The organism is Herbaspirillum sp. GW822-FHT03A08 (genome assembly GCF_058801885.1).
Genome location: NZ_JBXANR010000006.1, coordinates 281873 through 339543 on the forward strand (window position 1 = coordinate 281873; position 57671 = coordinate 339543).

53 protein-coding genes (2 of these 53 running past the window's edge) are annotated in these 57671 nt (G+C 59.5%); 25 read left to right on the forward strand and 28 right to left on the reverse strand.

What is annotated here, in order from left to right; all coding sequences use genetic code 11:
• The 5 genes from AC1RN6_RS19890 to AC1RN6_RS19910 all read right to left on the reverse strand — a co-directional run.
• Positions 1-92 carry the 5' portion of a hypothetical protein gene (locus tag AC1RN6_RS19890; RefSeq protein WP_493007155.1) on the reverse strand. The gene continues 574 nt to the left of window position 1, outside the view, so only the first 92 of its 666 coding nucleotides appear in the window; the start codon lies at positions 90-92; its stop codon lies off the left edge, out of view.
• 53 nt (positions 93-145) lie between these two features.
• Positions 146-1516: an MFS transporter gene (locus AC1RN6_RS19895; protein WP_493007156.1), complete on the reverse strand. Its 1371-nt coding sequence runs from the start codon at positions 1514-1516 to the stop codon at positions 146-148.
• A 174-nt stretch (positions 1517-1690) separates the two neighbouring features.
• Positions 1691-2509 (reverse strand): IclR family transcriptional regulator, encoded by an 819-nt coding sequence (locus AC1RN6_RS19900; protein WP_493007158.1) that lies wholly within the window; start codon positions 2507-2509, stop codon positions 1691-1693.
• A gap of 241 nt (positions 2510-2750) precedes the next feature.
• A complete protein-coding gene (locus AC1RN6_RS19905) occupies positions 2751-3059 on the reverse strand; it encodes a putative quinol monooxygenase (protein ID WP_493007159.1) in 309 nt (102 codons plus the stop codon).
• Positions 3056-3736 carry a type 1 glutamine amidotransferase domain-containing protein gene (locus AC1RN6_RS19910; RefSeq protein ID WP_493007160.1) on the reverse strand — a complete coding sequence of 227 codons (681 nt, stop codon included), beginning with the start codon at positions 3734-3736 and terminating at the stop codon, positions 3056-3058. The genes AC1RN6_RS19905 and AC1RN6_RS19910 overlap by 4 nt, the downstream gene beginning before the upstream one ends.
• A 124-nt stretch (positions 3737-3860) precedes the next feature.
• Here AC1RN6_RS19910 and AC1RN6_RS19915 point away from each other — a divergent pair, with 124 nt between their 5' ends.
• Positions 3861-4760, forward strand: a complete 900-nt coding sequence (locus AC1RN6_RS19915) for a LysR family transcriptional regulator (protein ID WP_493007161.1) — start codon at positions 3861-3863, stop codon at positions 4758-4760.
• A gap of 101 nt (positions 4761-4861) precedes the next feature.
• Here the strand turns inward: AC1RN6_RS19915 and AC1RN6_RS19920 are convergent, their stop codons facing one another.
• Complete coding sequence (locus tag AC1RN6_RS19920; RefSeq protein ID WP_493007162.1) at positions 4862-5032, reverse strand: hypothetical protein; 171 nt, start codon at positions 5030-5032, stop codon at positions 4862-4864.
• Between the two features lie 282 nt (positions 5033-5314).
• Between AC1RN6_RS19920 and AC1RN6_RS19925 the strand changes: the two genes are divergently transcribed.
• Complete coding sequence (locus AC1RN6_RS19925; RefSeq protein WP_493007164.1) at positions 5315-6388, forward strand: MBL fold metallo-hydrolase; 1074 nt, start codon at positions 5315-5317, stop codon at positions 6386-6388.
• A 206-nt stretch (positions 6389-6594) separates the two neighbouring features.
• Positions 6595-7617 carry a D-cysteine desulfhydrase family protein gene (locus tag AC1RN6_RS19930; RefSeq protein ID WP_493007165.1) on the forward strand — a complete coding sequence of 341 codons (1023 nt, stop codon included), beginning with the start codon at positions 6595-6597 and terminating at the stop codon, positions 7615-7617.
• A 47-nt stretch (positions 7618-7664) separates the two neighbouring features.
• On the opposite strand, the gene AC1RN6_RS19935 is transcribed toward AC1RN6_RS19930, so the two are convergent.
• Complete coding sequence (locus AC1RN6_RS19935; RefSeq protein WP_493007166.1) at positions 7665-9656, reverse strand: putative bifunctional diguanylate cyclase/phosphodiesterase; 1992 nt, start codon at positions 9654-9656, stop codon at positions 7665-7667.
• 364 nt (positions 9657-10020) lie between these two features.
• On the opposite strand from AC1RN6_RS19935, the gene AC1RN6_RS19940 reads away from it, so the two are divergent.
• The 3 genes from AC1RN6_RS19940 to AC1RN6_RS19950 all read left to right on the forward strand — a co-directional run bounded on the left by AC1RN6_RS19940 (position 10021) and on the right by AC1RN6_RS19950 (position 11760).
• Entirely contained in the window at positions 10021-10722 is a 702-nt protein-coding gene (locus AC1RN6_RS19940) for a hypothetical protein (protein ID WP_493007167.1), read from the forward strand.
• 138 nt (positions 10723-10860) lie between these two features.
• Complete coding sequence (locus AC1RN6_RS19945; protein WP_493007168.1) at positions 10861-11349, forward strand: helix-turn-helix domain-containing protein; 489 nt, start codon at positions 10861-10863, stop codon at positions 11347-11349.
• 3 nt (positions 11350-11352) lie between these two features.
• Positions 11353-11760, forward strand: a complete 408-nt coding sequence (locus tag AC1RN6_RS19950) for a VOC family protein (protein WP_493007169.1) — start codon at positions 11353-11355, stop codon at positions 11758-11760.
• 353 nt (positions 11761-12113) lie between these two features.
• Here the strand turns inward: AC1RN6_RS19950 and AC1RN6_RS19955 are convergent, their stop codons facing one another.
• Positions 12114-12905: an SDR family NAD(P)-dependent oxidoreductase gene (locus AC1RN6_RS19955; RefSeq protein ID WP_493007170.1), complete on the reverse strand. Its 792-nt coding sequence runs from the start codon at positions 12903-12905 to the stop codon at positions 12114-12116.
• 398 nt (positions 12906-13303) lie between these two features.
• On the opposite strand from AC1RN6_RS19955, the gene AC1RN6_RS19960 reads away from it, so the two are divergent.
• From AC1RN6_RS19960 to AC1RN6_RS19970, 3 genes are all read left to right on the forward strand, one after another.
• Positions 13304-13963, forward strand: coding sequence for a dihydrofolate reductase family protein (locus AC1RN6_RS19960; protein WP_493007370.1), 660 nt, complete (start codon positions 13304-13306; stop codon positions 13961-13963).
• Positions 13964-14050: 87 nt separating this feature from the next.
• Positions 14051-14407 (forward strand): hypothetical protein, encoded by a 357-nt coding sequence (locus tag AC1RN6_RS19965; protein WP_493007171.1) that lies wholly within the window; start codon positions 14051-14053, stop codon positions 14405-14407.
• A gap of 837 nt (positions 14408-15244) precedes the next feature.
• A complete protein-coding gene (locus tag AC1RN6_RS19970) occupies positions 15245-15616 on the forward strand; it encodes a lamin tail domain-containing protein (RefSeq protein ID WP_493007173.1) in 372 nt (123 codons plus the stop codon).
• 289 nt (positions 15617-15905) lie between these two features.
• Here AC1RN6_RS19970 and kdgK read toward each other — a convergent pair whose 3' ends face one another.
• The 5 genes from kdgK to AC1RN6_RS19995 form a co-directional block, all read right to left on the reverse strand.
• Positions 15906-16829 (reverse strand): 2-dehydro-3-deoxygluconokinase, encoded by a 924-nt coding sequence (gene kdgK / locus AC1RN6_RS19975; protein WP_493007174.1) that lies wholly within the window; start codon positions 16827-16829, stop codon positions 15906-15908.
• 163 nt (positions 16830-16992) lie between these two features.
• On the reverse strand, positions 16993-18252 hold the full coding sequence (locus tag AC1RN6_RS19980; protein WP_493007175.1) for a CaiB/BaiF CoA transferase family protein: 1260 nt from the start codon (positions 18250-18252) through the stop codon (positions 16993-16995).
• Positions 18249-19073, reverse strand: a complete 825-nt coding sequence (locus AC1RN6_RS19985; RefSeq protein WP_493007176.1) for an enoyl-CoA hydratase/isomerase family protein — start codon at positions 19071-19073, stop codon at positions 18249-18251. The genes AC1RN6_RS19980 and AC1RN6_RS19985 overlap by 4 nt, the downstream gene beginning before the upstream one ends.
• Complete coding sequence (locus tag AC1RN6_RS19990) at positions 19070-20443, reverse strand: MFS transporter (protein ID WP_493007177.1); 1374 nt, start codon at positions 20441-20443, stop codon at positions 19070-19072. The genes AC1RN6_RS19985 and AC1RN6_RS19990 overlap by 4 nt, the downstream gene beginning before the upstream one ends.
• Before the next feature lie 33 nt (positions 20444-20476).
• A complete protein-coding gene (locus AC1RN6_RS19995; RefSeq protein WP_493007179.1) occupies positions 20477-21562 on the reverse strand; it encodes a glycoside hydrolase family 88 protein in 1086 nt (361 codons plus the stop codon).
• Positions 21563-22025: 463 nt separating this feature from the next.
• Between AC1RN6_RS19995 and AC1RN6_RS20000 the strand changes: the two genes are divergently transcribed.
• On the forward strand, positions 22026-23042 hold the full coding sequence (locus tag AC1RN6_RS20000) for a LacI family DNA-binding transcriptional regulator (RefSeq protein ID WP_493007180.1): 1017 nt from the start codon (positions 22026-22028) through the stop codon (positions 23040-23042).
• 401 nt (positions 23043-23443) lie between these two features.
• Complete coding sequence (locus tag AC1RN6_RS20005; RefSeq protein ID WP_493007181.1) at positions 23444-23677, forward strand: hypothetical protein; 234 nt, start codon at positions 23444-23446, stop codon at positions 23675-23677.
• 96 nt (positions 23678-23773) lie between these two features.
• Here the strand turns inward: AC1RN6_RS20005 and AC1RN6_RS20010 are convergent, their stop codons facing one another.
• The 3 genes from AC1RN6_RS20010 to AC1RN6_RS20020 form a co-directional block, all read right to left on the reverse strand.
• Positions 23774-26155, reverse strand: a complete 2382-nt coding sequence (locus AC1RN6_RS20010) for a TonB-dependent siderophore receptor (RefSeq protein WP_493007182.1) — start codon at positions 26153-26155, stop codon at positions 23774-23776.
• Positions 26156-26258: 103 nt separating this feature from the next.
• Complete coding sequence (locus tag AC1RN6_RS20015) at positions 26259-27242, reverse strand: FecR domain-containing protein (protein ID WP_493007183.1); 984 nt, start codon at positions 27240-27242, stop codon at positions 26259-26261.
• A complete protein-coding gene (locus AC1RN6_RS20020) occupies positions 27232-27744 on the reverse strand; it encodes a sigma-70 family RNA polymerase sigma factor (protein ID WP_493007184.1) in 513 nt (170 codons plus the stop codon). The genes AC1RN6_RS20015 and AC1RN6_RS20020 overlap by 11 nt, the downstream gene beginning before the upstream one ends.
• A 577-nt stretch (positions 27745-28321) precedes the next feature.
• Between AC1RN6_RS20020 and AC1RN6_RS20025 the strand changes: the two genes are divergently transcribed.
• The 4 genes from AC1RN6_RS20025 (at position 28322) to AC1RN6_RS20040 (ending at position 32001) form a co-directional block, all read left to right on the forward strand.
• On the forward strand, positions 28322-29491 hold the full coding sequence (locus AC1RN6_RS20025) for a branched-chain amino acid ABC transporter substrate-binding protein (RefSeq protein WP_493007185.1): 1170 nt from the start codon (positions 28322-28324) through the stop codon (positions 29489-29491).
• A gap of 125 nt (positions 29492-29616) precedes the next feature.
• On the forward strand, positions 29617-30147 hold the full coding sequence (locus tag AC1RN6_RS20030) for a YgjP-like metallopeptidase domain-containing protein (RefSeq protein ID WP_493007371.1): 531 nt from the start codon (positions 29617-29619) through the stop codon (positions 30145-30147).
• A 335-nt stretch (positions 30148-30482) separates the two neighbouring features.
• Positions 30483-31616 carry an ATP-binding protein gene (locus tag AC1RN6_RS20035; protein ID WP_493007186.1) on the forward strand — a complete coding sequence of 378 codons (1134 nt, stop codon included), beginning with the start codon at positions 30483-30485 and terminating at the stop codon, positions 31614-31616.
• Between the two features lie 145 nt (positions 31617-31761).
• On the forward strand, positions 31762-32001 hold the full coding sequence (locus tag AC1RN6_RS20040) for a hypothetical protein (protein ID WP_493007187.1): 240 nt from the start codon (positions 31762-31764) through the stop codon (positions 31999-32001).
• Positions 32002-32047: 46 nt separating this feature from the next.
• Here the strand turns inward: AC1RN6_RS20040 and AC1RN6_RS20045 are convergent, their stop codons facing one another.
• Both AC1RN6_RS20045 and AC1RN6_RS20050 read right to left on the reverse strand, forming a co-directional pair.
• The gene (locus AC1RN6_RS20045) at positions 32048-32389 is read right to left on the reverse strand and encodes a carboxymuconolactone decarboxylase family protein (RefSeq protein WP_493007372.1); all 342 of its coding nucleotides are present in this window, start codon (positions 32387-32389) and stop codon (positions 32048-32050) included.
• 20 nt (positions 32390-32409) lie between these two features.
• Complete coding sequence (locus AC1RN6_RS20050; protein WP_493007188.1) at positions 32410-33183, reverse strand: SDR family NAD(P)-dependent oxidoreductase; 774 nt, start codon at positions 33181-33183, stop codon at positions 32410-32412.
• A 159-nt stretch (positions 33184-33342) separates the two neighbouring features.
• On the opposite strand from AC1RN6_RS20050, the gene gcvA reads away from it, so the two are divergent.
• From gcvA to AC1RN6_RS20075, 5 genes are all read left to right on the forward strand, one after another.
• On the forward strand, positions 33343-34269 hold the full coding sequence (gene gcvA / locus AC1RN6_RS20055; RefSeq protein ID WP_493007189.1) for a transcriptional regulator GcvA: 927 nt from the start codon (positions 33343-33345) through the stop codon (positions 34267-34269).
• A 45-nt stretch (positions 34270-34314) separates the two neighbouring features.
• Positions 34315-35535 carry a helix-turn-helix domain-containing protein gene (locus tag AC1RN6_RS20060; protein WP_493007190.1) on the forward strand — a complete coding sequence of 407 codons (1221 nt, stop codon included), beginning with the start codon at positions 34315-34317 and terminating at the stop codon, positions 35533-35535.
• A 78-nt stretch (positions 35536-35613) separates the two neighbouring features.
• A complete protein-coding gene (locus AC1RN6_RS20065; protein ID WP_493007191.1) occupies positions 35614-36294 on the forward strand; it encodes a Vgb family protein in 681 nt (226 codons plus the stop codon).
• 150 nt (positions 36295-36444) lie between these two features.
• Positions 36445-37230: a DUF899 domain-containing protein gene (locus tag AC1RN6_RS20070; protein ID WP_493007193.1), complete on the forward strand. Its 786-nt coding sequence runs from the start codon at positions 36445-36447 to the stop codon at positions 37228-37230.
• A gap of 25 nt (positions 37231-37255) precedes the next feature.
• The gene (locus tag AC1RN6_RS20075; protein WP_493007194.1) at positions 37256-38062 is read left to right on the forward strand and encodes a hypothetical protein; all 807 of its coding nucleotides are present in this window, start codon (positions 37256-37258) and stop codon (positions 38060-38062) included.
• Positions 38063-38122: 60 nt separating this feature from the next.
• On the opposite strand, the gene AC1RN6_RS20080 is transcribed toward AC1RN6_RS20075, so the two are convergent.
• Together AC1RN6_RS20080 and AC1RN6_RS20085 are read right to left on the reverse strand one after the other, a co-directional pair.
• A complete protein-coding gene (locus AC1RN6_RS20080; protein ID WP_493007195.1) occupies positions 38123-39019 on the reverse strand; it encodes an SDR family oxidoreductase in 897 nt (298 codons plus the stop codon).
• A 39-nt stretch (positions 39020-39058) separates the two neighbouring features.
• A complete protein-coding gene (locus AC1RN6_RS20085; RefSeq protein WP_493007196.1) occupies positions 39059-39811 on the reverse strand; it encodes an SDR family oxidoreductase in 753 nt (250 codons plus the stop codon).
• 169 nt (positions 39812-39980) lie between these two features.
• Here AC1RN6_RS20085 and AC1RN6_RS20090 point away from each other — a divergent pair, with 169 nt between their 5' ends.
• From AC1RN6_RS20090 to AC1RN6_RS20105, 4 genes are all read left to right on the forward strand, one after another.
• A complete protein-coding gene (locus tag AC1RN6_RS20090) occupies positions 39981-40886 on the forward strand; it encodes a LysR family transcriptional regulator (protein ID WP_493007198.1) in 906 nt (301 codons plus the stop codon).
• Between the two features lie 306 nt (positions 40887-41192).
• Positions 41193-42263, forward strand: coding sequence for an SMP-30/gluconolactonase/LRE family protein (locus tag AC1RN6_RS20095; RefSeq protein WP_493007199.1), 1071 nt, complete (start codon positions 41193-41195; stop codon positions 42261-42263).
• 320 nt (positions 42264-42583) lie between these two features.
• Positions 42584-43762 carry a DUF3142 domain-containing protein gene (locus tag AC1RN6_RS20100; protein WP_493007200.1) on the forward strand — a complete coding sequence of 393 codons (1179 nt, stop codon included), beginning with the start codon at positions 42584-42586 and terminating at the stop codon, positions 43760-43762.
• A 1-nt stretch (position 43763) separates the two neighbouring features.
• On the forward strand, positions 43764-46283 hold the full coding sequence (locus AC1RN6_RS20105; protein WP_493007201.1) for a hypothetical protein: 2520 nt from the start codon (positions 43764-43766) through the stop codon (positions 46281-46283).
• 87 nt (positions 46284-46370) lie between these two features.
• Here the strand turns inward: AC1RN6_RS20105 and AC1RN6_RS20110 are convergent, their stop codons facing one another.
• The 7 genes from AC1RN6_RS20110 to AC1RN6_RS20140 all read right to left on the reverse strand — a co-directional run bounded on the left by AC1RN6_RS20110 (position 46371) and on the right by AC1RN6_RS20140 (position 55687).
• Positions 46371-47123, reverse strand: a complete 753-nt coding sequence (locus tag AC1RN6_RS20110; RefSeq protein ID WP_493007202.1) for a YoaK family protein — start codon at positions 47121-47123, stop codon at positions 46371-46373.
• A gap of 162 nt (positions 47124-47285) precedes the next feature.
• The gene (locus AC1RN6_RS20115) at positions 47286-48218 is read right to left on the reverse strand and encodes a VOC family protein (protein ID WP_493007203.1); all 933 of its coding nucleotides are present in this window, start codon (positions 48216-48218) and stop codon (positions 47286-47288) included.
• A gap of 211 nt (positions 48219-48429) precedes the next feature.
• The gene (locus tag AC1RN6_RS20120; protein WP_493007204.1) at positions 48430-49272 is read right to left on the reverse strand and encodes a fumarylacetoacetate hydrolase family protein; all 843 of its coding nucleotides are present in this window, start codon (positions 49270-49272) and stop codon (positions 48430-48432) included.
• Between the two features lie 72 nt (positions 49273-49344).
• Positions 49345-50502 carry a porin gene (locus AC1RN6_RS20125; protein WP_493007205.1) on the reverse strand — a complete coding sequence of 386 codons (1158 nt, stop codon included), beginning with the start codon at positions 50500-50502 and terminating at the stop codon, positions 49345-49347.
• Positions 50503-50553: 51 nt separating this feature from the next.
• Complete coding sequence (locus AC1RN6_RS20130; protein WP_493007206.1) at positions 50554-51903, reverse strand: MFS transporter; 1350 nt, start codon at positions 51901-51903, stop codon at positions 50554-50556.
• Between the two features lie 106 nt (positions 51904-52009).
• Positions 52010-53740: an FAD-dependent oxidoreductase gene (locus tag AC1RN6_RS20135; RefSeq protein WP_493007207.1), complete on the reverse strand. Its 1731-nt coding sequence runs from the start codon at positions 53738-53740 to the stop codon at positions 52010-52012.
• A gap of 474 nt (positions 53741-54214) precedes the next feature.
• Positions 54215-55687 carry a methyl-accepting chemotaxis protein gene (locus AC1RN6_RS20140; RefSeq protein ID WP_493007208.1) on the reverse strand — a complete coding sequence of 491 codons (1473 nt, stop codon included), beginning with the start codon at positions 55685-55687 and terminating at the stop codon, positions 54215-54217.
• 344 nt (positions 55688-56031) lie between these two features.
• Here AC1RN6_RS20140 and AC1RN6_RS20145 point away from each other — a divergent pair, with 344 nt between their 5' ends.
• On the forward strand, positions 56032-56970 hold the full coding sequence (locus tag AC1RN6_RS20145) for a LysR family transcriptional regulator (protein WP_493007209.1): 939 nt from the start codon (positions 56032-56034) through the stop codon (positions 56968-56970).
• A 29-nt stretch (positions 56971-56999) separates the two neighbouring features.
• On the opposite strand, the gene AC1RN6_RS20150 is transcribed toward AC1RN6_RS20145, so the two are convergent.
• Positions 57000-57671, reverse strand: partial view of a LysR family transcriptional regulator gene (locus AC1RN6_RS20150; RefSeq protein ID WP_493007210.1) — the 3' portion only. The gene runs 216 nt beyond the window's last position; the window shows 672 of its 888 coding nt (coding positions 217-888); the start codon falls outside the window, past its right edge — the gene reads right to left on this strand; the stop codon is at positions 57000-57002.

Consider the following 57671-nt stretch of genomic DNA (forward strand, 5'->3'; position numbering starts at 1 on the left):
TGCTCTCTCGTCAGCCAGTGCAGATAATCGGTCTCGACTTCCGCTGCCACGGTGCTCCAGATGGCTAGCAGACCGGTTTCATTTGCGGTCATATTTGTTCCTTGTTTCAAATCCTGATTTTCAATTCTGTTTCCAGTTCCGGCGTTCAGACCGAGGCGCGTTTTTCCTGCGTCAGACCGGCGTATTGATTGTCGCCGCCGAAATCCGTGTCCACTCTGTTCATGTCGTTGCCCCTGGTTTCCGGTCCGATGGCGATCATCACGAAAGACAGGACGTTCAGCGCAGCAACCAGTGTCACCAGACCCCACGGCGATCCGTTACCCAGTTTGACCAGCCAGGTGGCCACCACCGGAATCGGGCCGCCGGCGAACAGGCTGGCGCCGGTAAAGGCCAAGGCGGAGCCGGTGTAGCGGACATTGGTAGGAAATACTTCGGCGAAGGCGACCGGCTGGATGCCGGTCTGCACTTGGGTAAAGGCCATGAACAAACCCATCGCAACGGCCATCACGGCGAAGTTGCGAGTTTCCAGCGCGGGGAAATAGCACAGCGCAATGACGAAGGTCGCAGCGGATGCAATCAACAGCGCACGTTTGCGGCCGATCTTGTCGCTCATGATGCCGCCGGCGATGGAACCCACGATGGCACAGGCGTTGGCGATCATCAGCAATTTGAATCCCGTTTGCTTCGGCACGCCAAGCGTATTGGTCAGGTAGCTCAGGGTAAACACCACCGCCAGATAGAACAGCGCTGTCGGACCGCAGAAGAACAGCATCATGCGGATGATGGTCTTGTAGTGCAGGCGGAAAGCATCTCGCAACGGCCGGCCGGCTTTGGAGGCCGTTGTCTTTTTCATCTCGACGAATGCCGGGGTTTCGCTGACCTTGACGCGAATATAAATGCCCACAAGCACCAGAATGAAACTGGCGACAAACGGAATGCGCCAGCCGTAGCTCTCGAACGACTCTTGCGTCATGAAGGCGGATAGCGAGAGAAGCACGGCGTTGGCCAGAATCTGGCTCAGCGGCGCGCACATGCCGATGATCCCGGAATAGCGTCCGCGGCGATTGGCAGGCGCATGTTCCAGCGCCATGAGCTGGCCGCCGGTCGACTCGCCGCCCAGTGCAAAGCCCTGCAGAATGCGCAGGATCACCAGCAGGATCGGCGCGTAGACGCCGATCTGCGCATAAGTAGGCAGCAATCCCATCAGCACCGAGGTAATGCCCATGACGGAAACGGTGCCGAGCATGAGATTGCGGCGGCCGATCTTGTCGCCGAAGTAGCCGCAGATAATGGCTCCCAACGGCCGCGCTGCCAGCCCCACGCTGAACGTCGCCAGCGACGCCAGCAGCGCCGAGGTCGGTTCCATCGCGGGAAAGAACAGCTTGGGCAAGATCGTGGCGGCGACTGCGCCGTACAAGGTAAAGTCAAACCATTCCAAAGCCGTGCCCAGCGTCGCCGCGCTGACCGCCCGGTTTGCCATTGCCCTGTCGTCCGTGTGATTCGATGAACTGCTCATCTTTGTCTCCTTATAAAATTTTTCTGATGGCCTTGTTGGTCGCTTTCGGGCGCCAGGCTTTTTTTGCGCGCAAAACTTCCCCCTCAGCGCACATGCGTGCGCTGACCGGAATGGAACTTGGTATGGCTTGCCGACTGCGGATGATTGAGCGGGTCTGCGTCGGCCGTTAGTTTGTTATGAGGTGACGGCGCCCTGCTTGCCGTGTTGCGTGCCGAGCGACCGCCTGAACATCGGCGAGACGCTGCTGGCTGAAGAAAGCTCCAGCGCCGTTGATTGCATGACCGGCGCCAGTTCCTTCATCCGCTCTTCTCCCAATCTGGACATCGGTCCTGCGATGATCAGAATGGCCCGGACTTCTCCTGCCGCGCCCAGAACAGGCGTGGCCATCGAACTCATCGCCGGCAGGAACATGTCCTGCGTGGTGGCGTACTTGTTGCTGCGGGCGAGCGCAATCATCGGCAGCAGCGCCTTGAAAGTCGTCGGTGCGCGGGGTCCGAATTCGGCCGGCGTGCCGAAACCCTGCTTCGATACCAGGGCCATGGCCTCTTCATCCGACCTGGTCGACATCCAGACGATGCCTGCCGCGCTGCAGGACAGGGTCACCGGACGGCCCATTTCCGGGTCATACACGATGCCTTGGCGGGCGCCTTGCGCCTTGGCGACGTATATCAGCTGATCGTCTTCGACAATCGCCAGCCGCACCAGCTCGCCGCAATGCGCCGCCAGTTTCTCAAGAATCGGCTGGGCGATATCGGCGATCCCCGCAGCGCTCAGGAAGCGCAGGCCCAGCGACGGCATCTTCATGGTCAGCAGGAATTCGCCGCGGCGCTCGTCTTTGCGAACGTAGCCCTGCTCGATCAGGTCGGCCAAGAGACGATGCGTGGCGCTCAGGGGAAGGCCCAGCTCGCTCACCAGCTCCGTGAGCGTTCTGCCCTCCGGCGCCACGGCCAGCTCTTCAAGTATTCGAAAACTGCGCTGCAGTACTGCGGTCATGTTGTTCCTTGCATGTTCGATCAGACAATCCGGCAAACGTATCGTCACCCTCTTTCTTAACTGGAATCGATTTTATGGAAACTTCTTCCATTTTGCAAACTCTTTCCATTTTTTGAAAAGAATCGTGATTTTTCGCCTTTCCTATTTCCCCGACGAATCGTGTACGTCGAAGACAACAGGCCGACAGATAAGAAAAAAGCCCGCTTGCGCGGGCTTTCGTCTTTCGGACTTTCTTTTGTCATCATGCTGCATCGCGGTCCCGCAGCAACTCAACCCGACGGTCGGTCAGCAGCGGCAGGACACGCCTCACCACCAGCTCCTGGTAGTGCGCTGACTCCTTGTGGGCGTCGAGCGCCGCCTGGTCGCGATAGCGTTCGACCAGCAGCAGGCTGCGCGGCAAGTCGACACTCTGATACACCTCGTAGCCGAGGCAACCTGGCTCCGCCAGCGACTTGGGGCGCAGTTCGGTGACGATGGACAACACCTCGCCGAAGGCGCCGCCGGCAGGATGCCAGCGCGCGACTACCGTGATCGGTCCGGGCGCGCTCATGCCGATTCTCCACGCAGCGCTTGGACCATGGCTTCTGCCAGCGGACCGCCCGATGCCGGATTCTGGCCCGTGAACAGGCGGCCGTCGACGACTACCTTGGATTGCCAGACGTCGGTTGCCGAATATTCGGCGCCTTCGGCGCGCAGTGCATCTTCCAGCAGGAAGGGCACGTCGGCCTGTGCGTAACCGGCTTCTTCAGCGTTCGAGAAGGAGGTCAGCTTGCGGCCATGCAGCAGCGGCGTACCGTCTGCGAGCTTGACGCCAAGGAAGGCGGCAGGGCCGTGGCAGACGGCGGCGACGATCTTGCCGGCATCCCAGGCACGGGCGATGACGCGCTTGACTTCGGGATCGGTCGCGATGTCAGCCATCGGGCCGAGGCCGCCGGGGAAAAAGATCGCGTCGTAGTCGAGGACGTCGACTTCCGACAGCTTGCGGCTGCGCGACATGCGGCGGATCGCCTTGCTGTTGCGGAAGGCCAGTTGCACCGGGTCGTTGGCGTCGTAGCCGTCTTCCGGCGGAGTGCCGCCCAGCGGGGAGGCGTATTCGACGGCGATGCCGGCGTGATCGAAAACTTCATAGGGATGAGCGACCTCGGAGAAGAAGTATCCGGTAGGACGCTTGTTCGGGCCGATTTCAGCTGCGTTTGTCAAAATAAACAGTACATGCTTGGTAGTCATGGCAATCTCCTTGTCGAAAGAACCGGACGGGATGTCGGTTGAGAAGAAAGATACCAATCAGGCATGAGGCGCGGTAGAGCCGCAAATACAGACTCAATGTCAAACAATATAATACAATCCAGACATGGACGATCCTTCTCCCATCCTCGATGAGCTGCGCGCCATGGCGATCTTTGCGACCGTGGTCCGCAGCGGCAACTTCTCCTCCGGCGCGCGTGCACTGGGGCTCACGCGTGCGGTGGTGAGTCATCACATCCGCGCGCTGGAGCTTAAGCTGGGTGTGCCGCTGGCCCAGCGCAGCACCCGCAGCTTCAGCCTGACTCCCGCCGGGGAAGCCTTCCGTGTGCATTGCGAACGCCTGCTCGACGAGGCGCACGACGGCATCCGAGGCATGGAACTGTTGCGCGCCGAGCCGCGCGGCGAAGTCCGCATCACCTGCTCGCATCACTTCGGCAACAAGCGCATCCTGCCGGCCCTGCTGGAGTTCCGCCGGCGCTATCCCGCCATCCGCCTGCATGTGGCAATGAACGATGCCAACGTGGATCTGGTGCATCACGGAATTGAACTGGCGGTGCGCGCCGGGCCGCTGGCCGACTCTGCACTGGTTGCCCGGCGGCTGGTGCGCGAGCCGACCATGCTGTGCGCTTCGCCGGCCTATCTGCGCCGCTATCGCACGCCGGTCTCGGTGGCGGAACTGGAACAGCATCGCTGGGTGGTCTATCCCCCGAGCCAGAAGACGGTCACCGTCCGCACCGACGGGCAGAACCGGGAAGTGGCTGTCCAGGGCGACGTGGTCACTGACAGCGCCGCGTCACGCTTGGCGTTCGTGCTGGCGGGAGAAGGCATCGCTCGCTTGCCGGCATACGACGCGGCCGCCCTGCTCGCCTCGGGTGAACTGGTGCATGTGCTGCCGGAGGTGGAAACCGCGCCGTTGGAAATTTATCTGGTCCACTCGCAACGCGTCGGTCCGAGTGCGCGGCTGTTACGGGATTTTTTGCTGGAAGCGGCGCGCGAGAGCGCGTAGTACAACGTACTGCGGGCGCAGGACGCTGCGCGGTTTGCTGGTGATTTCTTCAGTTATTTGCCGCGGCGGAAGCGGCAGCGGATATTGACCGGAAGGTGCGCTTAGCGCCCTTCCGCCTCGCGGCGTGCACACTTCTTGGCTTCGTATTGCGCGCGCACCTGCTGCAGTCGTCGTTTGGCGACAATTTGACGCACAACCGCGCCCAGTGCGACGACCAGCATGCAAAGCGCAGCCAGCGCCACCCCCAGCAATGGCATTCCCATTTGATCCATGATTCCCCCGCGGCCCGTTATCGGGTCCGACGTCAATGCTTGTTTTGGAAACATTATACCCATCAGTTTGTGAAATTCGAGCAAGAAGATGTTGTTTAGCCGCCAATAAAACCACAAACGCTGAAAGTCTGAGCCTGGGATGACTGGCAGAGGTTCCGCTTGCCGTTAGCCGATGAAATATCGGTGCAACATGAAACCGGCGGCGCGCCCGGACGCCTTTGATATGATGTAATGACTGCGGCGCCACATCCGCCTGTCCCGCCCTATCTTTCAGAGTGCTTCATGATTTTCCGCCAGCTGTTCGACCCCGGTTCCTGCACCTACACCTACCTGTTGGGTGACGGCGGCGAGGCATTACTGATCGATCCCGTGTATGAACAGGTGCCGCGCGACCTGGCATTGCTGGAAGAACTCGGCCTGCGGCTGGCGGCAACGCTCGACACGCACGTGCACGCCGACCATGTGACCGGCGCGTGGCGTCTGCATGAACGTTGCGGCAGCCGCATCGCCCTGGCGCAAGCTGCAGCGGCCGATGCAGCGCTGGTAAGCCTGCCGCTGCATCACGATGACCGCATCAGCTTCGGCAGCCGCCATCTGACGGTGCGCGCCACGCCCGGCCACACCGGCGGTTGCCTGACCTACGTACTCGACGATGAACGCATGGCCTTCACCGGCGACAGCCTGCTCATCCGCGGCTGTGGCCGCACCGACTTCCAGCAAGGCAGCCCGCAGCAGTTGTTCTCGTCCGTGCGCGAACAAATCCTGAGCCTGCCTGCCGAATGCCTGCTCTACCCCGCGCACGACTATCGCGGCATCACCGTCAGCAGCGTCGCCGAAGAGCGCCGCTTTAACCCGCGCCTGGGCGGCGATGCGGACGTCGGCGATTTTGCGGGCTACATGAACAACCTGAATCTGCCACATCCCAAACTGATGGACGTAGCGGTGCCCGCCAACCTGCGCTGCGGCAAACCCGAGGGCGATCTGCCGACACCCGAGGCGCCGGCATGGGCGCCGCTGACGCTGCGCTTCAGCGGCATCTGGGAAATCGAACCGATGACCTTGCTGGAACACGCCGCTGAGGTACAAATCGTCGACGTGCGCGAGGCGGCCGAATTCATCGACGGCATCGGTCACCTCGCCGGCGCGCGCCTGGTGCCCTTGTCCCAGTTGAAGAACCGCTTGAACGAAATCGATCCGGCGCGGCCTGTCGTGGCGGTATGCCGCTCGGGCGTGCGCTCGGCGCAGGCCAGCGCCTTGCTGGCAAGATCGGGTTTTGGACAGGTCGCCAATCTGGCCGGCGGCATGCTGAGGTGGCGCAGCGAATCGCTGCCGGTAGTGCAGGACGGCGAGGCTTAAAAGGATATACACGAGCGCGACGCCAGATATGCGGCCTGTATATCAGACGGCAATGATGCCTGCCAACGCCGCAGCCTGAGACTGCCGACCAGGAATCAGAGGGTGCAAAACCCGTCTTTCAAAGAGCATCTACAATCACCATTCGCAAGCGATAAAACATCCATCGCTCTTTGATAAGTTGAGCAACCCGTCACTCCGAGAAAACCATGTCCTCTACAAGCGATCTCCTCGCGCCATTTCCACGAATTCGCCTTATTGATGGCACGACGCCGATCTATCAGCTCAAGGAATTGGCGCGACAGGTCCCCTACCTTGGCGACGTCAACGTGTTCGTCAAACGCGATGACCTGATGGCGCTCGGCGGCGGCGGCAACAAACTGCGCAAGCTGGAATTCCTGCTCGGCGCGGCCATTGCCGAAGGCGCCGACACCATCGTCACCATCGGCGGACTGCAATCGAATCACGCCCGCCTCACCGCTGCCGCCGCCGCCAAGGCCGGACTGCAGTGCGAGATCATCCTCGGACGCCAGGTGCCCAAGACTAATGAAGAATACGAACTTGGCGGAAACGTTTTCCTGAACAAGATATTCGGTGCGCGCGTCGACGTAGCGGAAGCAGGCACGACGCCGCTGGACCGTGCGCATGCGCGCGTGGAAGAACTGATTCAAGCGGGTCGCAAACCGTATCTGATCCCGACCGGCGGATCCACGGAGATCGGCGCCCTCGGTTACGCCAGCTGCCTCTACGAAATCCTTGAGCAACAGAAACAACTATCGCTTGAATTCGATCACATTGTGGTCGCCAACGGCAGTTCCGGCACCCACGCCGGCCTGGCGGCGGGATTGCACAGCGCCGGCAAGCCTGCGCGCATCGTTCAGGCATTCTCCACCTTGCACGACGACGGCACTGCCCGCCAGAAGACCGTGCCGCTGGCCGACGCAACACTGGCGCTGCTTGGCCACAAGGGTGCAATAGCTGCAGAGGATATTCTGGTCGACGGCAGCCAGCGCGGCGCCGGCTACGGCATTCCTACCGAAGAAATGAAAAGCGCCTTGCTGGCGCTTGCACGATCTGAGGGGATCCTGCTGGACCCGGTTTATTCGGGCAAAGCATTCGCCGGCATGCTGGCATATATCCGCGAAGGAAAATTCAAGCCCGGATCAAACGTGCTGTTCATCATGACAGGCGGTACGCCTTCCATTTATGCGTATCGCGATGCGTTTGAATGAGCGCAGGTTCAGGGCCAATCATTGAGACGGCTGTGAACAGGAACAAATCACGCCGCGCTCAAGTCGGCCCCCGATGCAGTCTGCAGGAATGATTGCCGGACGATGAATTCGCCGGCGCGGCTCGCAATCAACGGCTTGCTGTAGAAATATCCCTGAATCTGATCACAACGCCATGTGCTGAGCAGATTCAGATGTTCCTGCTCCTCCACGCCTTCGGCAATCACTGCGACGTTGAGCTTGTGTCCGAGCGTAATCACCGCCTGAACAATGGCGGCGTCACTTGATCCTGCCTGCAATCCACGAATGAAAGACTGATCGATTTTCAATTTGGTAATCGGGAAATGCTTCAGGTACGAGAGGCTGGAATAACCCGTACCGAAATCGTCGATAGCCAGCTGGATGCCGAGGTGGCGCAAGTGCTTCATCAACAGCGCGGTCCTCTCGGGCCGCTGAACCATGATTCCTTCGGTGATCTCCAGCTCGATCCAGCTCGGATCGACGCCGGACTGCGTCAGGCTTTCATGCACCATCAGCATGAAGCCGGGATGATTGAACTGGCGCGGCGAGATGTTGATCGCCATCAGCAGTTTTTCGTCGGCGCCGTCGTTCCAGATCTTGATCTGGCGGCAAGCTTCTTGCAGTATCCAGCTGCCGATCTGCACGATGAGGCCGGAGCTTTCCGCCACGGGAATAAAGTCCGCCGGCGACACCAGCTGCCCGTCCCGCCGCCACCGGACCAGCGCTTCAAAACCGATCAGGCGGGAGTTTGCCACGTCGTATTGCGGCTGATAGTGGAGCTCCAGCTCGCCATGTTCGACGGCATGCCCGAGTGCAGCTTCGAGCGCCAGCTTTTCCTGGGAGCGTTCGTTCAGCGATTGCGAATACAAGACATAGGTATCGCCGCCCGCTTCTCTTGCGGCAGTGAGCGCAGCATCGGCATTCTTCAACAAGTCGGCCGGATCGGCGCTATGCAGCGGATACTCGGAAGCGCCCAGACTCAGCGTGACATGCATTTCCTGGTTTTCCAGCTGAAACGGCGACATCCCCAGCGCCTTCAGCGCATCAAGCGCGGCGTAAAAATCAGGATGGCCGTTCGACAAGCGATAGAGGATGGCAATGTTTGCGCCATCCATGCGAAACACCTCGCCCGCGTGCCGGCGCGCGACTTCCTGCACGCGTCGGGTAATCTCCAGAATGAGCCGGTCGGCACGCTGATGTCCGATCCCGCCAACGATCTGATCGAAGCGATCGGGAGCGCACAAGACCACCGTGTAAGACTGGTCGTCGAGACGCGTCAACCGCTGTTCGAAAGAGAGCCGATGCGGCAACTGCGTCAGCGGGTCATGCCAGGCCTGAAACGCCAGTTTTCTTTCCGAAGCGAGTCTGGCTCTGAACTGATAGATCAGAAACAGCGCGATCAGCAAAGACGCTGCGGTATAGATATGGACCAGAAAGGAGGAGTCGTTCACCTCTTTCACCACATCGCTGGCGCCGTCGACGGACGTGCTTTCCAGCCGGCCCTGCAGACGGTCAAGCTGGGTCCGGATATTGTTCGTGTTGGTGTTGAGATCGAGCAGAATCGTGCGCGCCGTCTCCACATTGACGACCCGGCGCGTCATTTCAGCATCGAACTTCGGCCCCAGGGCAAGCACGGAAGAGTAGCTTTGTTCAATCGTCTTCATGTCGTCCGGCGTCTGCAATCTGTTCAGCAGATAGCCGAAACGCATGTCCATCTCCATGCGGGCATCACGCTCGATGAGCAGAAAACGGTCTCTGGATATCGACCTGGCGAAATACTTGTTCAGCGCGAGCTGGTAACGAAGCAAGGCGCTCTCAAAGTCCGCAAGGCCGTTCAGCGATGGAATTTTTTCTTTGAGCAAAGGCGTCACTTTTGCCCTTACCGAATTGGAGGTACGGTTGACCGCAACCGACAGACAGACGCTTGCTACAATCAGCAGCGCCAGCAGGCCGTACATTCCCCATCGGTATGGTTTGCCCTTGATGGCGGAACCTGGCGCTGCGCTGCTTGCGGATGTCATGACGGCTTTCATAATTCGATTTTTCATGACAAAAGACTAACGGATCGCTTCCCTTAAGGAAAATTGTTTGTCTTCATCGGATCGATAGCGAAAATAAAACCTGCCGGCCAGCGGCGGATATCTCACCGCGCGGAAAACAATCCAATCCACGCCATGTTGTACTTATAGTCTTAGTCACCTGCAAAAATATGCTGGGTTACTTAGCATAACGTGGAGCGTGGTCATCAGCCCGAAGCCGGGGATTGTTGAAAAAAATGACTCTCCGGATATGGACCTGAAGAGAAAACCGTGTGAAATTACTGCAAAAGCATGTCAATCAACCCGGATAATCATCCAACCAACTACCCCTGCATAAAGGTAACGAATGGCAAATCGCGTTTATCTCTGCTGTACCGATTTTCAGGATTTCCCCACCGAATCCCAGTTTGATGATTTTTTCAAGGTGTCGGGAACGGAGTACGAAGCAAAGTGGGCCATTCCACTATTTTGGCTATGCTTATTCTCCAGCGCCGACATCCGGATTCTTCCCGCGAATCCCAATCGCTCCGGAATTGACGACGGCGACGATGAGGAAGAGCCCGATGACGATGAGTCTGATGATGATTCGCGCCCCTATGCCTACCTCTTTTGTCCAAGATCTGCCGGAATCGAGCGCCTCAGGCACAGGGCCGAGATGCTGGAGAAAGCGCTGGGCGCCGAACGTTTCGCCTTGTACGGCGAATGGATAGCCCGCCTGGAGGCGGAGGATTTTCAGAATATTCTGGTCCGGACAGAAGAGCTTGATGCAATGGGACTGGACGGTGAACTTGAAGAACAATTGCGCGAAACTTTTGAGTATCTCGACGGCGATCACCGGCAAGAAGGCTTCCGCGTATCCGGTGCGATGAGCAACATTGCGGGGTTGCAGGAAGACGCAAACCTGGCCGGATGTGCAGCTCACGCTCTGGTTGGATCAGCCAATGGCCCGCAACGCTGGCCTCCGGCGCTGGCCGCTGAGCCAGCTGTTCCATCGCCTGAGAGTCCGCTGCCGCCTCAAAAGAAATCGAAGTGGCTATTTTGGAAGTGACACTTATGGATGCCGTCAATCAGCGAGCCGTGACCATTTATATTGTCAGAAACCGACATTCCAGGCACACATCCAGCGGCGAGGTGAGGCATTCGAGCATGCAATACAAAAACCGTACTGACTGGCCCTGATAGCAAAATGAGCAAGCTCCCCCTCATCCAGAGCCCGGAAATATTGCGCCGCCTGCTTCGCGCAAAAGATCGGATGGATGCCACGCCGCACGAAGACTGGCCTGTCGAGCGACTGGCGAGTGTGAGTCATGTATCCGAAGCGCATTTCGCGCGATCGTTCAAAGAGGCGTTTGGCATCCCGCCACATCGCTATTTGCTCACCCGGCGTATCGAACGGGCAGCAGCACTGCTAAGGGACAGCGAACTCCCGATTACCGAAATCGCCTTCCAGACCGGCTGGCGGAGCCTGGGTACGTTCGGACGAATTTTCCGGGAAATCACCGGCGAGAAACCCAGCACCATACGCCTGCAAGCACGCGCTGCCGCGCAGGGATTACAACATGTTCCCGCTTGCGTCGTCAGTGCCGCTCAGCGTCCGGATCTCAAGACATCAGTTTTGGAGAAGCGGCGTCTTTCGGGCGACGGTATAAAGGAGACCCAGGCAAAGGAGACCTAAAAAATGAGTGATTGTGTTCAGGTAGTCGGCGTGTATGTACGAGATCAGGATGAAGCGCTTGCGTTTTACGTAGGCAAGCTCAGCTTTCGTGTTCATACCGATGTAAAAAATGGCAGCTATCGATGGCTGACGGTGCAACATTCGGAGCAATCGGATTTTCAGTTAGGCCTGTTCACACCAGGACCGCCGATGCATGACGCCGCCACCGAACAAGCGCTGAAAGCGATGGTGGCCAAAGGTGCGATGCCTCCGCTTGTGTTGAACGTGCGGGATTGCCGGGACAGCTATGAAAAGATGAAAGCGCAGGGCGTGGAGATGACCCAGGAGCCGATAGAGCGTTACGGCACCGTTGACGCAGGCTTTCGCGATCCCTCGGGAAACGGTTGGAAGATGATTCAGGAACGGGGCTGAGCAAGATGCATGCGATGAACCGATCTTCTCGCAGCTGGATTCGACAAACCCACCGCTGGCTGTCTGTCGCCTTTACCCTGACCGTCGTTGCCAACTTCATCATGCGGGCCCAAGGAGAGCCGGCAGCGTGGATTACCTACTCGCCACTGCCGCCGCTGGCTTTACTCCTGTTCACAGGACTGTACTTATTTGCGCTTCCCTATACCGTTAAATCGCGTGGCAGGATGCAATCCGATTGAGACAGTGACTTCTTCAGATGCCGTAGGCAATGCTCGACAAAAAACCCGATTCGGCTTATGCCAAATCGGGCTTTCGGATTCAGTCGCCCGGCGTATCTGAGCGCTCTGGTTTGGTCAGAAGGCACTCTTGACGACACCACCATCGACACGCAGCGCCGCGCCGGTGGTGGCCGATGCAAGCGGGCTGGCGACGTAGGCCACAAGTGACGCGACTTCCTGCGGCGTCCCGAAACGCTTGATCAGTGAAGTCGGACGGACGTGCTCGAAGAATTCCGCCTCGACTTGCTGGAAGGTTTTGTCACTTGATCGCGCCATCCCTTCAACGAAGTCGCCAACGCCACGCGATTTGGTCGGGCCGGGCAGCACGCTGTTGACCGTGATGCCTGTTCCGGCGACCGATTCCGCCAGTCCGCGCGACACTGCCAGCTGAGCAGTCTTGGTCATGCCGTAGTGAATCATCTCCGTGGGAATCTGTACCGCGCTTTCGCTGGAGATGAAGATGATCCGACCCCAATTCGCGCGCTTCATTTCCGGCAGCACCAGGCGCGCAAGGCGCACGCCGCTCAGCACGTTGACGTCAAAGAAGCGCAGCCAGTCTTCGTCGGGAATATCCTCAAAGGCCTTTGGCTCAAAGATGCCGAGGTTATTCACAAGGATGTTGATGCCGGCATGGCGTCGCACCACCTCATGCGCGGCGTCGGCCTGGCTCAGATCTGCGGCATAGCCCTGGACGTTGCCATTCGTCTCCGAGCGTATGCGGTCCACCGCCTCGTCGACCCCGGCCTGTGTCCTGCCGTTGACGATAACGTTCGCGCCCTCCCGGGCAAGGGTCTGAGCGATCGCATAGCCGATGCCCGCGGTGCTGCCGCTTACCAGGGCAATCTTGCCCTCAAGTTGCAAATCCATGTCACTTCTCCTTGATTGACTGCGGAAGGTGCTACCAGAATCGGCCATCAGTTTCTGCTTGCCATTACGGCTGCCGCATCACTCTATCAGGAAGTCGCCAGATGCACCTGCTCGTTTCTGATCCGCCCGCCGTTTTCGGCACTTCAGACGTCGAGACGACACTCGCTTATCCATCTGGCAATTTTTAGAGCGATTGTTCATCCTTGGTATGACTAAAATGTGTAGGTGAACATCCGGCCGATTGCCGCTGGCCGGCAATGCAACTTAACCGCTATTGCATTGGTAACATGTCGCGTTACGATAGCGATATCAAGCTACAAACAGGCTTCTCCACGGATGTCGGATTTCACGGGCTTTTCTCGTCCGATCAGACTTCAATTCATATGAAGGGAATCAGAATGACGCGCGTCAGAGTTGAAAGCTTCACAATCTCCATAGACGGCTATGCAGCGGGGCCGGATCAAGACATTGACAATCCTCTCGGTGTAGGTGGAGAAAGCTTGCACAAGTGGTTCATCCCGACACACACGTTCCAGCGAATCCATGGTGCAGGAAATGGCACGACCGGTGTCGATGACGATTTTGCCGCGCGGGGATTCAGGAATGTCGGAGCGTGGATTCTGGGGCGGAACATGTTCGGACCGATTCGGGGTCCCTGGCCCGATATGGATTGGAAAGGCTGGTGGGGAGACAACCCACCGTATCACGTGCCAGTTTTCGTATTGACCCATCATCCACGTCCATCTGTCCAAATGGAAGGCGGCACGACATTTCACTTCGTCACGGGCGGCATTCACGAAGCGCTCGACCGGGCCCGCGAAGCCGCGAACGGTATGGACGTGCGTATTGGAGGCGGAGCCGGCGTCATTCGACAGTATCTTCAAGAAGCGCTCATTGATGAACTGCATATCGCGATTTCGCCCGTACTGCTAGGCCGGGGCGAGCGATTGTTCGAGGGAGTGGACCTGCGCGCTGCAGGATATGACTGCGTCGAGTTCGCGGGGTCGGAGAAAGCAACCCATGTTGTACTCCGGCGCCACGAGACAAAAGACGCCTGACACATCAATTCGCTTTGCGGCTTCGACCATTGGGCTTCATGGCATGGGCTATCAGTCGGCGATTGGCTTCGGTTAATTGCTTTCGCGATGGCTGCAACCGGCCAGAAGCGGCCACATGCAGATGCCGTTCATCATGCTTATGAACCTACGATTTTTGAAAGATTTAATCACATGCAGGAAATTGCACGCCAACCCGGGGGCTGGATTCTCTACGAGATTGCTGGGGGCCGCTTGGTCTTATCAGTGAATTGCGGAACCGTTGCGTCCTATGAGATTTCTCTTGAGTTGTCGAGTACGGAGGCAAGCAGCTATGGAGAAAACGGAGTGCAATCGGTCGATGCATTGGCCAACCAAGTGATGTCATATCCTCGTCAGTTTGGTGCTCGAAACGTCACGTTGCAAGAAGAGGACGTTGTTCCGGCACCGCTCTCTTGGCACCAATGATGTAGAAAATGTGGAACCGATTACGCTTATAAGGTCCGCAATCGGCCAGGAACAGACATTCGCATGGAACAATAAAGCCCGCTCAATGCGGGCTTTGATTCGAATTAACGCTATGTCCAGTAATTGCACAGCCTCCTTGGAAATGCTGGAAAAATGCTGTCATTTGACTCGAGCGACAGCGGATTTCTACTTTGTCGGCATCACTTTCGCTCCGCATCGCCTCCTCAAAAAATGCGTCACCGGCAAAAGTAAGCCGGGCGTGGCATAGGAGCCAGGTCGGGCGGCATCGAATTTGACGCCCCCGAGAGACGTTCTTAATGCCTCTCCAAAAAAATCAAAAGGTGAGACGGCCGGTCAAGTACTCGTGGAATTGTGTGGCACGCTTGCCAAACAATCCCGAAAACTAGAATCGTTCAGGCGGCCTCTTCGGGCCGCTTCTTAAATAGGAGCAGCCATGAGCTACGTTGTGGTGTCCAGAACTAACCGGCAGACACCAAATATCCGACCGGTACCATCAGAAGAAGTATTGCGGAAGGCAATGCAAAAATTTAGTAGGAAAGATGTCGTTGTCTCATCATGTAGCGGAAATGAGGATCAAAAAATTTTGCATTTCACAGGGACGGTTCTTACCCACTTACTTGAACGCGATCTCTGGGCGCTTGAGCATCCAGCGTCCTACAAGGCCACTTGGAGCTTCGAATGGCACCTCGACGATAGGTGAATAACCAAAAGTGTAGAAATTTCGTGTTGCAAGACTTAAAACCAAAATTTACAACCCAAATCGCATCGCTGTGAGGAAATTTTCGTTTCCAGATCACAACCAACTGAGGAGAGACCGTGGCACTGCCAATAGGAACTGTAGACATCTACAACAATGGGAGTCTGACGCACGAGTCGGTCACTTTTAAAGTCACGGAAGACTTCAATGTCGGCCATATCATCGTTGCGGACAGCACGTACGATAGCAAAGGCAAGCTGTCAAATAAGTTGCGCCACATGTATGCGTTTCCAAGCGTTGAGCTCAAAAAGGGGGACTTCGTTGTGTTGTGGACAAAGGGCGGTACCAATAACAACCAGCAGGAGCCCTGGGGCCGCCAATATAATTTCTTCTGGAATCTGAGGGAAACTGTCTGGAATGTTGGGGGCGATGCTGCTCATTTCATTGATGTTAGAGACGTCAAGACCTATACGGTTGGGCCGAAACGATGACAACCTAATGTCAACCATAGGATGGGGCCCTCCACTCGTATGGCCCTCCTTCTAGCTATTTGTTGCTATCAGTTCATGAGGTCTGTTTCATCAAACTCGCAGATCGTGGAGAAAGTACCAACCCTAGTGAATTGGTTATTTTTGGTTTTCGACTTTTCTCTCGTTGCAATTTTTTGAGAATCTAGCCGACCGGCCGCAATCGGCCAGAAGCTGCCGTTGAACTATGCAAAGTTCTGCGAAAAATACGCGATTGCTGACTATCGATAATGGTGCGTTTTCACTAGTTGACTTACAAATTCATTTCTTCGCGAGAGATTATCGCTCCAGAATATTGAATCACAGTAGCCGCTAGGCGATGTCCAGCGCGAGCGGCATCAACAATAGCGGCCCCGGATAGCCGCGCTGCCAGGTATGCGGCGCCGAATGAATCTCCTGCCGCTGTCGTGTCTACGATGTACTTCACCTTGATAGCATCAACCTCTTCAATGCGTCCCTCGAATGAAACCAAACAAGATCGATGCCCTCGCTTGATTACAACTTCACGCACTCCAGAATTGTGCAATCGAAGAAGTATTGCATCCGCGCCTTTGTCTTCGTACAAGGCCGCGTCGTCCTCCACCGTAACGAGAGCGATATCGGCAAGAGAATAAGCCTCGTCGTAAGTAACGCGCGCCTCTTCTTTGTCTTTCCAAAGTCGTGGTCGATAATTGTTATCAAATACAATGTTCACACCTCGAGATTTTGCGCTACGCAGGATAGCCAAAAGATGACTTCTATCTTCCGCGTCCAAGATTGCCAGCGTTATTCCTGAGAGATAAATGTAGTTTGCATCCGCCAAATAGGAGTCTACTTCCTGGCGTCCCTCCCCTTTTAGCAAATGGCGTGCGGCAGAGTCATTACGCCAGTACCGAAAACTTCGTTCGCCTTTGTCATCGGTCTCGATGAGATAGAGACCAGGCAGCTTGTCTTCCAGTCGCCGAACACCAGTCGTCGCAAGGCCTTCATCTATCCATTTTTCGGCCATTTCGTTGGAAAGTGTATCCGTTCCCAACGCCGTTACATAATGAACTGAAAACTGAGAGCTTGGCAGAATGCGGGACAGATAAATCGCCGTATTCAGTGTATCGCCGCCAAAAGAATACGTAAGCGCTTTGCCTTTGCGTTTCATTTCCACCATACACTCGCCGACCACGGCGATCTTGCAGTCACCCATTGCTACGACTTTCTTCTATTCAAATCATCATGTGTTACACCGAAACCACGAGCGCCATTTTTCTACTTCGCCTCAGGCGTGACATGCTTTACGCATGGTCAGTTACCTAGGCCGCAACGAGAGGATGGAAGAAATTTCCATCCTCAATGACGAGGCTTGACCTTCAACTACTGGATTTTTTGCTGTAAGCAGAAGCCGGTGCCGACGCTTTTCGATCGTACTTGGTCACGGCTCTGTCCGGTCCGATAGCTGCTGAAGTACGCAAGGCGGCAATTTCCTCTGCTTCGTAGCCAAGCTCTCCAAGCACCTCATCTGTATGCTGCCCTGCCCCTGGCGGATGCCGGCGGAGTGGTGGAACATTTCCATCGTAACGGATGGGATGCGCCAAGAGTCGAACGTGTCCTGCCTCCTGGTCATCAAATTCAAGGACCGACTGATTTGCAGAAATTTGTGGATCGGCAAGAACTTCGTCATAGTCACGAACGCGTGCGCACCACAGTCCAAGAGCTGCAAAATGCGATTCCCACGCCTCGGTAGTCTTCGTTGTCATGTACCCGGCAACGAGTTCATTGACGACTTCACGCTCGTCAAACTGATCTTCTTTAGACCATGTTGCAAATTGTGCGTCTCCAAACGCCTTTGCCAAAGTTTCGCCATCAGCAAGCGACAACGTCAACCAACTGTCCTCAGTCTTGAATACACCGTAGGGAGCTTGGTGGAAACGCGACGAAATTCCTGACTTGCTGCGATCGTACAGCTTCGCCCCATTCAGATGATAGTTGAGCGGCTCCAGTTGGAGATCCAGCGCCGCAGAGAGTAAATTGCTGTCAACCTTCGTTCCTTGTCCCGTGCGCTGCCGTCCAAATAGTCCGGCCAAAATCCCCATTGCTCCAAGTGTTGCGGCATGCTGATCAACCAGCGCGGTGCCAGCCATAGAGGGCGGATCGCCTGCCCGGCCGCCGAGAGTCGCCAGACCACTTAGCGATTGGAGAAGCAAATCCTGGCCAGGCTTGTCTTTTGACGGGCCATCCGTGCCGAAACCAGTCAATGAGCAATAGACGATTTTAGGATTTCGCTTGCGCACTTCTTCATACGAGAAACCGCGCTTGTCGAGTGTCCCGGGCCGAAAGTTTTCAACAAGAACATCTGCTTCCTCGATAAGCCGCCAGAGTACTGCCTGCCCTTCTTCTGACTGAATATTGAGTTCCACACTGCGCTGGTTGCGTCCTGCCAGAAGAAAGAACACCGACGAATCTTCGTTGAGAAAGGCTTTCGCGCCCGACCAGTGGCGCTCATACGCCCCACCGATTCGTTCGATCTTGACAACGTCTGCCCCAAGATCGGCGAGAAACTGCACGCAAGAAGGCCCTTGCAGATAGTGCGTGAGACTCACGACTTTAATACCCGATAGAAAATTGCTCATTGCTCCGATTCCTTTTTTTCTGCAAGCGGCTGATTGCGACTTGCTGTAAAGACGGGCGCTCTCTTTCCGAAGAAAGCAGCAATTCCTTCCTCAATATCAGGCCCGTTAAAGACTGCATGACTATCGGTAAGCGTGCGCGCGGTGGCCTCCTCCGTCGTCTGATTGAGTGCAGCGCGTACCCCGGATCGCACTAAACTAAGCGCGAGCGCCGGCCCAGCAGCCAGAGTCTTTGCAAAAGCCAGGGCATGTGAAAGTGCCTCTCCCGCTGGTGCAAGCCGGTTGACTAGGCCAATTCGATGCGCTTCGCTGGCAGTGATGATGTCGCCTGTATAGAGAAGCTCATAGGCTTTGGCCGGCCCAACAAGATGCGGCAATCGGAAAACGCCTCCACTACCCGGAAAGACTCCAAGCTTTACCTCTGGAAAGCCAATCCTACTTGTCTCGTCCATAAAACGAATGTCACATGCCAGGGCGATTTCGCCGCCACCTCCAAGTGTGATGCCATTCAGCGCCGCGATGACAGGCATCGGGAGCTGTTCGATCATCGTAAACACGCGATTTTCTTGTGCCAGTTTGCGCGGCACAACGTCCTCGCGCACGTGAGCGAATTCACTGATATCGGAGCCGGCGCAAAATGCCTTCTGACCGGCACCGGTAATAACGAGTGCCCGTATTTGATCGTCCAGAGCAATTTCCTTGCATAGGGACTCTAGTCTCTCAAGCGTCGTCAATGTCGTGAGATTGAGCGGCGGATTGTCGAGCGTGAGGAGCCCCACGCCTCCGTCAAGAAGCTGATACTGTACGAACGAAGCTGTTGTCATGAATTCTTCCTGGAAATGGTATCGCGGCTGCCACTTTCATCACCGATCAGTTTTTTCGGCAAGAGCAGAACGCAAACAGCGGAAATCGCACCGAGGCAAGTCACGTAGATCGCCACTAGCCAGGCGCTCCCGCCGCCAGCGGCAAGCAGTGCGGCCGCAATCAACGGTGCAAGTCCCCCTGCAACAGGCGCAGAGAATTCACGCGCCAACGAAATTCCGCTAAAACGGTTTTGAGGTTTAAATAATGAGATAAATAAGGATGGTTGCGATCCTACCAAAGCACAATAACTAAACAATACGCTGATTACCACCGCAGCGATGATGAGCGACGTGTTCCCCGTATTCAGCATTGCGAAATAAGGAAACGGCAAAATGGCAAAGGACGCCGCTCCGATAAAATAAACCCAACGCGCGCCAATTTTATCGGCAAGCAGACCCCAGAGCGGAATCGCTACAACCGAGACGCCTGCGGCCGCCAATGTCGCCGTCAAACCAATGCTCGGAGCTACTTTTACGAAAGTCACCAAATAGGTCAGGACAAAGACTTGCAGAATATAAGCCGAGCCGTTCTCCGCAATTCGCATGCCGAAAGCCAATGCCAGCTCACGAGGCTGTACGCGCAGAAGATCTGAGATCGGCGTACGTGATGCCTTCTCGGACGCAAGAAGTTTAACGAACTCCGGCGTTTCTGGAACTGCCCGACGGACAATCACGCCAATGACGACCACGAGCGCTGAAAGCAGGAATGGAATACGCCAGCCCCAACTATTGAACTGCTCTGTCGGCAGCATGGTGAAGAGTGCGAAGATGCCCGCGGACATGAGAATGCCAACAGAAATGCCCGCCCCCGGAAGGCTAGTGAAATAACCTCTCCGATTGCGCGGCGAAAACTCGCCGATGAGCAGGATTGCTCCGGTGAACTCGGCTCCCGCCGCGATACCTTGTACCATGCGAAGCAACAGCAAAAGCAACGGGGCGCCGATTCCTAGGACACCATAGGTGGGCAATAGTCCGATGGCGGTCGTCGACAAGCCCATCATAAGCAACGTGATGACGAGAACACGCTTGCGTCCGACTTTATCACCCAGGCGGCCGAAAATGATGCCGCCGATTGGCCTGACAAAAAAGCCGATCGCATAAGTACTGAAGGCCAGTAAGGTTCCTGAAAGAGGATCAAAATTGGGGAAAAATAGCTTATTGAAAATCAGCGCAGCGGCCGTTCCGTAGAGATAAAAATCGTACCATTCGACCACGCTGCCAATCACACTCGCTTGCGTTGCGCGCTTGATCTCCAGGCGCGACGCATCGCTGTCTTCCACACGTTCCGATGCGGCGCTGCCCCTGTTCGGGACCTCAACTTCTTGTTTCATGCTTGTCTCCTGTTTTAGGTTTTCTGAACGATATTAATATTGAAGGGTATTCTTCAGAGTAATCAGTGATTTCAGATAGTAGTAATCGCCATACATTGTCGATTGGTCGATGCCGAGTCCATGCGGAAGGTCGGCTGTTGCATGAAGTAGCAATCCACCGACGTCAGAGCCATTGCCGCAATGACTTGCGAGCGCCTCCAGCATGCAAGAAGCTTTTTGAAGATATTGTTCATCGTTAGTCAGCATGTAGAGCCGAAGCAGACCGTAACTGACAATTGCGCCGGCTGACGCATCCTTGGGCTGGTCGGCACCAACAGCATCGAAATCCCACAACGGGATGTGGTCGCTGGAAAGACGAGAAACAAACCGCGCGGCAGTTCGCTTTGCTGCGTCAAGATAAGATGGTTCCCCTGTCATCGCAGCCAGCATGGCGAGTCCTGAGATGGCCCAGCCCTGGCCACGCGTCCATGTTGTTTCCGCTGCCAGCCCTTGATAGGTATCGCCCCCAATCGGTGCGCCGGTTTCCGGATTGAACTTATAGACGTGATAGAACGATCCATCGCTGCGTTGATGGTGCTTTAACGTGACATCGGCCTGTCCTCGTACGACTTGCATAAGGCGGTCCTCGCCACCTTGCTCCGCCGCCCAGACCAGCAAGGGCAAGTTCATCAACGTATCGACAAGAACTGAGCCCTTCCAGTCCGCACCACCGAAAAATCCCCATCCAGGTATGAAACCAGCGTTATCGTCATACTGCGCAGCGAGAGCCGTCGCAGCTCTACGCGCCGCGTCACGGTATGTTTCATTGCCCGTCAAACGCCAGCCCTTGACTGCACTGGGGTAGAACATGAAACCGAGATCGTGGTTGTGCGTATCCTGCGCCCTTGCGAGCAATCGGTCGGTGTATGACGTAGCCAGCTTCAGCCAGCGATCCGTGCGTTGCTGCTCGTAGGCTAGCCAGAGGATCCCGGCCCAAAAACCGCCGGTCCAGACTCCATCAGGTGTGCACACCCATCCCGTTTTCTCGGTAACGTGCGGAAAGTCGCTTACCTCCGACGCGATGCGATTCGCACAGCCAAGAGCTCGTGCAATCGCCTGATCAATCCACTCATTACTCAAAATTCACTCCTCAAGTTAGTTGCGGTGCGGGCCGGACCGGCCTGCCACCATCTGCGTAGTGCTGTTTAAAAGATCCTACGAAGAAGCTATCTGGTTGAAACAACTTCGCTTGGTGAAGTCATTACGTCGCACATGACAGATCTCCTTTTGGCGCAGGAAAATGCCTGGGCACCTTACTTCGCGCCATGCACTACACGCCCTCACAAAAGCTGCTCGCTCTACTTCAAGCGAGAAGTTTCTTTTGTGAAATTATTTGAAAATTATAAGAAAATTTTCTGAAAATTTTCTTATAAATATCTTGCTCCGCTCCGTTGCCAATGTCAAGTATGCGGACTTGATCTAGTCGTACCCCATAGAGGCGGTGTATCATTCTGGGATAGTTGGTCCGTAAAACTCAGCATGTAAGTTTGTGAAAATGCTGAAAACACGAGAAACTGAGAATCTTTGTTCGAATTGGAGGCGCATGTTGACATCTACCCATACAAGGGACGCAAAACTGATCGATGTTGCGAAGGCAGCCGGCTGCTCACCTGCGACCGTCTCTAGGGTGTTGAACAACAATCCGAATGTCGGAGAAGATGTGCGACAACGCGTCATGCAGGCTGCGACCGCGGTCGGGTATGAGCCGACGTCATCGTCACGCATCAGTAAGTTGCGATTGGCTGGCGTCGTTATTCCCACACTGAGTCACGCTATTTACGCGACCATGATCGACGGCCTTGAAGCCCGTCTGGCAGAAAAAGATGTCGGCCTGATCATCAGCACCTCACGGTACGATGTCGATCTAGAACTTGAACAGGTCCGCCAATTGTTGGAACGAGGCGCATCGTCCATCATTCTCGTGGGAGCACTGCATCGCCCTCAAACGATAGAACTCCTCGAACGAAGACATATTCCTTACGTCTTTACTTATGCATGCGAGTCTCGCGGTAACGCAGCCGCCATCGGCTTTGACAACCGGAAAGCAGGCAGAATGGGAGCCCGGTTCCTGTTTGACCTCGGTCATCGCAAGGTCGGCATGATCGCCGGACTGACTCAGGACAATGATCGTGCCGCTGAGCGCGTCGAGGGATTCATCGCAGAGTCGCTTGCCTTTGGTTTAGAGAGAAAGAACGTAGATGTCGTCGAGGCTCCCTATCAATTGAGCGCCGGCTATTCGGCCATGGCCAAGTTGATGAGCAACGAAGAGCCGCCAACAGCCGTTTTTTGCGGTAGCGATATATTGGCAGTCGGTGCGTTGAAATACTGTAACCAGAATGGCATTGCCGTGCCCAGCCAAGTCTCTATTCTTGGTTTCGACAATTTGGAGATTGCTCAAATCTCGACGCCAGAACTCTCAACATTGGAAGTACCAGCCAAGGAAATGGGTCGTTTGGCGGGAGATTACGTGCTCGCGTCCCCTGCTCAGCGCCGCCATCTTCATCAACACGAGCTATCGGTCAGCCTCGTCGTTCGAGGAACGACGGCCCCGCTCTCTTAAGTCCGATATAAGCCCCACAAGCCGTTTTTCTACAGGTTATTGGCGAAATCAGTAATTGCTTTTGTCAGCAAGGAAGGTCGTTCTTTAGGGAGCCAATGACCGCACTCAGGGACGACCACACTACCTCGTAAATCGGTAACCAGACTAAGCATGGCGTTGAGTATTTCTTTCATACCTGGAATATTCAAACCGGTATCGCGTTCACCGACTATATAGAGGGCAGGTACGAGTTGAGCAATATCACCTTAGAAGACCTTGCTCTACGTTTTCAGAAAGAACGTTGAAAACGGAACCTTAGATTGGCGCGCTACCTGTAGCACAACGAACGTCTGAAATCGGTCAAGAGCCGCGATCTGCCTCAATCGCTATACTAATCTCAAAATAAATCTGGGGAGAACGAGATGACAAATGCTGAGTGGGACAAAGCACGAGCGGAAATCACAGGCATGAAAGCCGTGCTTTATTCGCTCTGTGCAGTCCAGCCCCCTGAGCAGGCACGCCTTTTTCAGACGCTCCTACAGCGCCAGCTTGACACCATTGAGGAAAATTTAACCCCTTCCGCCGATGCGCGCGAATTCATGGAGCCGACTGTCGCAGTGATTCAAGATTTCATCCTAGTGGCCAAGAAAGACTAGCCGACGTCCGCAATCGGCCAGGAGCGGACATACCCAAAAGAAAAACGCCCGCAAATTGCGGGCGTTTTCATTCACGGCAAAATTAACCGAGTTACATCAGAAGTCCACTTGAGCCGACAGCACGAAAGTGCGGCCGGAAGAAGTGCCGACGTAACCGTTCTGCATCACCCAGTAGTTTTTGTCGAACAGGTTTTCGATGTTGGCGCGGTAGGTCACGACCTGGCCGGCGGCCTTGGTGATGTAGCGTGCACCGATATCCGTACGGGTCCAACCAGGCACCTTCAGGGTATTGGCATTGCTGTACCACATGGAGCCGGTGCGGGTGATGCGGGTATTGAGCGCCAGTCCTTGCAGCCATGGCGCGTCCCAATCCAGTCCCAGGTTGAAATTGTTGCTCGGGATGGCGCCGACATCCTTGCCGTCAGTCGCACCGTTTGCAGTGTGGTACTGCTTGGCGTCAAAGAAAGTGCCGCTGGCGTTGAAACGCAGGCCGCGCATCAATTCGCCATACGCCGTCAGCTCAAGCCCGCGCACGCGATTGCGGCCGTCCTGCGTGGTGTAAGTGACGCCGTTGACGAGCGTGCTGGTACGGCTGGCCTGCTCGATCTGGAACAGCGCCGCCGTCGTTGTCACGCGCCCCCAGTCGGCCTTCACGCCGGTCTCGTACTGCTTGGACTTGTAGGGAGGGAATACCTGATTCGGATTGCCGTCGCTGGCGGAAGTAAAGCCGCCGGTGCTGAGCGCTGCCGTGTAATTGGCGTAGAGCGACAGATTTTCGATCGGCTTGACCACCACGCCGAGTACCGGCGAGATGGCGCTCTTGTTGGAGTTCTGCGGAACGGCGGCGAACGTGTGCGTATACACCTGTTGACGGCGCAGGCCGCCGATCAGGCGCAGGCGGTCATCGGCAAAGGACAGCGTGTCGGTCAGCGCCAGACTGGTCAGACGGGTCTGGCTCTGGGGCGTCGCCTGACCACGGTTGATGGTGACCGTGGGCAGCACCGCGGGGTTGTACAGATTGGACGTTATGCCCGTACTCTGCGTGAGGAAGAAGTAATCGGTCTGCTGGTCGAGCATGTTTGCCCCCAGCATCAGAGTGTGCTTGATGCCTCCCGTGTTGAAGCGTGCACGCATGCCGACATCGGCAGAGGTGGAAGTGACCTTCTGGTCATAGTAACCGTTGGTCAGGACGTTGGTGTCGCCCTGGGCGTTGATGATCGTCGCGCTGGGCCAGCTCTGGGACGATTGCGCCACGTGGTAACCGACGGCGCCATAGGCTGTCAGCTGGTCGTTGATGTCGTATTCCAGACGCGTCGCGACGGCCTTGTCGTCGGATTGCAGCGTGGTGCCCGGATACAGATTGGTCTTGCCCAACGGCGCTTCAGGCATCACCAGACTGCTGATGCTGAACTGCGGACGGAAGTTGCGGGTGTCTTCGTGCTGGGTGTAAGCATCCAGGCTCCAGCGCACGCGGCCGCCGTTGTAGTCCAGTCCCACCGAGCCCATGCTTTGCTGCTGGTTGCTGCCGGACAGGCCGGTGTTGCCGTCGGCGTACAGCGCATTGACGCGGATGCCCCATTCCTGGTTCTCGCCGAAACGACGACCGATATCGCCCTTCAGGCCGAACTGCGAATTCGACAAGTAAGTCGCCGTCACACTGGAGATCGGATCTTCGTGCGCGCGCTTGGAGACCAGATTGACCGCGCCGCCGACGCCGCCGGCCGGACCCATGCCGTACATCAGCGTACCCGGTCCTTTGAGCACTTCGATACGCTCGACCATCGCGATCGGCATGCGGGTCAGCGGCACCATGCCGTACAGTCCATTGAACGCCACGTCGTTGGCCGACATCGTGAAGCCGCGAATCTGATAGCTGTCGCCGAAGCCGCCGTTGCCGTTGGTGTTGCGTACCGAGGCGTCGTTGGCGATGACGTCGCCGATTGCGCGCGCCTGCACGTCCTCGATGCCTTGCGAGGTGTAATTGGTGGTGCTGAACGGCGTGTCCATCACACTGGCCGTACCGAGCACGCCCAGGCTACCGCCGCGGGCGACCAGCCCGCCGGCGTACGGTGCGGTGGGATCGGCGCTTTCTGTAATGGTGACGGTAGGCAGCACGGCGTTGCTGTTGCTACCGGTAGTCACGGCGGTGGCCAGCACGTAGCCGCCGTCGGCATTCTTCACCGCCTGCAGGCCGGAGCCGGTCAGCAGGACCGAGAAGCCTTCGGCCACGGTGTAGCGGCCGGACAGACCGGCAGTCTGACGATCATGAGTAACGGCCGGATCGAACGACAACAAGACGCCGGCACGGCGGGCGAAGTTGTTCAGGACGCGGTCCAGCGGACCGGCCGGGATGTCATACGCCACGCGCTGGCTGTCGACGGCCTGCGCCTGCAGACTAGCGACCGGCATCGCAAAAACGGCCAGTACGGCCAGCCGCGCCAGGGTCGGGCGGGAAGGGAAACGGGTCAGGGTTTTCATACGGTTTTTACGTTGATTGGCAAAGGTGCTATCAGGTAAACCGAACGAGCCAAGAAAACCTGCAGAAAAAATTGAATAATATTTTCGGACCAGATTTCCGGGCTTAAGCGTCAGCGCGTGGACGCAAGGTGATCCAGTAGGAAGTGAAGGTATCGATTTGCACCGGCAAGGTCCGCGCGATGGCGGCCAGGATGCGCGCCGGCTGGCCGAGCGGGAATACGCCGGAGATCGTCAGCCCGGCGATGGCCGGGTCGCAGCGCAGTTTGCCGGGCATGTTGCGGTCCAGTTCAGCCACCAGTTCTCCCAGCGGCATGCGATCGGCGATGATGAAGCCGTCGATCCAGGCCACCGTTTCGTCATTGGCGGGCGACAGGTTGCCGACCAATCCTTGCCGGTTGAACAATGCCTGGCGCCCGGCATCGATGCGGATGGCGCCGGACGCCTCCACAGGCTGAAACTCTACCGCACCCTCGAACACCGCCACCCGCATACCGGCTTCGCTATCGCGTACCTGGAACCGGGTGCCGAGCGCGCGCGCCTGGCCCAGCCGGGTGTGCACGACAAAAGGACGATAGGCGCGGTCGCGTTCGTGGCCCGTGGTAACCAGCACTTCGCCGCGATGCAGGCGCATCAGGCGGCGTTGTTCATCATAAGAGGTGTCGATGGAGGTGGCGGTATTGAGCTCGACCACCGTGCCGTCGGCGAGCACCACATGGCGGCGTTCACCGGCCTTGGTCGAATATTCGGCCATCATCGCCCGCCACGGCACGATATCGCTGCCGCCGGCGACCAGCAGGCCTACGCCCATGGCGGCGCACAGCGACTTGACGGCGAAGCGGCGGTTATTGCGGTGCCGGGTGTCTCCCGCGCCGATACTGCCATGCGCCAGCGCGCTGGGCAGGCTGGCAACACGGTCGCTGAGCGATTGGAGTCGCTGCCAGGCCAGCTCGTGACGCGCCTCTTGCGCGCGCCAGCGGCGGCAAGCTTCGCGTTCGTGCTCGGTGGCGCTGCCTGATTGCAGCTTCACCATCCAGTCGATGGCGACCATCACGATGTCGTCATCCGGTGCGATGGAGTTACTCGCCATACTGCACGCGATAACAGGCGATGAAGGCGCGCTTCATGTATTGCTGCACGGAACTCAAAGAGACCTCGAGACGGAGGGCGATTTCGGCGTAGCCCAGGCCGTCCAGCTGCGACAGCAGAAAAGCGGCCCGCACTTTGGCCGGCAAGGCAGCCAGCATGGCGTCGATTTCATTGAGGGTTTCCAGCACGACCAGCCGCGCCTCGGGTGAAGGTACGTGTTCAGGCGGCAGTTGGGCCAGCATCTCAAGGAAGGCGGCTTCCAGCGCGCAACGGCGGAAATGATCGATCATCAGGCCGCGAGCGATGGTGGCGAGCAGGGTCCGCGCCTCCTCCAGGTAGAAATCGCGGCGCGACACCATGACCCGTATGAAGGTGTCCTGGGCCAGATCGGCTGCCAGTTCGGGATTGTCGGTGCGGCGGCGCAGCCAACCCAGCAACCAGCGATGATGGCCGGTATACAGGCCGGCCACGTCTTGGTGATGAGGTTGAACGGCGGCGGTCATGACGGTAAAAAATAATGAGAATGGTTCTCATTGTAATGTGTAAAGGCTCGCGAGCCAATGCGTCCGGACTCTTAGTTGTTTTTTTCGAACACGCCTATGCAGTCTGCCGTGCGCGCCATACTCCGATTTCCCGCCTGTTCACAACAGCAGTCTGCTGACGACAGCGGGTGGGAAGAAAATGTCCGGCGCACCATCATTCTCGATTTTGCAAAAGTGCATTGTCCGGGGCGGGAATTCTCTTCAATTTCGTTATCGATAAAACTGGAATATTGCGTCCTATCCATACCTATCCGTCTTGAGTGAAGCAGGAGAGGCAGAGGGCAACTGAAGCCTTGGCAAGACCTGAAAAACTTCTGCTCTGCAACTGAGCCCCCTGCGACGCAGCGATTCTACGCGGGTTCGCATCTTGACGATGACGCTGCAAGATGGTGCGTACCGCTCTACCCCGCCGCAACGCTGACCTGTTGAAAACACCAGGGGAAACGCGATTATTTTCCCCATGGATCCGGCAACACTGCGCTAGAATCATTCGGACACGTATCTTGTTTTGATCAAATCAAATAACAGAGGAAATAAGATGCCGCAGAACAAATACGAAGCTCGCCGACGGCTGGTGTCCGGCTTGTTTATTTGCAATGTATTGCTGCCGGCCGCTGCATTTGCCGAAGGCGATCGTATCGCCCAGATCGGTTTTGCCGCGCGCATGCCGGATGTGCTTGCGCAAAGCGCCCGCCAAGGCGCCGCCATGGCGGTGGACGAGGCTAATGAGCAGCGCACCAGAGCCCCGAACGCCATCCGTTTCGAGCTGGTGCCGCAGGATGACCATGGCAATCCCAACATGGCCGCCAACGTCGCCAGATATTTCGTCAAGTCGGGAGTCAGCGGCGTCATCGGCCATTGGAGTTCCGATGCGGCATTTGCTGCGGCGGATATTTATGAGCGGGCGGGCATTGCCCAGGTGAACTTCACTTCCACCAGCAGCGAGCTGACCAACCGCGGCAACCAGACGGCCTTCCGCGTAGTCGGCAGCACTTCGGGCGTGGCAATGTCGCTGGCCGACGCTGCGCTGGATGAGTTGCAGGGGCAACGCATCGCGGTCATCGGCAATGACTCATCGTCCGGCAAGGCCCTGACCGAGGCCTTTATCGGACAACTGACGAAACGCTCGAAGAAGGTGCTGCAAGTCGCCACGGTGGGCGCGACCACGTCGGATTTCAATACGGTGTTGAAATCCGCAACGGACATGCAGGCCGATGTGATTTTTTTTGCTGCATACGTGGCGCAGGTGCCGGCGTTTCTGGCGGCCGTCAAACGACTTAACGTCAAAGCCAGGATTTTGCTCAACACGGGCACCACCAATCAGGATGTTTCTGCTGAGGACAACGGCTATTTGTATGCGCTGGAGGCCGACATCCCGCAGGACCAGTGCCCGTCCTGGAAAACCTTCAATCAAAAATACCAGGCCAGATACGGCCGTGCGCCCAGCACGTACTCGCGCTATGCCTACAACGCGGCCGGTGCATTGATACAGGCCGTTCGCCAGGCTGATTCCACCGATGCAGCGAAGGTAACGTCAGCCTTGCATGGCATCCGCTACAGCAGCCTGAGCGGTGAGATCACTTTCGACAAGGCAGGCAATCGCATCAATCCGCCTTACACGCTCTATCACGCCGAAGGATCCGGCTGGCGGCCGGTGCGTTTTGTCTCCGCCGACAAGAACAGCAACACGCGCTGCGCCAGGCTGTAAAGGTAAACAGACGGGCCGTGAGCCCCTCCCCCGGCCTGTCTGGCGCCACCCCGCCGTGGTATATTGCGCGCCATCCCGTCCTGCTCATCCCGACCGCTGCACTTTGCCGTTTTCTGTCCCTCGCTATGTCATCCCTGAAGTACCTGAGCGCCTATTCCGAACAAACCCGCGAGCAAGTGTCGCAGCTTCTTGCTCAGAATCGTCTGGGTGAGGTATTGCTCAAACGTTATCCGAAGGCGCATGAGCTGCGCACCGACAAGGCGCTGTATCAGTACGTCCAGGACTTGAAAACCGAATACTTGCGCAACGCCGAGCCGATCAACAAGGTCGCCTATGACAGCAAGATTCACGTGATCAATCACGCTCTCGGTCTGCACACATCGATTTCGCGTATCCAAGGCGGGAAGTTAAAGGCCAAGCATGAGATTCGCGTCGCCAGCTTGTTCAAAGAGGCGCCGATGGAATTTCTGCGGATGATCGCCGTCCACGAACTTGCGCACATCAAGGAAAAGGAACACGACAAGGCTTTCTACAAACTCTGTTCTTATATGGAGCCGAATTATCATCAATATGAATTCGATCTGCGCCTTTATCTCACGGAACTGGATGTGTCCGGGCGGCGTCTCTGGAACACGGAGAAACCGGAACGCCCATGAGCCCGGGCGGCCATCGCCTGAAGCGCGCAGGCAATATCCGTCATCGCCTCGTCTCAGAATCATTCAAATTGACGTACACTCATGCCACAACATCAGCCACAAGATGCTGTGAAGCAACAAACATAATCCCTCTTTGTTGAATCATCTCTGTCGCGCCGCCCTACCGCGCACATTGATTCAACCTGCATCGAATCCAGCCATCCTGCGTGTGACCGGAGCACACAAACCTGGATTCAATTCTTACCCGCTATTCCCCCATCACCGTTTCCTGTGCCTGATCGCGCAGGCGGGAAAACGTTTAAGCGCTTGTGCGCAATGCGTCACGAAAGACCGATATGAAACTTTACTATTTCATCTTCAAACACATGGACGACATCCTGGCGGAGTGGCAACGGTTCGTGCATGTCTTGTCGGGTGACGCACAGGAAAAACCCGACCTGGTCTTGCGCAACCACGCACGCGAAATCCTTCAGGCCATCGCGGTCGATATCGAGACGTTGCAGAATCCCGAGCAGCAACAATTGAAATCGCAAGGGCTGGCGCCCGGATTGTATTCGCAGCGCAGCGCCGCTTCGATACACGGCGCCCTGCGCCAGGCCGGCGATTTTTCCTTGCTGCAGGTCAGCGCCGAATACCGGGCCTTGCGCGCGACCGTGTTGCGTCTGTGGTTGCCGCAAGTCGAGACAATGTCCGGTGAGACCATACAGCAGATGGTGCGTTTCAACGAAGCCATCGACCAGGCGCTGAGCGAATCGGTGCTGACGTTTTCTGCGCGTGCGGATCACACCAGAGAATTGTTCCTGGCGATTCTCGGACACGACCTTCGCGCACCGCTGACCACCATGGGACTGAGCGGCGACTTGATGACGCACGCCGTCTTGCCCGCAGAGAAAATCAGAGAACTGGGCGCGCGCATCAAACGCAGCGCGCGCATGATGAATTCCATGGTCGACGATCTGCTGGGCTATACGCGAACGCAGCTGGGCAGCGGCATGCCCACGCTCTGCCTGCCGACCGATCTGCTTGATGTGTTCCGCTCGGTGGTGGAAGACGCCGCCTCCATGCACCCCAGGATGCAGTTCGAGTTGCACACCGACGGCAACATGAACGGTTCTTTCGATGCGGTGCGCATGCATCAGCTGTTTTCCAATCTGCTGCTCAATGCCGCGCAGTACGGTACCGCCGAACGGCCCGTGACGCTCGATGCAAGGCGCGACGACAGGGGGATTGTCGTCAGCGTCAAAAACTACGGCACAGAGATCCCGTTCGAATCGCTGCAGTCCATCTTCAAGCCGCTGGTACAACTGCCGACCGAATCCGACAATGACGGACGCCCCAGAACCAGCCTCGGCCTGGGACTTTTCATCGCGCGCGAAGTGGCGCTCGCCCACGGCGGCAGCATCAAGGTGGAGTCGAGTACCGAATCGGGGACGATCTTTACTGTCGAGCTGCCTGCAAATCGCCCTTAACGTATTACCTCACGCCACACCGCAAGACACATTTTGCAGATCCGGAAGCTTGACGAAATGCAACTGTAAAAACATGCATCAGCTGCCTTGCCGATCACCGGATGGCGAACGATACTGGAGATGACCTATTCTTCACGGCGGGCATATGGAGCGATCGCACGATGCGTTGACGATGCAGATGCTGCATTGGATTGAACAAGGCAAACCGTCTTACTCTGAAGTCCTGGAAGTCTGGAAAAGCACCTGCCCCCGGCTGACGATATGGGAAGACGCCTGTGCTGACGGCTTCGTTGATTCTGCTGCGGGCATGTCGGGCATGGTCTCGCTTACCGAGAAGGGACGGCGCTTTCTTTCTCATCTGTCGCCGTCGAGACCATCTTCATAATTCCTAAGACGGCCATCCCGGTATTGCACCCGCATTCGCCCTTCGCTTACGCCTGTTCCAATGCAGCGTAAGCGTCCAGCACGCGCGCCGAATACGTGACGGCTGCACCGGCGTTCAATGCAATCGCCACACCCAGTGCTTCGGCGATTTCTTCACGCGAGGCACCGTGCTTGGCCGCCGCTTGAGTGTGCACTGCGATGCAGCCATCGCAACGCGTCGTGACGGCGACGGCCAGTGCGATCAGCTCATGCGTTTTGGCGCCGAGGCGACCGGTTTTGGCGCCGGCGCCATCAAGGGTCTGCAAGCCGCGCACGACATCCGGACTGAGTTTGGCGAGATCGCCGACGCGCGCCAGCAGTTGGTCGCGATAGCCGTTCCAGCTCATCATCATGTGTTATCCCTCTGTAATTAGTTACGGCCGGCAGTGACGCCACCATCCACCGGCAGGACGGTGCCGGTAATCCAGGACGCATTGGTCGACGCCAGGAACAGCATCGCTTCAGCGACGTCGCCAGGCTGACCATTGCGGCCCAGCGGGTGGAAGCTGTTGAAGGACGGCAGCGTTTCCTTGACCTGATCGTCGGTCATGAAGGTGTTGTAGACCGGCGTCTCAACCACGGCTGGCGCGACAGTGTTGATGCGAATGTTCAGTGGCGCCAGCTCCAGCGCCAGGTTGCGCGTCAGCGCATGCACGCCAGCGTTGGCTGCGGAATAAGCCGCTGACGGCGTCGCACCGATGGCTTGCAACGCCCACAGCGAGCCGGTCTGGACAATGGCGCCGCCGCCGCGCAGTTGCATCGCCTTGGCTGCAGCCTGCGCCATGAAGAATTTGCCTTTGAGAATAGTATCGAGGAACCAGCTGTATTCCTGCTCATTGACGTCGAGGAAGGCTTTCGGCTTGAACACGCCTGCGTTGTTGATCAGGATATCGACGCCGCCAAAGGCTTCCGTGGCGGCAGCGACCAGCGCCTGCGCAGTTGCCGGTACGGCGATGTCGCCCGCCACGTAGCGCACTTTGGCGCCGCTGGCGTCGATCTCTTGCGCCGCCTGTTTCAGTTTGGCGGCGTCACGGCCGCCGATGACTACCGATGCGCCGGCCAATACCAAACGTTTGGCGACTTCTTTGCCGATACCGGAGCCGCCGCCGGTAATGATCGCGACCTTGGAAGAAAAACTATGCATTTGATGTATCCTTTTCAGAGTGAATGTGTGCCTGTTCCGGGAGAGAAACCCGCTCAATCAGGCTGATCTGTTGCAGTGACGAACACAGTATGAAATTTCGGCAAGGCGTCGGCAAATCAGTTATTCCATCGCATCGACAAAGAAAAACTATCTCGTTAAATGAAATATCCCGTCTACCTCAACGCCCTGCGCGCCTTTGAAGCAAGCGCCCGGCACCAGAGCTTTTCCGCTGCGGCGGCGGAGCTCAACGTGACGCCCGCAGCGGTCGGGCAGCAAGTGCGTGGATTGGAGGAATGGCTGGGCGCGCCGCTGTTCTTGCGTAGCAGCAGCGGCACTGCGCGGCTGGTGCCGACCGATACGGCGCAAAAGGCCTTGCCGGATATCCGTGCCGGCTTCGACCGTCTGGCGATCGGACTTGGATTGCTCAGGGAAGGCTCAACCAGCGGCGTGCTGACGGTGACGGTCAGTCCGGCGTTTGCCGCCAAATGGCTGTTGCCGCGCATTGAAGCGTTCCAGCTGGCGTATCCGGAAACAGATCTGCGTCTGGACACCAACCTGAAGACGCTGGACTTCCTGGCCAATGGCATTGACGTCGGCGTACGTTACGGTTCCGGCGAATGGCCGGGGCTGACGGCTGCAAAGCTGCTGGAGGAAGAAATCTATCCGGTCTGTTCCGCCGATTATCTGACGCGCCACGGCACCCTGCGCGATCCCTCCGCGTTGGCCGGCCACACGCTGATCCACGATCTGTCGATGCAAAATGATCCCGGCTTTCAGACCTGGCGCAGCTGGCTCGATGCCGCAGGATTTCCCGGCGTCGAGTCGGAACGCGGCCTGCAAATCAACAATTCCGCCGCGGTGCTGCAAGCTGCCATCGACGGTCACGGCGTTGCGCTGGGGCGCAGCGTGATGGTGCGCGACGATCTGGCCTCCGGTCGTCTGGTACGCCTGTTCGAGACTATCTCGTGCACATCGCCGCTGGCGTATTACGTGGTCTCGCGACCGGAATGTGCGAGCTTGCCGCGCATCGCAGCCTTTCACGAATGGCTGCTGTCGGAAGCCGGCGCCATGACTGCGCCGCGATAAATCCGCGATGTCCGCGGGCGTCAGCTCGCGGTGTATGCTCTCGCCATGGATTCCCTGATCGCCGCCTCTGCGCGCGCGCTCGCCGCCGGCGATGCGCTAGGCGCTCTCAAACACGTCGCCCTGCGCGACGACCCGCCGGCGCTGGCCTTGCGCGGCATCGCCATGGCCCAACTGGGCGAGCTGTTGCGTGCACGCGAGCTGTTGCGGCGCGCCGCGCGCGGTTTCGGTGCGCATGAAGAACTGGCGCGCGCCCGCTGCATCGTCGCCGAGGCGGAAGTGGCCCTGGCCGAACGCGATATCGGCGGTTCGCCGCGTGCGCTAACCGCGGCGCTGGCCACACTGGAGGCCCATGCCGATCGCGCCAACGCCTTGCAGGCGCGCCTGATCGCAGCACGCCGTCTTTTATTGCTGGGCCGCCTGGAAGAAGCCGAAACCGCGCTGGCGCCGCTCGACGTGCGCGGCCTGTCGCCGTCGCTGGCTGCCGTCGCCGAACTGACGGCAGCGGAACTGGCGCTGCGCTCCTTGCGCATCGGGCCGGCACGGCAAGCGCTTGCGCGCGCACAGCAAGCCGCAAGCCATGCACGCGTACCGGCGCTGCAGGCCGAAGTCGCCGATGCGCAAGCCACGCTGGACCGCCCCGCCGCCCGGCGTCTGTGTGCAGACGGAGAACAAACCCTGCGGCTGGATGAAGTGGCTGTGCTGCTGGCTTCCGGCACGCTGGTGGTTGATGCCTGTCGTCGTGGAATCTGCGTCGGCGCCGCCTGGCAATCGCTGGCGCGGCGGCCGATACTGTTCTCGCTGGCGCGTGCGCTCGCCGAGGCCTGGCCCGGCGAAATGACGCGAGAAGATTTGATCGCCTGCGCCTTCCGCACACACAATCCTGACGACTCGCACCGGGCGCGCCTGCGCGTCGAAATCGGCCGTCTGCGCGCGCTCATCGCCACGCTGGCGCAGATTGAGGCGACCCCGCGCGGCTTCGTTCTCAAACCGCTCGATGGCCGGGCCGTGGCGGTGCTGGCGCCGCCTATCGATGGCGAACAGGCATCGCTGCTGGCGTTGCTGTCCGACGGCGCGGCGTGGTCGACCTCGGCATTGGCGCTGGCCCTCGACGCCAGCCAGCGCACCGTGCAGCGCGCGCTGGCCGAGCTGGAAGCCGAAGGCCGCGTGCGCTCAATCGGGCGGGCGCGCACGCAACGCTGGTTGTCGCCGCCGCTGACGGGATTCACGACAATCTTGTTACTCCCCGCTGCGCTGCCGATGGAATAAAGTTGTCTCAAGTTGTTTTACAGCGTCGGTGAACGGCGCTAACCACACGACAGACAAAAGTAACTGAAGGAGCCGACGATGACCCGCAAAAACAGCAAAGACAGCCAAGCCGAGGTAGCAACCCAAGCCGCCGAGATCGTACGCGAATATGGTCCCTTCCCCGGCACCGACCGCGTGGCCGGCGTGACACATGACGGCCGCCAGGTCTGGGCTGCAACCGGCGCCGCGCTGATCGCTTTCGACCCCGCCAGCGGTGAAGCCACGCGTACGCTCACTCATCCCTGCGACGCCGGCACCGCCTTCGACGGCACCTACCTCTATCAGATCGCCGAACAGCGCATCGACAAGATCGATCCCGCCAGCGGCAAGGTGCTGGCGTCGATCCCGGCGCCGGGCCACGGCGGTGATTCGGGGCTGACCTGGGCCGAAGGCAGCCTGTGGGTAGGCCAGCATCGCGACCGCAAGATCCACCGGATCGATCCGGCCACCGGGAGCATCATCCGCACTATCGATTCCAACCGCTTCGTCACCGGCGTGACCTGGGTTGACGGCGAGCTGTGGCACGGCACCTGGGAAGCCGAAGAAAGCGAACTGCGCCGCATCGATCCCGATACCGGCGCCGTGCTGAAACGGCTGGCGATGCCGCCCGGCATCGGCGTCAGCGGCCTGGAATCGGACGGCGCCGATCTGTTCTACTGCGGCGGCGGCCTGAGCGGCAAAGTGCGCGCGGTGCGGCGGCCGAAGACCACCGGCACCTGATCCCAAGCTCTCAGGACGCAGGCATGTTCTGCTGACGCCCGCTTCCATTTCATCCATCAACAGCGATTCATCCGCCTCACGGCAGGATCGTGCACGTCCATCGACAAGCTCATCTGCAACTTCAATGATTCTTTAACTCAGGAGAACATCATGAACCGCATCAACGACAAGGCAGTTACTCAACACCACTCCATCGTCTCCGCCGAACAATGGCTGAGTGCACGCAAGACATTGCTGGCGCGCGAAAAAGAACTGACCCGCCTGCGCGACGAGATCGCCTGCGAACGCCGTGCGCTGCCATGGAAACGCGTCACGAAGAACTACGTCTTCGAGACGCCTTCAGGCCGGCGTACGCTGGCTGAACTGTTCGACGGCCGCAGCCAGTTGCTGGTGCAGCACTTCATGCTGGGGCCAGGTTGGGAACAAGGCTGCCCGAGCTGCTCTTTCATGGCGGACCATGCCGACGGCATGAACATCCACCTGAAGCAACGCGACATCACACCGGTGGCCATCTCACGCGCACCGCTGGCCGAGATCGAACGTTTCCGCCAGCGCATGGGCTGGCAATTTCCATGGGTCTCATCGCATGACAGCGATTTCAACTTCGACTTCGCGGTCAGCTTCACGCCGGAAGAACAGGCCGGGGGTGAGGTTTATTACAACTACGGCACGCGCTTTTTTCCGGCGAGTGAAGCGCCGGGCGTCAGCGTGTTCTACAAGAACGATGACGGTGAAGTGTTCCATACCTATTCCACCTACGGCCGCGGCGTGGAAGTCATGATCGGCGCCTACAGCATGATGGACCTCACGCCCAAGGGCCGCGACGAAGGCGACGCGGCTCACAAGATGGAATGGGTCCGCCATCACGACCGTTACGAATCGAGTGCGGCTAAACCGGCGGCGATGAGTGGCGCATGTTGCCACTCGCGCACCTGACGTCGCCTGAACGCGCGGGCATCTCATGTCGGCATTCTGGCCATGGCTGGCGGTGGCAGGCGCAGGCGCCCTGCACGGATTGAATCCTTGCAGCGGCTGGATGTTCGCCGCGGCATGGAACCTGCGCTCGCGCAACCGGCTGCAGGTTTTGCGCGCGCTGATGCCCGCGCTGATGCCGATCGCCGCAGGACACGCCGCTTCGGTCGCGTTGGTGGCTGTTGCGGTGGCGCTTGGCATGGAGATGGACCACATGACGTGGAAAGTCGCGGCGGGTGTGTTGCTGGCAGCGTTGATATGGTTTGCCGCCTATCGCTTGTCAGGGCACAAAGACAAGCCGGCCCGCACACCGGCAACACATGCAGGGCTGGCGCTCTGGTCCTGCCTGACGTCCACCCTCCATGGGGCGGGCCTGATGCTGGTGCCGGCGCTCGTGCCCTTATGTCTGAGCAATACACCGGCGCGCGAGATCACGGCATCCGGCTCGTTGCTGCTGGCGCTGGCAGCGGTGTGCGTGCACATGGCCGCGATGCTTGCCGTCACCGCGGTGATGGCTGTTCTGGCGACCGCTGCCGTCACTTACCGGCCACGGCACATCATCACCGAACTCGCCGCACCCATCACCGGCAGGCAGAACACCAGCAGGAAGAACGGCAGCTCTTCGGCAAACGAGCAGCCGGCGCCGTACATGCCCATTGCCATGTTGACGGCGGCGGCTGCAAACCACAGCGCGCAGAAGACCATGTACAAAGCACCGTCGCTTGCGCGCAGGTCACACATGCTGCGGCCGAGCAACAGGCTGGTCCATAAGGCGAATCCGCCGAGAATTACTTGAACGCTGTGCATGTCAATCTCCTCCACTCAAGGCAATGGGTCTGCAATCAATCAGGCGAAGTCAGGCGATCACTGCGGGATGCAGCAGGTCGTCGATGCCGATGCGCTGGGCGAATTCTTCGCGCACTCGCTCGGCGACATCGGTCACCGCGCCCGCGCCGTCGTCGATGAAATCCACCACCGCGCGGAACGGACGCTGACCGGCGGGCAGGTTGACAATGCGCGTCATCTCATCGGCGACAGCTTGCGGATCCGCATCGGCGGGCGACAATGCCGATAACCTTGCACCGACCTGATCCATCAATCCGGCATAACGCGCATAGGCGTCAGCCGTCCGCTGATCGGCAGGTTTGCCCGCGTTGGGGAAGTGATCGGTGCCATGCGTGAATGCACCCGGCACCATGATCGAGGTTTCGAGGCCGAAGCGCGCCAGCTCATACGATTGCGTCACGGCGATAGAATCCATCGCCGCCTTGGCTGCGGCGTACGGCCCCATGAACGGCGGGAAGCCGCCGCGCACCGTGGTGCTGCTGACCCACAGCAGCAAGCCCGACTGGCGCTCGCGCATGTAAGGCAAGGCAGCGCGGTTGACGCGTTGCGCGCCCAGCACGTTGGTGTCGAAGACCTTGATCATTTCTTCCGGCGTGAAGGCTTCGGTCGGGCCGACCACCAGATGGCCGGCGTTGTGCACGACCACGTCAATGCGGCCTTGCTCGCTGATGATTTTCGCTGCGGCGGCGTCTGCCGACTCTTGCGACAGGACGTCCAGCTCAACCGCGCGCACGTCGAGGCCGCGCGCAAAGCTCCAGTCCTGCAATTCACGCACCTTGGGCGCGTTCCTGCCGTTGATGTCGCGCATGCTGGCGTAGACCGCGTGACCGGCTTGCGCCAGCGAACGCGCAGTAAGGTTGCCGATGCCGGCCGATGCGCCGGTGACGAGGATGACTAATTTGTTCATGATGGTTTCCTTGTTAGACGACCTGGGTTGAGCGCAGATTTAGACGAGACCGCCGTTTGCGCGCAGCGTCTGGCCATTGATCCAGCTACCGGGAGCCGCTAAAAAGGCCACGGTCTTGGCGATATCATCCGGCGAACCCAGGCGCTCCAGCGGAGCGGCCTTGGACAAACGGTCGATAAGTTCCGGCGTCTTGCCGTTCAGGAACAGCGCAGTGGCGGTCGGTCCCGGCGCGACGGCATTGACGGTGATCTGCTTGCCGCGCAGTTCCTTGGCGAAAATATTGGTCATGACTTCGATCGCGCCCTTGGTGGCGGCGTAGACCGCATAGCCCGGCATGGCGAGACCGATCACGCTGGTCGAGAAGTTGACGATGCGGCCGCCCTGTTGCAAGCGTGTGGCAGCAGCACGCATGGTGTTGAAGCTGCCCTTGAGGTTGACCGCGATCAGGCGATCGAAGGTGGCGTCGTCGGTGTCAGCCAGCATCGGCAGGTTCGGCGGCATGATGCCGGCGTTGTTGACCAGGACGTCGACGCGGCCGAAGGCGGCGATGGTTTGTTCGAACAGGGCCTCGACCGCCTTGGAATCCGCGACATCGGCCTGGATGGCGATGGCCTTGCCGCTGCCGTTACCCTTGTCGGCAGCGATGGCGTCGACCACCTTTTGCGCTTCTGCTGCATTACCGGCGTAGTTGACGACGACGGCGTAGCCTTCCCGAGCGAGTTGTCTGGCGATTTCAGCGCCGATGCCGCGTGAGGCGCCGGTGACGATGGCGACTTGTTGTGCTTGTTCCATGATGTGCTCCTGATAGTGGTGAGTGAGTGAATGAGTGAGTTTGTCTCGCGGTGACCGCTGTTCAGCAAGTCAGTGAAGCCATTGTGGACTCTGGTTGGTTTTGGATAAATATGCTTAAATTGCTATCACTATTCAAAATTTGCCAACAATAGGCACAAGGCTGGCCGCAATGGATCGTTTCGACGCAATGCGCGTATTCACCCGTATCGTGGAATTGGGCAGCTTCACCAAAGCCGCCGACGATCTGCACATCCCGCGCGCCACGGTGACCCACACCATCAAGCAGATGGAAGCGCGGCTGGGCGTGCGGCTGCTGCAGCGGACCACGCGCCAGGTCAGCACCACGCTGGACGGCAACGCCTATTACGCGCGCTGCGTACAGCTGATGGCCGATCTGGAAGAGACCGAATCGGCCTTCAGCGCCGCCGCCTCCAATCCGCGCGGCAAGGTGCGCATCGACTTGCAGGGCTCGCTGGCAATGCATTTCGTCCTGCCGCGGCTGCCGGAGTTCTGCGCACTGTATCCACAGATTGAGCTGGAAATCGGCATGGGCGACCGCGCCGTCGATCTGGTGCGCGAGGGCTACGACTGCGTGCTGCGCGCCGGCGAACCGCGCGACTCCAGCCTGGTGATCCGGCGCGTGGCGCGCCTGCAGCAGGTCACGGTCGCCAGTCCGGCCTATCTGGAAAAATACGGCGTGCCGGATTCGCTGGAGAGCTTCGGTGCGCATCAGGCGGTGAATTACTTCTCGTCGGTCAGCGGCAAGATCCTGCCGTTCGACTTCTTCGCCGATGGTGAAACGCACAGCATCAGCCTGCCCGGCCAGGTCGCCGTCAGCCATGCGGAGGCTTATGTCAGTTGTTGCGAAGGCGGCCTGGGGTTGGTGCAGCTGCCGCGGTATCACGTGCAGCAACAGCTCGCAGACGGCCGTCTGGTCGAGGTGATGGCGGCATTTCGCCCGACGCCGATGGCGGTGTCCATCCTGTATCCGCATCAGCGGCAGTTGTCGCGGCGCGTGCGCGTGCTGGTGGACTGGATGGCTGATCTGATGCGTCAGGGCGAGACGGCCGCCTGAGTCCGTCCTCACTTATTCCGGTTCCTCTTTCCCTTTGCTACTGCAGCTGCTATTCCCCAGCGGAAAATTGACGTTGCCAATCTTCACTTCAACTTATATGATGTACGACAACATATAAGTATGGACAGGCCGGCTAACCGCCAAGGCCTGCCGACCCCAGGAGACAGCCTCACCCTCTTTGCGACATGCCGCACCGGCATTGCCGTCGCAACCCATGCCTATATGGACCAAGCCTGATTCTTCCGGATTGCCGGGCAAAGTCTGCGCGCCCGGGGAATCGGTATTTTTTCCCACATGGAGACAACGATGAATCAAGAAGGTAAGAAAAAAATCGCCGGTTTCGACGCAACTCGTCGTACAACATTACTCGGCGGCCTCGCCATGGCCACCACGGCCCTGACCGCCAAGGCCCAGAGTTTCGACTTCAAGGCCAGCCAGCGCTACCCCGATCCCAACGTACAGGTGCTGGACAACAGCTTTCTGAAATACCGCCTGTACAGCTCGACGGTCGAGCAACTGGCGACCGGTTTCCGCTGGGTCGAAGGCCCGGTCTGGTTCGGCGATGGCCGCTACCTCTTGTTCAGCGACATCCCCAACAACCGCATCATGCGCTGGGACGAAGTCACCGGCGCCACCTCGGTATTCCGCAATCCGGCCAACTTTACCAACGGTCTGGCGCGCGACCGCCAGGGCCGCCTGATCGCCTGCGAGCATCTGACCCGCCGCATCACCCGCACCGAATACGACGGCCGCATCACCGTGCTGGCCGACAACTACAACGGCAAGCGCTTCAACTCGCCCAACGACATCATCTGCAAATCGGACGGCTCGATCTGGTTCACCGACCCGCCGTTCGGCATCGCCGGCGAATGGGAAGGCGACAAGCAAGCCTCGGAACTGCCGCATTCGGTGTATCGCATCGACGGCCAGACCGGCAAGCTGAGCCTGATCACCGATTCGCTGAACGGCCCCAACGGACTGGCATTCTCGCCCGATGAAAAAGTCATCTACATCGTCGAATCGCGCGCCACGCCGAACCGCGTGATCTGGGCCTATCAGCTGACCGACAACGGCACCAGACTCGGTTCGCGCACACTGGCGGTCGACGCCGGCGGCCCGGGCGCGATTGACGGCTTCAAGGTCGATGTCGACGGCAACCTGTGGTGCGGCTGGGGCAGCAACGGCGCACTCGACGCCAATCCATCCGAACTGGACGGGGTGCGCGTCTTCACGCCGCAAGGCAAAGCCATCGGCCACATCCACCTGCCGGAGCGCTGCCCGAACCTGGTGTTCGGCGGCGCGAAAAAGAACCGCCTGTTCATGGCCAGCAGCCACTCGCTGTATGCGGTCTATGTGGATACGCGCGGCGCGGTGTAAGCCTCTGCGGCGTCGCTAACGTCCTTCGCGCTTCACTGCCTGAGTGATCAATCAGGCAGTGAAACGCCGCTTCTCTCTTTTCCCCCCTTCCCTCCCCGCCGGACCGCATCGGCGACGCAACATTCATGAATAAATCCGGCCAGCCTCAGCGCAGCGTCAGACGGATAAACTAGAATGGCAGCCAGTGACACATCCCTGCGGACAACGCTCCGTTCGACTCGATTCCAAACCGGCAAACCCACACATCACACATGCTGCGCTGCTCAACATTCGGCTTGCCACATCGCTACCGATACCGGCGCCGGCGCTCCGTTTTTCTTTTGCTTGCCCTGTCGCTTTGCGGTGCACTGCTTGCGGCCTGCCAGCGTGCGCCGGATGTCCTGCCGCAGCAAGCTTATATCTGGCAGCGCCAATGGAGTCCTTCCGTCGCCAATGCCATGCAAGCCAGCGATCAGCTGGTCAGCGGCTGGCGCGTGCTGGCGGCGGAGCTGACCGCGCAACGCCGATGGAAGACCGCCGCTCCCGACTGGCAGGCGCTGCGGACGACCACGCATGCCGTCGTGATGGTAGTGCGGCTGGACGGTCAGACCGACAGACTCGACGCCGCCACACAAACCCGCATCACCGATCTGCTGACACGCTGGCGGCAACAGAACGTGCCGGTGACCGGCGTGGAGATCGACTACGACTGCCCGACCTCGCAACTGCCGGCCTATGGCAGTTTCCTCACCGGCCTGCGGCAGAGTCTGGACCGCGACACCACACTCTCGATCACCGCATTGCCGACCTGGCTCAACAGCCCGGAGCTGAACAAGCTGCTGGCGGTGGCGGACGAATCCGTCTTGCAAGTGCACGCCGTGATGAATCCGCGCCAGGGCTTGTTTGACGCCGAGCGCGCGCATGCCTGGCTGAAAGCTTATGCGAAGCAGACTGCGCATCCGTGGCGCGTGGCGCTGCCCTCTTACAGCACGCGCGTGAGCTGGGACGATAACGGCCGCATCAGCGCAGTCGAAAGCGAACGGCCCTTGCTGGCGGCCGGCGGGACATCGCAGGAGCTGGCGGCGTCGCCGACTGCAGTGAGTTCCTTCCTCGCGCAACTGGACAAGGATCCGTCGCCGGGACTGATCGGCGTGGTCTGGTTTCGTCTGCCTACCGAAGACGATGTGCGCAACTGGAGCCTGACGACCTGGCAAGCCGTGCTGGCGCGCCAGCCGTTGACGTCGTCCCTCACGGTTGAGGTACTGCCCAACGCACAAGCCGGCCTGCACGACCTCACCTTACGCAATACAGGCAATGCCGACAGCGCGCTGCCGCCGGTAGTGCGCATCGATGCGGCATGCAACGCCGCCGACGGCATCAACGGCTACGCCCTGGAAGCGGACGCCAAAGGCAAGTATCTGCGGCGTACGCGCGAAGGATTATTGCGCGCGGGTTACCAGCGCAACATCGGCTGGGTACGCTGCCAGCAACCAGACATCCAACTCCATGTGGAACGCTAACGTGAACATCAAACACATTCGTATCGCCGCTGCATTAACATTGGCGCTTCCTTTCGGCGCCGCCGTCGTGATCGCCTGCGGCCCGGATTTCCCGCTGCAAGTGCTCGACGACCGCGCCGGCACCCTGAAAGCGACGCCGGCCAATTCCTTTGCTTACGAGGCCTCGCATCTCCATGTGGCGCAGAGCAGCGACAAGCTGCAAGCCAACGAAAACGAAAACGCCTACGCGTCGCCCGACAAACTCACTGCCGCCGATGCCGCCGATGCGACGTTCATGACGCCTGCGCAGCGCGCTCAGCTCAAGGCCGTACGCGCGCTCAAGGATGGCGACGCTGCGTACGCGCAAGGCGCGGACCTGCCGCCGGCGGTGCGTTTGTACGCCGCCGGCGCGGTGGATTATCTTGCCGCAGGCGACACCGGCGCGCGTGCCATGAAACGCTTCCAGGCCGTACTCGATCTGCCCAAGGCGGATGGCGACAAACGCGCCGTGTGGGCGGCTTACATGCTCGGACAAAGCCACGCCGGCGCAATGTTCGGCGCCGGCGGCAATCCTGCCGAAGAACGCACGAAAGCGACGCAGGCTTATGCACTCGCGCGTGCGCGTGCGGCAGCCGGTGCGCTCGATCCCAACGGTCTGGCGGTGGCCAGCTACGGCGAGCAGGCGCGCATGTTTCTCACCGGCGGTGCGGCCTTATGCGGCTACACCGATTTCGTCAATGCCGCGCCGTGCGCTGACGACATCCCTGCCGCCGGCCTCAAGCAAGCCATCCATCTGTACGCCGAACAGGCGGCGCACAATTCCGACAGCGGCGTGCAGTCGCTGCGCAGTATCGCTGCATGGGCGCTGAGCGACCCGGAGCGCGCGCAAAAGCTGATCGACGATCCGCTGTCGCAGCGTCTGCTGGTCAGCTATGCGCTTGCGCGCGTGGGCGACGTGAGCGGTGACGGCGTCAGCCAGCCGGCTGAATACAATACTTACGGCGACGGCTATGGCTACGCCGATGCCGCCAGAGGCGGTAAAGGCATCAAGGTCAATCCGGTGCTGCCGTCGCTGGTGGCGGCATTGCAGAAGCAAGGCATCGCGCGCATAGCCGACGCCGACCGCGTAGCCGCGCTCGCTTATCGCAGCGGCTATTACGATCTCGCGCAGACGCTCGCAGACAAACAGCGCAGCGCGCTGTCCAGCTGGGTGCGCGCCAAGCTGGCCTTGCGCAAGGGCGACGTCGCCGCAGCGGCGCAAGCCTATGCGGAGGCGTCCAAAGCCTTCCCGCAGAATGACGCCAGCGTCGAACCCGCCTCGCTCGGTCTGATCAAGGCAGAGCAAAGCGTGCTGACGCTGTCGCGCGGACAATATGTGGAAGCCTTCGACCAGTTGTACAGCGTCACCAGGGCCAGCCAGTCGCGCGGCGTTGACGGCAAAGACGTCAGCCTGAGCCACCCGCTCTACAGCGACTACAGTGGCGACACCTGGTATCTGGCTGAACGCGTGCTCACGGTCGATGAGTTGAAGACCTATGTCGACGCGCACGCACCCGCCACGCCGGTGCCGGCAGCGCCGCAGAATTTCCCGACGACGCCCGACAAGCAATACTACGAATGGCTGAGCGCGCATCCGGTGCAGATCTCCGATTACCTGCGCCGACTGCTGGCGCGCCGCCTGGTGCGCGAAGGACGCGTCGCCGATGCGCTGCCCTACTTCCCTGACGACAAGGATATGCGCTACGCGCCGATGGAACAGAACTACAGCGACGGCAAGAGCACGCTGGCGAACTGGCGTTATCGCGCGACCGCCAAAGCGTATGGCGACGCGCTCGACGATGCCGGCCATGCATGGTTCGCGGTGAACCGCGCCAAGGCCTGGTACCAAGCGGCGACGCTGGCGCGCCAGCGCGGACTGGAGATCATGGGATATGAGCAGGCGCCCGATTACGCCGGCATGGACGGCATGCTCGGTTTCGGCCCCGGCCGCAATCCTGCGCAGGACGCCCCTTCCGGCGACGCCGCAAAACCGCCTGCCGTCAAGACGCCGGAGCAACGCGCCGCCGCCGACTTGCCCGGGCAGTTCGTCACCGACGACGAGCGCAAACGCTACGCCGCCAGCGAAAGCAAGCCCAACATCCGCTATCACTACCGCAACATCGCCGCCGACTACATCATGAAATCGGCAGACGCCTTGCCGCCGCGTTCACAGGCCTTCGCGGCGGTGCTGTGCAAGGGCACCGGTTTTGTTTACTACGACGCTGCGCTGGCGCCGGCGCTGTATCGCCGCTATGTCAAAGAAGGCGCAGCCGTACCGTTCTCGGCCGACTTCGGACAGAATTGTGTTGAGCCGGATTTCAAGGCGGCGGGACGTTTCCCGTATGTGCAGGCGTGGAAAAAGACGCGGCACTGGGTGGCGACGCATCGTGCCGTCAGTGCGGCGCTGCTGCTGGCGGTCCTGGCCGGCATCGGCGCACTTGGCGCCGTTGCGGTGAAGCGCCTGCGGTCACGCCGGCCATCCGAGGGCGCCGCGCCGGATTGAAATACATCTCCGCCGCCATATTGAAAAGGCCTGCCGGATTATCCGCGCAGGCCTTTTTTCATTGGACTCGCACACATCCCGGCAATGTCATTTCCGCATCTTCAGCGTACGCTGCAGATCGTCCAGCACCGGCACCAGCGTGACAAGAATCAGCGTTGCCGCTAACGGCAGCGTGAAAGTGAAACCGATATGGCGAAAACCCAGCGCCCCCGCCACGCCGCCGGCAAAGAAAAGAAGAACCAGCGTCGACAGATTTTTCAGCTTGGCGATGTCGGCATGCACGTGCAGATCGGGATGACGGTTGCTGTTCCAGTAAAGCGCCTTGCCCAGCTCGATGCCGATATCGGTGACCATGCCGGTGACGTGCGTGGTGCGAATTTCGGCGCGGGAGAGTTTGGTGATCATGGCGTTTTGCAAACCCATGATGAAGCACAGCAGCATCACCGTCACGGGAACGAACAGCCATTCAACGCTGGTGATGTTGCCGCCGAGCAGACCAAAGAACAGCAGCAGGATCGCCTCGGCGATCAACGGCATGGCGTACTCGGCCTCCAGCCGCCGCTTGCGCGCCCAGTTGATCATCACCGCCGAACTCGCCGCCCCGGCGATGAAACAGAACATGCTGGCCGCGCCTGCCATCAGCAATCCCACGGCGCCGATCGCCACATCCTCCGCCATCAGCGACAGGATGCCCGACATGTGCGAGGTGAATTGTCCGACCACCAGAAACCCGCCGGCATTGATCGCGCCCGCAATGGCGGAGAGCACAAAAGCAAGATGCCGGTTGCCGGTCAGTGTGCGGTTTTTTCCTGCGAGGCTTCTGAGGTAGGAGACGGGCATGGCGGCTCTTTCGGGCGAAGTGAAATGAAACGACGCTGGCGGCGGCGCACAGACGCTAGCCGACCCGATGAGTATAGATGATGCAGTACGTGGTCCGCTTGCGCGGGTGCAATAAAAAAGAGCCGCCAGAGAAGGCGGCCGGGGAAAAAGCGCGTGGAAAACTCAGCTATCGGTATTGCTGATGAAATACGCCGGCACATCCGGCCCCCACAGGTAGAGCGAATCTTCCGGCAAGAAATTTCCCGCCGGCCAGTCGACGCCGGCGGGCACATAATCGATGTCGGCTGAGTATTCCGAAAACGATCCCCACGGATCGCGCACGTAGTGGAAGTAGTTGGAACCGAGTACGTGGCGGCCGGTGCCCCAGCCATCCTTGTAGCCGGCCTTGGCCATCTGCGAGGCGCCGATGCCGACGTCGTCGATGCGCGCCACATCCCAGGCGACATGATGCCAGCCCTTGGCGTGGCTTTTGGCGAAGGCCACCAGGTGATGATCGCTGCCATGGGGACCGTGCGTGAAGGCGATGATGTCGATGGATTTATCGGACAAGCGCAGGCCGAGTGCACGGTTGTAGAAATCGACGATACGCGGCACATCCGGCGAAAACATCAACACGTGCGACATGCGGCGCGGACGGATGAACGGTGCTTCGGCGCGCGTGACCGAGCCGCGCGCATTGGCCGGCGCCTGCTGCTGGATCAGCGGCAATTTGCTGTCCGGCGTAGTCTTCACCCCGGCTTTCACTTGCAGCAGATTGCCGTCCGGGTCGTAGAACCAGATGCCTTCTTTCGGCGCGCCGCGCAAACTCTTCGGATCGATATCAAACGAGGCGCCCGCTCCCCGCACCTGGCGCTCGATCTGCGCCAGGTCGGCGGCGTAGCAATTGAAGGAAAGATAAGCCAGCGACTTGCCCGCTGCCGGCAATACGCGCGCCCAGCGATGACCGTCCTGCGCGCGCAGTTCCAGCTCGTCCGAGCTGCCGTTCACTTCCAATCCGAAGCTGCGGTAGAAGTGATCCGCCTCAGCCAGCGAGGGTACGTTGAGTGCGAAATGGTCGATGGAATGGACGCCTGCCGGGCGTGTCTGGTTGCTCATCTTTGTCTCCTTGCGTAGTACGTCTTGCATATTGCGTAGGGCAAATTGCGGCGTCGTTTGCCGCTGGCATCCTGCAAGCCCCTCATTGCAGTCGTCCTGACGAACGTCAGCACCCGGTGTCGTATCAACTGTCTTCACGACACCGTGTTCCAGCCTTCGCCGGGACGACGGAACAGGGATTCGCTGCGCCGCTTGTTATTGTTTTTGCCGATCAGCGTGCCGCTTCGTCGACGATCTTGTTGGTCAGCGTGCCCATGCGTTCCACCGTGACTTCGCAGACGTCGCCGTGCTTCATCAGCAGCTTCGGCGTACGCGCCCAGCCCACGCCCGATGGCGTGCCCGAGACGATGACGTCGCCGGCTTCCAGGGTGAAGGCTTCGCTGAGGATGGAGATCAGCGATTCGACGTCGAACACCATGGTGTCGGTGTTGGCCGATTGCACCACTTCACCGTTGAGGCGAGTCTCCAGCAACAATCCCTTGGCGCCGGGCGGCAACTCATCTGCGGTGATCAGGTCGGGACCGAAGGCGCCGGTGCCGTCGAAGTTTTTGCCGACGGTCCATTGCGGGGATTTGAACTGGTATTCGCGCACCGAGCCGTCGTTGAACAAGGCGTAGCCGGCGACGTGACTGAGCGCGTCTTGTTTGCTGATATTCTTGCCGCCCTTGCCGAGCACCACGGCGATTTCGCCTTCGAAGTCGAGGCTGTCGGACACCGTGGGACGGATCATCGGCTGGTTGTGCGCGATCAGGCTGGTGTTCAGGCGCAGGAAGATGGTCGGATAGTCCGGCTGCTTGAAATTGCTTTCCTTGGTATGGTCGGCAAAGTTCAGGCCGACGCAGATGATCTTGGTCGGACGGCGCAGCGGCGGCAGGAGTTTCAGGCCGGTTTCTTCGACCGTTCCCTTGCTTTCCGTATCGCGGCCATAGGTTTGCAGATCGACGCCGCGCGCCAGCAACTGTTCCAGGGTTTCTTCGCCCAGCACGCGAATCTGTTTGCCGTCGCGTACGCCGAGCAAGGCCTTGCCGTCTTGTTCAAAACTGATGTATCTCATTTCCACTCTCCAGACACACCGCCGGCACCATGCCGGCGGCATTAAAACATTTCATGCGACATGTAATTCAAATCAAAAAGCGTGGCGCATGCCGATCATCGTGCCCCACTGGTTCATGCCCTTGCCCGGGCTGGCGCCGGCGCCGCCCTGGCTCAAGGTGTAAGCGGCCTGCGCGCTGTTGGCCAGATAGGCAGTCTGCAGATAGACCGAGGTGCGCTTGGACAAGGCGTAGGTGCCGCGCACCACGCTGATGGTGCCGCGCGCATCCTGCTGCTTGTTGATGATGCGGTAGTAGCCGCCGTCCAGCGTGAACTGCGGCGTAAACAGATAGGCTGCTGTCAGGTAGTACTGGTCGGACTTCACTTCGCGGTTGCCGATTGCTGCGGTGACCTTGCGGCCCAGCCAGCCGCCGCCGATCTTGAGATCGCCGGCCTTGAAGTAACCGTTCAGTTGCGTGCGCGCATCCTTGTCGCCCGACGAAGTGATGGCGAATGGCGCAACGCCGTTGTAGAAGTTGGCGGCGGCGCCGGCGCCACCTTGTTGCCGGTCATATGCCGTGGCGATGCCGAAGTTGGCGCCGTCGTAGCGCAGCATTGCCGACCAGTCGCGGCAGGCTTGCGTGTCGCCCGCGACTTCACCGGCGCACGTGCCCTGCCCCGGCGCATTGCCGGTACCGGTGCTGTCGCGGCCAAAGGAATAGGTGGCGCCGACGGTTACGCTATCGAATTTGCCTTTGTAGGAAACCGTGTTGTCGCTGCGTGCATTCGGGATATAGGCATCGAAGGAACCGACGCCGCCGTAGATGTCCGGGCCGATGATGTCGGCATCCAGAATCGCCCAGAACATCATGTTGTATTGGCGGCCGAACGACACCAGTCCATAAGGGCTGTTGATGCCGACCCAAGCCTGGCGGCCGAACAGGCGGCCGCCCTGGTTGATGTCGCCGGCGCGGGCATTGAAGCCATTTTCCAGCACGAATTGCGCGGCCAGTCCGCCGCCCAGATCTTCCGTACCGCGGAAGCCGATGCGCGACGGCATGCTGCCGGTGATGCCCGGCATGCGCAATATGCTGTTGCCGGCGGCGTTGGCGTGGGTGATGTATTCCACGCCGGTGTCGAGAATGCCGTACACCGTGACGCTGGTCGTATTGGCTGTCTGCGCCATCGCCGGTGCTACGGCACATGCCAGGCCTGCGCTCAGCAAGCATGCGAATAATTTGTTCAGTTTCATGTCTCCTGCCCTCGTTCTGTTTTATAGGTAATGAATCAAATCCGACCAGCCTTATTCCGGCCTGGCCTTGCCGTGGTACAGCCGTCCTGCGCTGAACATCGACACGCCTGCAATCACGGCAGGCACCGCGAACACGACGAACGCCATCTGCGCCGACGGCAAGGCCGCCAACAGCAAACCGCCCGTCATCGAGCCGATGATGGAACCGATGCGGCCCACCGCCAGCGCCCAGCTCACGCCGGTGGCGCGCGCCACGGTTGAGTAGAAACCGGAGACCAGCACGTTGGCGCCGGTCTGTGCGCCGGACAATCCGAAGCCGGTAAAGAACACGGTGACGTACAGCCAGCCTGCGTGATGCACCGCCGGGCCGATGCAGACGATGGAGATCGCCGCGATCAGGTAAGACACGCTCAGCACGGCAAAGGGATTGTGGCGATCCATCAGACGCGCATTGATGAGCGAACCGATGGTGCCGCCGACCGGCATCATGGCGCCGATGGTGGCAGCCTGCGTGACGGCGATCCCGCCTTCGGTGATCACGGTCGGCAGCCAGCTGCTGATCTGGTAATACACCCACAGCGTGCAGAAGAAGGCCAGCCACAGCAGCATGGTGCCGGCGCGATAGTGACGGCTGAACAGCGTGGCGAGGATGCCGGCTTTCTTGTCGCCACCGTGATTACCGTCGCGGCGTTCGTCGGGAATCGCTTCCGCCAGAGTCGCGTACGGATTGCCCGTCAGACGTTCCAGCACCTTGCGCGACTCCGCTTCGAATTTCTTTTTCCCGGCCATGAAGCGCAGCGACTCCGGCAAGAAAATCCAGATGATGGGTGTCAGCACCAGCGGCACGATGCCGCCAAAAATGAACACACCCTGCCAGCCATAAGACGGAATCAGCAAAGCCGCCAGCGCGCCGCCGCACGCCAGACCAAGCGTGAAGCCGCAGAACATCAGCGTCACCAGCAAGGCGCGATTGCGCTCGGGGCTGAACTCCGACGACAGCGTGATCGCGGTCGGCATCGCGCCGCCCAGACCGACGCCGGTCAGAAAACGCAGCAGCACCAGCGTGCTGGCCGAGTCGGCGTAAGCGCAGGCCAGCGTGCCGATGCCGAACACCAGCATCGACATCACGATCACGCGCTTGCGGCCGATGCGGTCGGCCAAGGGCCCGAACACAAAACTGCCGACGGTGAGGCCGAACAAGCCGGCGCCAAAGATCGGCCCCAGCTGCGCAGGCGTCAGCGCCCACGCCTTCTTCAACAATGGTGCGACATAGCCGACTGCGGCAAGATCGAAGCCATCGCAGGCCACCACCATGAAACATAAAACCAGCGTCAATATTTGCAAACCCGATGTCTTGCTGCCGTTCATCACGGCATCTGACGACACTGCTTGTGCGTGCATTTTCCTTGTCTCCTGCAGGTGAAGTCCGCTGTGCGGATCTTTTGTTTGTTGATGTTGAAAAGGTATTGCGTTCGTCCTTGTGGTCTTGCCGATTCAGAAAATTGATTCAGGCGCCGGCGTATTCGCTGCGCGCCGCTGATGGCGCCAGCCGCTCCGGCTCGGTCAGATGTACCGGCGCCGGTTCTCTTTCATGCCCGAGCGCACGCGCGGCAACGGCAGCGAAGCCGGCGTCCAGCACGTTGCCGCGCCACGCCACGTGCTGATCGGGCCGGACCAGTACGAAGTCGGCCTGGTACAGCTCGCGCACGGCGCGCTCGGCGACGGTGACGCAGGTCAGGCCTGGCAGATAACCGGCAAGTTTGCCCGGGTCGATTTGCGTGGCGTTGCCGGCATTGAGCGTGAGCAGCGTGAAGCCCATGCCGAACAGCGCATACAGGGAGCGTCCGTCGCGCAACCAGGCATGCGGCGCGCGATGGCCGGGCCGCGCACACGGCAGGTACAGGTTGGCCGCATCGAGACCGGGGCTGCCGGCTTCAGCCACCAGCAGCGGCGACTGTTCGTAGCGCATGCCCAGATGTACGCCGGGAATCATGAATTCGCGATAGGCGTGGAAGTCGAGATAGCGCCCTGCCGCTTCGCGGGCGGCGTCGCCTTGCGGTCCGTCTTCGAACGCGGCGGCAGGCAGTTGCACGTGGCCGATGCTGTCGGCGAATTCACGGGCGAAGGCGGTGTTGCGCAATGCCGCCGGATGACGTTCGGCGTGATAGCTCTCGGCCAGCGCGGGGCCGCCGCTGCCATTGACCAGCGCGGCGAGTTTCCACGCCAGGTTGGCGGCGTCATCGATGCCGGTGTTGTAGCCGAGACCGCCGGTCGGCGTGAACAGATGCGCGGAGTCGCCGGCAAGAAAGGCGCGGCCCTGCGACAGACGTTCCGCTACCAGCGCAAAGCCGGCGGTCCATGATGAAGTGCTCTTGATCTCGAAAGGGATGTCGGCGCCAATGGCGGTGGCGATGCGCTTGCGCACCAGTTCCGGATCAAGCGGCTGATCGTCTTGCGGCTGCACGTTCATGATGAAGTCGCCGCGACCGTCGACCGCGATCAGCAAGGCGCGCTGTGTCGGACTGAAGGTCCAGTATTGCCATGCCGGACGCTTGCGGCTCGCCGTGTACAGCGTGGGCGCGTGGAAATACACCGCCTCCATCTGGCCGCCCATGAAGCCCCGCTTCTCGCCGGCCACGCCGTTATAGCGAATGCCGAGCGCCTTGCGCACGCTGCTGCGCGGACCGTCGCAGCCGATCAGGTAACGCGCGCGCACCTTGCGCTGGCGTGCTTCGCGTGTGGCGGTCTGTTCCAGATTAACGATGGCGGTGACGCCTTGTGCGTCTTGTTCGAAGGATTCCACTACCGCCGAAAAATGCACGTTGCAGCAGCGATGTTGCAAGGCCGCTTTCAACAGGATCGGTTCAACATACAGCTGCGAGCAGCGATGCGGCGGCTCGGCGGTAGGCCAGGTGAAGTCGTGCTGCTTCGCCCACTCGACGGCGTCGGCGGAACTCGGCTGCGACAGGCGCGCCAGCTCATATTGACCGATGGAAGTGAAGTAAGCGATGTCGGGAGAATAATCGCCTGGCAGGCCGGCGGCGCGCACTTCGTCAGCGATGCCGATGCGGCGGAAGTGTTCCATCGTGCGCGCGCTGTTGGCGTTGGCGGCAGGATGACGCGCCGTGCCCGGCTTGGCGTCGAACACCTGCACGCTGATGCCGCGCTGGCCGAGTTCAGCCGCCAGAAACAAACCGACGGGACCGCCGCCGACGATGAGGACGTCGCAATCAAACACCTGTGTCTCCTGAAGATCTTGCTTTGATGAGTTCGCTTATTGAGCTTTTTTCGAGCTGTTTTTGAGCTGCTTTATGGAGCTTGATGTTAGACCTCGTCACACTATTAATCCATATAATGGATTGCATACATCACATGCATCCGATTCATTATCTGGCTCGCTATCTCTCGCTATCTTCGTCGCGCCTGAGGCCAAAAAAAATGGTGCAGCGTGGAGGAGAGAGTCACACGCCGCACCAGGGAAGAACCGCCTCAAGATGTTTTACCGTTCTGGAGTTAAGCACCTGTCAGGCGCATTCAGTCCGGCGTTAAAAACCTTCTCATTGCCTCGCACAGCACCGCTGTCGTCCTGACGAAAGTCAGAACCCAGTGTCGTAACGGCGCTTGTCACAAGTCCTCACGACACTGGGTCCCGGCGCTCGCTGGGAGGACGGCGAAACAGGCATGTCTGACTGAGTAAGCCTGAGCCTGTTGTTCAGCGCGTATAAAAGCCACAGGACACCAGGCAGTCGCCGAGCCGGCGCACATAGGCCGACTTGGTCCTGATCTCCTGCGTGACCGGATGCGCGAACTTGAAATCGACCCAGCCGGTGCCGTGATGTCTGGCGGTGTCGACGATCTCTTGTCCGAAGGGCTTGCCGCCGGGGTCGCGATGCTTGCGTGTGTCGACGCCGACCAGGCGCGGGTTGCCGCCGTGGGCGACGATCTCGCCGTCGGCCAGGCCGACCACCACCAGATACAGATCGCGATCCGCAAAGCGCCGCTCCACCAGATCGTTGACCTTCTCGATCAGACTGGGCAAGCCTTCCGCTTCGGCATGCTCGATGGCGGAGTCGACCAGTGTCACGGCATCTTCGCGCGTGCCGAATTCGTCCGAGCCGAGATCGAAGTGCGACACGACGTTGGTCAGCGTCACCGCCTGGCGATGCAGGTTGGCGGCAGCCGCAGAAATCTCATCGACCAGCCTGGCGTTCTCCTGCGTCATCTGGTCGAGCTGGGCGATGGTGTCGTTAATGGTCGCCACGCCGCTGCTCTGCTCGCGGCTGGCGCTGCTGATTTCCTGCATGATGGTCGCAGCGCTGCTGACCGACGACACGATCTTGCGCATGGTGGTGCCGGCCAGCAGCACCTGCCTGTCGCAGCTTTCCACCTTGCTGACCGAATCGATGATGAGCGTCTGAATCTCTTTGGAAGCAGCCGCTACCCGCTGCGCCAGTACTCGCACCTCCGTCGCCACCACGGCAAAGCCGCGTCCTGTCTCTCCTGCACGCGCCGCTTCCACGGCGGCATTGAGCGCGAGGATATTGGTCTGAAACGCGATGCCGTCGACCACGTTGATGATGTCTGCGATGCGGCGCGAACTGTCTCGGATGCCGGCCATGTTGGTCTCGACGTTGTGGACCACTTCGCCGCCTTGCGCAGCAGCTTGTGCAGCTGTGGCGATCAGCTCGTTGGCCTTGTGCGCGTTGTCGGCGTTCTGCCGTACGTTGGAGGTGATCTGTTCGGTTGATGCCGCCGTCTGCTGCAACAGTGCACCCTGCTTATCGGTGCGCTCCAGCAAGGCCTTGTTGTCAGTCGAGAGCAAACCCGAGGTCATGGCGAAACCGACGGTGCCGTTGCGCACTTTGGTGACGACATCGGCCATGCGGCGACGCAAGGTGGCGATGGCCTGATCAAGTTCGCTGCCGGCAAGGCGACGTTCATCCTCCAGCGCAAGCCGTCCCGCGCCAAGCGACTGCATGTCCTGCAACACACTGGCGCTGCGTCGCGCGAGGCCGCGCGACAGCAACCAGTTGCTTGCGATCAGCGCCAGCAGAGCGGTGCCGGCGATGCCTAACATCAGATTCTGATGCCGCGCTCCTTGCGCCGTGAAGACAAGTGCGAACATTGCTCCCCCTGCCAGCACGGTCAGGAAAACGGTCGCCGCGAATCCGGCATGAGATTTCATTTGATGTCCCGCTGAAATAGCTGCGGCTGAGCATCCCGCTCATCTTGTCTCCGCATCGTTGTGATTTTTGAGTCGCGCACGCCTTGCTCCGTGATGGCTGGAGCAAGCTGGCCGACGCGTTTGATTCTAGGGAGACGAGAGATATAACACCATCCAATGAAACTCATAGAGAGCATGCATGGCATTTATACAGCGCAGTGCACACGCAGAGAAGCGCGCACAGCCCGGAACCGGCCAGTTCGGGCGGCTGCTTGTTTTCCAGCGGAAAGCATGGGCATACTACGCGCGAGACCGCTATAAACGCGCGGAATGAATTTAATAATTACTATACATCCGGCTCATATATGAATACCCCCGACCTGAACTTCCTGTACGTGATACAGGCCTTGTTCGAAGAGAAAACCGTGTCGCGCGCGGCGGAAAGACTGGGCCTGACGCAGCCCGCCGTGAGCCATGCGCTGAGCCGTCTGCGCGTGAGCTTTCAGGACGATCTGTTCGTGCGCGCGGGCTCGGTGATGGCGCCCACGCCGACCGGCGAACGCATTGCGCAAGGCGCCATCGCGACGCTGGCGCTGATCCAGCGCGAAATCTGGGATGTGAAAGCCTTCGATGCGCAGACCACGACGCGCACCTTTTCGGTTTGCCTGAGCGACATGGGGATGATCGTGCTGCTGCCGAAACTGCTGGGCGCATTGCGCGAGCATGCGCCGCACGCGACGCTCAAACCGATTCAGGTGCCGTCGCTGGAACTGGCATCGGCGCTGCAGGACGGCGCCATCGACCTGGCCATCGGCTACCTTGGCAAGATGGGCGACAACCTGTATCAGCAGACGCTGTTCCGCCGCTCGCTGGTGGGCATCGTGCGTAGCGGGAAGATCGGCGCAAAAAACAAGGCGGCTAAAAATCAAGCGATCAAGATGTCGATGGAACAATTTGTCGACAGCGAACACGTGCTGGCCGGCACCCTGTCGCTCACCAATCAACTGCTCGATGAAGAATTGCGCCATCAGGGCGAACGCCTCAAGGTCGGCGTCAGCGTGCCGTATCTGCTGACGGTGCCGGGCCTGGTGGCGACATCGGATTACATCGCTTGCGTGCCGAGCGAACTGGCGGAATTGTTTGCCCAGTTGGCGGACATCCGCATGTTCGAATTGCCGGTGAAACTGCCGGACCTGACCGTCAAACAGTTCTGGCATGCACGCTTTCATAACGACGCAGCGCATCGGTGGTTCAGATTGCTGGTGGCGAATACGCTGGGAGATCTGTCCGACACAAGGCGTTGATGAATTTTTCCGGCGCAGATGGAAAACACTCAGCGAGTAAACAGATGACTCGCCATGAAGTCGACAAACACCCGCAGCTTCGGCGACAGATGCTTGCTCGACGGCCACAGCATGCGGAAGGTGCCCGAATGGTGGATGTAGCTGTCGAGCACCGTCACCAGACGGCGTTCTTGTAGCTGCCGGCGTATCGCAAAGTCCGGCAGGCAGGCGATGCCCAGTCCCTGTTCCGCCAGATGAATCAATGGCTCGATGGTGTTCACTACGGCGGTGGCCGGCAGCTCCAGCTGAAGGTCCTTGCGTCCTTGCCGCAGCGGCCAGCGTTCCAGCTTGCCGTTGGTGGCGAAGCGGTGTTGCAGGCAGGCGTGCTGCAACAGATCAGCCGGTTTTTGCGGCGTGCCGGCTTGTTTGAAGTAACCCGGTGAGCCGACCAGCCTGAAGGTGAATTTTCCGAGATTGCGCGTCACCAGGCGCGAATCGCTGACTTCTCCCGAGCGCACCACGGCATCCAATCCCTCCCCCACCACATCAACCAGCCTGTCGGTGAAATCGAGATCCAGTTCGATCTCCGGATAAGCACGCATGAAGTCGCCCAGCGCCGGCATCATCAACATGCCGACGATGGGCATGCTCACCCGCAGCTTGCCGCGTGGCGCGCCTTGCGTTTGCGCCATCTCCAGCTCGGCAGCTTCGATCTCGCTGAA

Coding starts and splice junctions, on each gene's coding strand:
- AC1RN6_RS19895 (WP_493007156.1), bottom strand. CDS start 1,516: ATGAGCAGTTCATCGAATCACACGGACGACAGGGCAATGGCAAACCGG.
- AC1RN6_RS19900 (WP_493007158.1), bottom strand. CDS start 2,509: ATGACCGCAGTACTGCAGCGCAGTTTTCGAATACTTGAAGAGCTGGCC.
- AC1RN6_RS19905 (WP_493007159.1), bottom strand. CDS start 3,059: ATGAGCGCGCCCGGACCGATCACGGTAGTCGCGCGCTGGCATCCTGCC.
- AC1RN6_RS19910 (WP_493007160.1), bottom strand. CDS start 3,736: ATGACTACCAAGCATGTACTGTTTATTTTGACAAACGCAGCTGAAATC.
- AC1RN6_RS19915 (WP_493007161.1), top strand. CDS start 3,861: ATGGACGATCCTTCTCCCATCCTCGATGAGCTGCGCGCCATGGCGATC.
- AC1RN6_RS19920 (WP_493007162.1), bottom strand. CDS start 5,032: ATGGATCAAATGGGAATGCCATTGCTGGGGGTGGCGCTGGCTGCGCTT.
- AC1RN6_RS19925 (WP_493007164.1), top strand. CDS start 5,315: ATGATTTTCCGCCAGCTGTTCGACCCCGGTTCCTGCACCTACACCTAC.
- AC1RN6_RS19930 (WP_493007165.1), top strand. CDS start 6,595: ATGTCCTCTACAAGCGATCTCCTCGCGCCATTTCCACGAATTCGCCTT.
- AC1RN6_RS19935 (WP_493007166.1), bottom strand. CDS start 9,656: ATGACATCCGCAAGCAGCGCAGCGCCAGGTTCCGCCATCAAGGGCAAA.
- AC1RN6_RS19940 (WP_493007167.1), top strand. CDS start 10,021: ATGGCAAATCGCGTTTATCTCTGCTGTACCGATTTTCAGGATTTCCCC.
- AC1RN6_RS19945 (WP_493007168.1), top strand. CDS start 10,861: ATGAGCAAGCTCCCCCTCATCCAGAGCCCGGAAATATTGCGCCGCCTG.
- AC1RN6_RS19950 (WP_493007169.1), top strand. CDS start 11,353: ATGAGTGATTGTGTTCAGGTAGTCGGCGTGTATGTACGAGATCAGGAT.
- AC1RN6_RS19955 (WP_493007170.1), bottom strand. CDS start 12,905: ATGGATTTGCAACTTGAGGGCAAGATTGCCCTGGTAAGCGGCAGCACC.
- AC1RN6_RS19960 (WP_493007370.1), top strand. CDS start 13,304: ATGACGCGCGTCAGAGTTGAAAGCTTCACAATCTCCATAGACGGCTAT.
- AC1RN6_RS19965 (WP_493007171.1), top strand. CDS start 14,051: ATGGCTGCAACCGGCCAGAAGCGGCCACATGCAGATGCCGTTCATCAT.
- kdgK (WP_493007174.1), bottom strand. CDS start 16,829: ATGGGTGACTGCAAGATCGCCGTGGTCGGCGAGTGTATGGTGGAAATG.
- AC1RN6_RS19980 (WP_493007175.1), bottom strand. CDS start 18,252: ATGAGCAATTTTCTATCGGGTATTAAAGTCGTGAGTCTCACGCACTAT.
- AC1RN6_RS19985 (WP_493007176.1), bottom strand. CDS start 19,073: ATGACAACAGCTTCGTTCGTACAGTATCAGCTTCTTGACGGAGGCGTG.
- AC1RN6_RS19990 (WP_493007177.1), bottom strand. CDS start 20,443: ATGAAACAAGAAGTTGAGGTCCCGAACAGGGGCAGCGCCGCATCGGAA.
- AC1RN6_RS20000 (WP_493007180.1), top strand. CDS start 22,026: ATGTTGACATCTACCCATACAAGGGACGCAAAACTGATCGATGTTGCG.
- AC1RN6_RS20005 (WP_493007181.1), top strand. CDS start 23,444: ATGACAAATGCTGAGTGGGACAAAGCACGAGCGGAAATCACAGGCATG.
- AC1RN6_RS20010 (WP_493007182.1), bottom strand. CDS start 26,155: ATGAAAACCCTGACCCGTTTCCCTTCCCGCCCGACCCTGGCGCGGCTG.
- AC1RN6_RS20015 (WP_493007183.1), bottom strand. CDS start 27,242: ATGGCGAGTAACTCCATCGCACCGGATGACGACATCGTGATGGTCGCC.
- AC1RN6_RS20020 (WP_493007184.1), bottom strand. CDS start 27,744: ATGACCGCCGCCGTTCAACCTCATCACCAAGACGTGGCCGGCCTGTAT.
- AC1RN6_RS20025 (WP_493007185.1), top strand. CDS start 28,322: ATGCCGCAGAACAAATACGAAGCTCGCCGACGGCTGGTGTCCGGCTTG.
- AC1RN6_RS20030 (WP_493007371.1), top strand. CDS start 29,617: ATGTCATCCCTGAAGTACCTGAGCGCCTATTCCGAACAAACCCGCGAG.
- AC1RN6_RS20035 (WP_493007186.1), top strand. CDS start 30,483: ATGAAACTTTACTATTTCATCTTCAAACACATGGACGACATCCTGGCG.
- AC1RN6_RS20040 (WP_493007187.1), top strand. CDS start 31,762: ATGGAGCGATCGCACGATGCGTTGACGATGCAGATGCTGCATTGGATT.
- AC1RN6_RS20045 (WP_493007372.1), bottom strand. CDS start 32,389: ATGATGAGCTGGAACGGCTATCGCGACCAACTGCTGGCGCGCGTCGGC.
- AC1RN6_RS20050 (WP_493007188.1), bottom strand. CDS start 33,183: ATGCATAGTTTTTCTTCCAAGGTCGCGATCATTACCGGCGGCGGCTCC.
- gcvA (WP_493007189.1), top strand. CDS start 33,343: ATGAAATATCCCGTCTACCTCAACGCCCTGCGCGCCTTTGAAGCAAGC.
- AC1RN6_RS20060 (WP_493007190.1), top strand. CDS start 34,315: ATGGATTCCCTGATCGCCGCCTCTGCGCGCGCGCTCGCCGCCGGCGAT.
- AC1RN6_RS20065 (WP_493007191.1), top strand. CDS start 35,614: ATGACCCGCAAAAACAGCAAAGACAGCCAAGCCGAGGTAGCAACCCAA.
- AC1RN6_RS20070 (WP_493007193.1), top strand. CDS start 36,445: ATGAACCGCATCAACGACAAGGCAGTTACTCAACACCACTCCATCGTC.
- AC1RN6_RS20075 (WP_493007194.1), top strand. CDS start 37,256: ATGTCGGCATTCTGGCCATGGCTGGCGGTGGCAGGCGCAGGCGCCCTG.
- AC1RN6_RS20080 (WP_493007195.1), bottom strand. CDS start 39,019: ATGAACAAATTAGTCATCCTCGTCACCGGCGCATCGGCCGGCATCGGC.
- AC1RN6_RS20085 (WP_493007196.1), bottom strand. CDS start 39,811: ATGGAACAAGCACAACAAGTCGCCATCGTCACCGGCGCCTCACGCGGC.
- AC1RN6_RS20090 (WP_493007198.1), top strand. CDS start 39,981: ATGGATCGTTTCGACGCAATGCGCGTATTCACCCGTATCGTGGAATTG.
- AC1RN6_RS20095 (WP_493007199.1), top strand. CDS start 41,193: ATGAATCAAGAAGGTAAGAAAAAAATCGCCGGTTTCGACGCAACTCGT.
- AC1RN6_RS20110 (WP_493007202.1), bottom strand. CDS start 47,123: ATGCCCGTCTCCTACCTCAGAAGCCTCGCAGGAAAAAACCGCACACTG.
- AC1RN6_RS20115 (WP_493007203.1), bottom strand. CDS start 48,218: ATGAGCAACCAGACACGCCCGGCAGGCGTCCATTCCATCGACCATTTC.
- AC1RN6_RS20120 (WP_493007204.1), bottom strand. CDS start 49,272: ATGAGATACATCAGTTTTGAACAAGACGGCAAGGCCTTGCTCGGCGTA.
- AC1RN6_RS20125 (WP_493007205.1), bottom strand. CDS start 50,502: ATGAAACTGAACAAATTATTCGCATGCTTGCTGAGCGCAGGCCTGGCA.
- AC1RN6_RS20130 (WP_493007206.1), bottom strand. CDS start 51,903: ATGCACGCACAAGCAGTGTCGTCAGATGCCGTGATGAACGGCAGCAAG.
- AC1RN6_RS20140 (WP_493007208.1), bottom strand. CDS start 55,687: ATGAAATCTCATGCCGGATTCGCGGCGACCGTTTTCCTGACCGTGCTG.
- AC1RN6_RS20145 (WP_493007209.1), top strand. CDS start 56,032: ATGAATACCCCCGACCTGAACTTCCTGTACGTGATACAGGCCTTGTTC.